Source organism: Aeromonas sp. 600724 (assembly GCF_049175135.1).
In the GTDB taxonomy this organism is placed as follows: domain Bacteria; phylum Pseudomonadota; class Gammaproteobacteria; order Enterobacterales; family Aeromonadaceae; genus Aeromonas; species Aeromonas veronii_A.
On record NZ_JAAKUM010000016.1, the window covers coordinates 1 to 57,548 of the forward strand.

The 57,548-nt window shown below is 58.1% G+C and carries 54 protein-coding genes and 1 pseudogene (1 of these 55 running past the window's edge); 24 read left to right on the forward strand and 31 right to left on the reverse strand.

What is annotated here, in order from left to right; translation table 11 throughout:
* On the reverse strand, positions 1-180 hold a 180-nt coding region (locus G5168_RS15200), incomplete at its 3' end, for a hypothetical protein (protein ID WP_421252416.1).
* A gap of 144 nt (positions 181-324) precedes the next feature.
* Between G5168_RS15200 and G5168_RS15205 the strand changes: the two genes are divergently transcribed.
* The 5 genes from G5168_RS15205 to ruvC all read left to right on the forward strand — a co-directional run bounded on the left by G5168_RS15205 (position 325) and on the right by ruvC (position 8,293).
* On the forward strand, positions 325-978 hold the full coding sequence (locus tag G5168_RS15205; protein WP_421206238.1) for a TetR/AcrR family transcriptional regulator: 654 nt from the start codon (positions 325-327) through the stop codon (positions 976-978).
* A gap of 48 nt (positions 979-1,026) precedes the next feature.
* Positions 1,027-3,366, forward strand: a complete 2,340-nt coding sequence (locus tag G5168_RS15210) for an acyl-CoA dehydrogenase (RefSeq protein WP_421252417.1) — start codon at positions 1,027-1,029, stop codon at positions 3,364-3,366.
* 166 nt (positions 3,367-3,532) lie between these two features.
* Positions 3,533-6,595 (forward strand): efflux RND transporter permease subunit, encoded by a 3,063-nt coding sequence (locus G5168_RS15215; protein WP_421252418.1) that lies wholly within the window; start codon positions 3,533-3,535, stop codon positions 6,593-6,595.
* 15 nt (positions 6,596-6,610) lie between these two features.
* Entirely contained in the window at positions 6,611-7,660 is a 1,050-nt protein-coding gene (locus G5168_RS15220) for an efflux RND transporter periplasmic adaptor subunit (protein ID WP_421172563.1), read from the forward strand.
* Positions 7,661-7,771: 111 nt separating this feature from the next.
* Positions 7,772-8,293, forward strand: coding sequence for a crossover junction endodeoxyribonuclease RuvC (gene ruvC / locus G5168_RS15225; RefSeq protein WP_005334512.1), 522 nt, complete (start codon positions 7,772-7,774; stop codon positions 8,291-8,293).
* A 143-nt stretch (positions 8,294-8,436) separates the two neighbouring features.
* On the opposite strand, the gene G5168_RS15230 is transcribed toward ruvC, so the two are convergent.
* Positions 8,437-9,627, reverse strand: coding sequence for a MalY/PatB family protein (locus G5168_RS15230; protein WP_421252419.1), 1,191 nt, complete (start codon positions 9,625-9,627; stop codon positions 8,437-8,439).
* Between the two features lie 87 nt (positions 9,628-9,714).
* The gene (gene malX, locus G5168_RS15235) at positions 9,715-11,286 is read right to left on the reverse strand and encodes a maltose/glucose-specific PTS transporter subunit IIBC (protein WP_421252420.1); all 1,572 of its coding nucleotides are present in this window, start codon (positions 11,284-11,286) and stop codon (positions 9,715-9,717) included.
* A gap of 291 nt (positions 11,287-11,577) precedes the next feature.
* Here malX and G5168_RS15240 point away from each other — a divergent pair, with 291 nt between their 5' ends.
* From G5168_RS15240 to G5168_RS15315, 16 genes are all read left to right on the forward strand, one after another.
* Entirely contained in the window at positions 11,578-12,615 is a 1,038-nt protein-coding gene (locus tag G5168_RS15240) for a Mal regulon transcriptional regulator MalI (RefSeq protein ID WP_005344074.1), read from the forward strand.
* 303 nt (positions 12,616-12,918) lie between these two features.
* The gene (locus G5168_RS15245; protein WP_421252421.1) at positions 12,919-13,182 is read left to right on the forward strand and encodes a hypothetical protein; all 264 of its coding nucleotides are present in this window, start codon (positions 12,919-12,921) and stop codon (positions 13,180-13,182) included.
* Between the two features lie 682 nt (positions 13,183-13,864).
* Positions 13,865-14,662 carry a hypothetical protein gene (locus G5168_RS15250; RefSeq protein ID WP_421252422.1) on the forward strand — a complete coding sequence of 266 codons (798 nt, stop codon included), beginning with the start codon at positions 13,865-13,867 and terminating at the stop codon, positions 14,660-14,662.
* A gap of 177 nt (positions 14,663-14,839) precedes the next feature.
* Complete coding sequence (locus G5168_RS15255) at positions 14,840-15,355, forward strand: AAA family ATPase (RefSeq protein WP_421252423.1); 516 nt, start codon at positions 14,840-14,842, stop codon at positions 15,353-15,355.
* A gap of 11 nt (positions 15,356-15,366) precedes the next feature.
* Positions 15,367-16,143, forward strand: coding sequence for a phosphotransferase family protein (locus tag G5168_RS15260; RefSeq protein ID WP_421252424.1), 777 nt, complete (start codon positions 15,367-15,369; stop codon positions 16,141-16,143).
* 535 nt (positions 16,144-16,678) lie between these two features.
* Positions 16,679-18,586: a PTS fructose transporter subunit IIABC gene (locus G5168_RS15265; protein WP_227341056.1), complete on the forward strand. Its 1,908-nt coding sequence runs from the start codon at positions 16,679-16,681 to the stop codon at positions 18,584-18,586.
* 587 nt (positions 18,587-19,173) lie between these two features.
* Positions 19,174-20,580: a hexose-6-phosphate:phosphate antiporter gene (gene uhpT, locus G5168_RS15270; protein WP_005353611.1), complete on the forward strand. Its 1,407-nt coding sequence runs from the start codon at positions 19,174-19,176 to the stop codon at positions 20,578-20,580.
* A 219-nt stretch (positions 20,581-20,799) separates the two neighbouring features.
* Positions 20,800-21,105, forward strand: coding sequence for a PTS fructose transporter subunit IIB (locus G5168_RS15275; RefSeq protein ID WP_005334611.1), 306 nt, complete (start codon positions 20,800-20,802; stop codon positions 21,103-21,105).
* A complete protein-coding gene (locus G5168_RS15280; protein WP_421252425.1) occupies positions 21,105-21,872 on the forward strand; it encodes a PTS sugar transporter subunit IIA in 768 nt (255 codons plus the stop codon). Before G5168_RS15275 ends, G5168_RS15280 begins: the two co-directional genes overlap by 1 nt.
* 104 nt (positions 21,873-21,976) lie before the next feature.
* A complete protein-coding gene (locus tag G5168_RS15285; protein WP_421252426.1) occupies positions 21,977-22,909 on the forward strand; it encodes a pseudouridine synthase in 933 nt (310 codons plus the stop codon).
* The gene (locus G5168_RS15290; RefSeq protein WP_219295771.1) at positions 22,909-23,400 is read left to right on the forward strand and encodes an NUDIX hydrolase; all 492 of its coding nucleotides are present in this window, start codon (positions 22,909-22,911) and stop codon (positions 23,398-23,400) included. Before G5168_RS15285 ends, G5168_RS15290 begins: the two co-directional genes overlap by 1 nt.
* 157 nt (positions 23,401-23,557) lie before the next feature.
* Positions 23,558-24,664 (forward strand): tRNA 2-thiouridine(34) synthase MnmA, encoded by a 1,107-nt coding sequence (mnmA, locus tag G5168_RS15295; protein WP_005353619.1) that lies wholly within the window; start codon positions 23,558-23,560, stop codon positions 24,662-24,664.
* Between the two features lie 23 nt (positions 24,665-24,687).
* Positions 24,688-25,302, forward strand: a complete 615-nt coding sequence (gene hflD / locus G5168_RS15300) for a high frequency lysogenization protein HflD (RefSeq protein WP_005334622.1) — start codon at positions 24,688-24,690, stop codon at positions 25,300-25,302.
* 129 nt (positions 25,303-25,431) lie between these two features.
* The gene (purB, locus tag G5168_RS15305; protein WP_421252427.1) at positions 25,432-26,802 is read left to right on the forward strand and encodes an adenylosuccinate lyase; all 1,371 of its coding nucleotides are present in this window, start codon (positions 25,432-25,434) and stop codon (positions 26,800-26,802) included.
* Between the two features lie 139 nt (positions 26,803-26,941).
* Positions 26,942-28,072: a cupin domain-containing protein gene (locus G5168_RS15310; protein WP_005353621.1), complete on the forward strand. Its 1,131-nt coding sequence runs from the start codon at positions 26,942-26,944 to the stop codon at positions 28,070-28,072.
* A 182-nt stretch (positions 28,073-28,254) separates the two neighbouring features.
* Positions 28,255-28,668 carry a hypothetical protein gene (locus tag G5168_RS15315; RefSeq protein ID WP_421252428.1) on the forward strand — a complete coding sequence of 138 codons (414 nt, stop codon included), beginning with the start codon at positions 28,255-28,257 and terminating at the stop codon, positions 28,666-28,668.
* A 96-nt stretch (positions 28,669-28,764) separates the two neighbouring features.
* On the opposite strand, the gene G5168_RS15320 is transcribed toward G5168_RS15315, so the two are convergent.
* Entirely contained in the window at positions 28,765-29,304 is a 540-nt protein-coding gene (locus G5168_RS15320) for a GNAT family N-acetyltransferase (RefSeq protein WP_421252429.1), read from the reverse strand.
* A gap of 300 nt (positions 29,305-29,604) precedes the next feature.
* Between G5168_RS15320 and G5168_RS15325 the strand changes: the two genes are divergently transcribed.
* A complete protein-coding gene (locus tag G5168_RS15325) occupies positions 29,605-29,670 on the forward strand; it encodes a hypothetical protein (RefSeq protein WP_421252445.1) in 66 nt (21 codons plus the stop codon).
* Positions 29,671-30,126: 456 nt separating this feature from the next.
* On the opposite strand, the pseudogene G5168_RS15330 reads toward G5168_RS15325, so the two are convergent.
* The 7 genes and pseudogenes from G5168_RS15330 to G5168_RS15360 all read right to left on the reverse strand — a co-directional run.
* Positions 30,127-30,951: pseudogene (locus G5168_RS15330) on the reverse strand (GNAT family N-acetyltransferase); the annotation flags it as partial.
* A complete protein-coding gene (locus G5168_RS15335) occupies positions 30,951-31,565 on the reverse strand; it encodes a glutathione S-transferase family protein (RefSeq protein WP_323912678.1) in 615 nt (204 codons plus the stop codon). The gene G5168_RS15335 and the pseudogene G5168_RS15330, both read right to left, overlap by 1 nt.
* Before the next feature lie 36 nt (positions 31,566-31,601).
* Positions 31,602-32,240: a pyridoxamine 5'-phosphate oxidase gene (pdxH, locus tag G5168_RS15340; protein WP_013723557.1), complete on the reverse strand. Its 639-nt coding sequence runs from the start codon at positions 32,238-32,240 to the stop codon at positions 31,602-31,604.
* Between the two features lie 140 nt (positions 32,241-32,380).
* On the reverse strand, positions 32,381-32,716 hold the full coding sequence (locus G5168_RS15345; RefSeq protein WP_227341066.1) for a hypothetical protein: 336 nt from the start codon (positions 32,714-32,716) through the stop codon (positions 32,381-32,383).
* A complete protein-coding gene (locus G5168_RS15350) occupies positions 32,695-34,659 on the reverse strand; it encodes a reprolysin-like metallopeptidase (protein WP_421231257.1) in 1,965 nt (654 codons plus the stop codon). The genes G5168_RS15345 and G5168_RS15350 overlap by 22 nt, the downstream gene beginning before the upstream one ends.
* Positions 34,660-34,911: 252 nt before the next feature.
* A complete protein-coding gene (locus G5168_RS15355; protein ID WP_227341068.1) occupies positions 34,912-35,241 on the reverse strand; it encodes a hypothetical protein in 330 nt (109 codons plus the stop codon).
* Positions 35,238-37,244 carry a reprolysin-like metallopeptidase gene (locus tag G5168_RS15360; RefSeq protein WP_227341069.1) on the reverse strand — a complete coding sequence of 669 codons (2,007 nt, stop codon included), beginning with the start codon at positions 37,242-37,244 and terminating at the stop codon, positions 35,238-35,240. The genes G5168_RS15355 and G5168_RS15360 overlap by 4 nt, the downstream gene beginning before the upstream one ends.
* Positions 37,245-37,466: 222 nt before the next feature.
* Here G5168_RS15360 and G5168_RS15365 point away from each other — a divergent pair, with 222 nt between their 5' ends.
* Positions 37,467-38,678 (forward strand): RsmB/NOP family class I SAM-dependent RNA methyltransferase, encoded by a 1,212-nt coding sequence (locus G5168_RS15365; RefSeq protein WP_047434271.1) that lies wholly within the window; start codon positions 37,467-37,469, stop codon positions 38,676-38,678.
* A 106-nt stretch (positions 38,679-38,784) separates the two neighbouring features.
* On the opposite strand, the gene G5168_RS15370 is transcribed toward G5168_RS15365, so the two are convergent.
* The 6 genes from G5168_RS15370 to G5168_RS15395 form a co-directional block, all read right to left on the reverse strand.
* Positions 38,785-39,174 (reverse strand): RidA family protein, encoded by a 390-nt coding sequence (locus tag G5168_RS15370; RefSeq protein ID WP_227341070.1) that lies wholly within the window; start codon positions 39,172-39,174, stop codon positions 38,785-38,787.
* A 69-nt stretch (positions 39,175-39,243) separates the two neighbouring features.
* Positions 39,244-41,538, reverse strand: coding sequence for a formate C-acetyltransferase (gene pflB, locus G5168_RS15375; protein ID WP_323912687.1), 2,295 nt, complete (start codon positions 41,536-41,538; stop codon positions 39,244-39,246).
* 44 nt (positions 41,539-41,582) lie between these two features.
* On the reverse strand, positions 41,583-42,791 hold the full coding sequence (tdcD, locus tag G5168_RS15380; RefSeq protein ID WP_421252430.1) for a propionate kinase: 1,209 nt from the start codon (positions 42,789-42,791) through the stop codon (positions 41,583-41,585).
* Positions 42,792-42,992: 201 nt separating this feature from the next.
* Positions 42,993-44,324, reverse strand: coding sequence for a threonine/serine transporter TdcC (tdcC, locus tag G5168_RS15385; RefSeq protein WP_323912690.1), 1,332 nt, complete (start codon positions 44,322-44,324; stop codon positions 42,993-42,995).
* Positions 44,325-44,335: 11 nt separating this feature from the next.
* Positions 44,336-45,340 carry a bifunctional threonine ammonia-lyase/L-serine ammonia-lyase TdcB gene (tdcB, locus tag G5168_RS15390; protein WP_216951789.1) on the reverse strand — a complete coding sequence of 335 codons (1,005 nt, stop codon included), beginning with the start codon at positions 45,338-45,340 and terminating at the stop codon, positions 44,336-44,338.
* A 359-nt stretch (positions 45,341-45,699) separates the two neighbouring features.
* A complete protein-coding gene (locus G5168_RS15395; RefSeq protein ID WP_005353650.1) occupies positions 45,700-46,044 on the reverse strand; it encodes a Grx4 family monothiol glutaredoxin in 345 nt (114 codons plus the stop codon).
* Between the two features lie 288 nt (positions 46,045-46,332).
* On the opposite strand from G5168_RS15395, the gene sodB reads away from it, so the two are divergent.
* Positions 46,333-46,917 carry a superoxide dismutase [Fe] gene (sodB, locus tag G5168_RS15400; RefSeq protein WP_005334664.1) on the forward strand — a complete coding sequence of 195 codons (585 nt, stop codon included), beginning with the start codon at positions 46,333-46,335 and terminating at the stop codon, positions 46,915-46,917.
* 112 nt (positions 46,918-47,029) lie between these two features.
* On the opposite strand, the gene G5168_RS15405 is transcribed toward sodB, so the two are convergent.
* The 14 genes from G5168_RS15405 to G5168_RS15470 form a co-directional block, all read right to left on the reverse strand.
* Positions 47,030-47,842 (reverse strand): MlaA family lipoprotein, encoded by an 813-nt coding sequence (locus G5168_RS15405; RefSeq protein WP_021229893.1) that lies wholly within the window; start codon positions 47,840-47,842, stop codon positions 47,030-47,032.
* Positions 47,843-47,927: 85 nt separating this feature from the next.
* Positions 47,928-49,196 carry a c-type cytochrome biogenesis protein CcmI gene (gene ccmI, locus G5168_RS15410; RefSeq protein ID WP_421206223.1) on the reverse strand — a complete coding sequence of 423 codons (1,269 nt, stop codon included), beginning with the start codon at positions 49,194-49,196 and terminating at the stop codon, positions 47,928-47,930.
* Positions 49,193-49,672 (reverse strand): cytochrome c-type biogenesis protein, encoded by a 480-nt coding sequence (locus G5168_RS15415; RefSeq protein ID WP_421252431.1) that lies wholly within the window; start codon positions 49,670-49,672, stop codon positions 49,193-49,195. Before G5168_RS15415 ends, ccmI begins: the two co-directional genes overlap by 4 nt.
* Positions 49,673-49,683: 11 nt before the next feature.
* Positions 49,684-50,214, reverse strand: coding sequence for a DsbE family thiol:disulfide interchange protein (locus G5168_RS15420; RefSeq protein WP_227341077.1), 531 nt, complete (start codon positions 50,212-50,214; stop codon positions 49,684-49,686).
* The gene (locus G5168_RS15425; protein WP_216951794.1) at positions 50,211-52,166 is read right to left on the reverse strand and encodes a heme lyase CcmF/NrfE family subunit; all 1,956 of its coding nucleotides are present in this window, start codon (positions 52,164-52,166) and stop codon (positions 50,211-50,213) included. Before G5168_RS15425 ends, G5168_RS15420 begins: the two co-directional genes overlap by 4 nt.
* A complete protein-coding gene (ccmE, locus tag G5168_RS15430; protein ID WP_005344003.1) occupies positions 52,163-52,654 on the reverse strand; it encodes a cytochrome c maturation protein CcmE in 492 nt (163 codons plus the stop codon). The genes G5168_RS15425 and ccmE overlap by 4 nt, the downstream gene beginning before the upstream one ends.
* Positions 52,651-52,857, reverse strand: coding sequence for a heme exporter protein CcmD (ccmD, locus tag G5168_RS15435; protein ID WP_216951795.1), 207 nt, complete (start codon positions 52,855-52,857; stop codon positions 52,651-52,653). The genes ccmE and ccmD overlap by 4 nt, the downstream gene beginning before the upstream one ends.
* 2 nt (positions 52,858-52,859) lie before the next feature.
* Positions 52,860-53,600 carry a heme ABC transporter permease gene (locus G5168_RS15440; RefSeq protein WP_216951796.1) on the reverse strand — a complete coding sequence of 247 codons (741 nt, stop codon included), beginning with the start codon at positions 53,598-53,600 and terminating at the stop codon, positions 52,860-52,862.
* Between the two features lie 171 nt (positions 53,601-53,771).
* Positions 53,772-54,440: a heme exporter protein CcmB gene (gene ccmB, locus G5168_RS15445; RefSeq protein ID WP_216951797.1), complete on the reverse strand. Its 669-nt coding sequence runs from the start codon at positions 54,438-54,440 to the stop codon at positions 53,772-53,774.
* A gap of 5 nt (positions 54,441-54,445) precedes the next feature.
* On the reverse strand, positions 54,446-55,081 hold the full coding sequence (ccmA, locus tag G5168_RS15450; protein ID WP_216951798.1) for a cytochrome c biogenesis heme-transporting ATPase CcmA: 636 nt from the start codon (positions 55,079-55,081) through the stop codon (positions 54,446-54,448).
* Positions 55,082-55,374: 293 nt separating this feature from the next.
* Entirely contained in the window at positions 55,375-55,752 is a 378-nt protein-coding gene (locus G5168_RS15455; RefSeq protein ID WP_005334692.1) for a DUF2802 domain-containing protein, read from the reverse strand.
* Positions 55,753-55,780: 28 nt separating this feature from the next.
* Entirely contained in the window at positions 55,781-56,269 is a 489-nt protein-coding gene (locus tag G5168_RS15460; protein ID WP_005343991.1) for a chemotaxis protein CheW, read from the reverse strand.
* 69 nt (positions 56,270-56,338) lie between these two features.
* Positions 56,339-57,211 (reverse strand): chemotaxis protein CheW, encoded by an 873-nt coding sequence (locus G5168_RS15465; RefSeq protein ID WP_421172547.1) that lies wholly within the window; start codon positions 57,209-57,211, stop codon positions 56,339-56,341.
* Positions 57,208-57,548 carry the 3' portion of a ParA family protein gene (locus G5168_RS15470; RefSeq protein WP_266134059.1) on the reverse strand. It continues 454 nt past the right edge of the window, so 341 of the gene's 795 nt are visible here — the last part of the coding sequence; its start codon lies beyond the right edge, outside the window — the gene reads right to left on this strand; it ends in the stop codon at positions 57,208-57,210. The genes G5168_RS15465 and G5168_RS15470 overlap by 4 nt, the downstream gene beginning before the upstream one ends.

Here is a 57,548-nt window from a genome sequence, read left to right on the forward strand (position 1 = left end):
GGAAAAGGCGTAAATATCAAAGTGTGTTTGTATGAGGCCCTGGGGCGCCCCATGCAACACGTAATTGGGACATAGCCTTTTTTTTGCCTGCAAGCCGCAAACCGGTAACAAACGCGCAAAAAAAGGCCCAACTAGCATGGTGCAGGTTGGGCGAGACTTAATGTTTAATTGCAGTGGCATAGATATAGAGTCCTGCTTTTTGACTAAGTTCCGCCCACTTTGCTTTTTTCATCGAAAAACATTCCGCTAACACTCATTCACATTCTCTTGACACTTCACGTTATGAAACGTACTTTTTAAACATTCGTTTAAGTGAGGTGTCCAGTGAGTAAAATCGATACCAAAAACCGTATTCTCGACGCCGCTGAAGTGCTGTTTGCCGAGCGGGGATTCGCCGATACCTCTTTGCGTCTGATCACCAGTGAGGCCGATGTCAATCTGGCATCGGTGAACTATCACTTCGGCTCCAAGAAGGAGCTGATCCAGGCGGTGCTCGACCGCTATCTGAGCCTGTTTATGCCCGATCTGGATGCGCGCCTGCGGGTACTGATGGAGCAGGAGCAGCTGACCCTGCTGCAACTGTTTGAAAGCTTTGTAGAGCCGCTGATGAAGCTCTCGGCGGTGCGGGCCAACGGCCCGGCCATCTTCATGCAGTTGCTGGGGCGCGGCTATATCGACAGCCAGGGCCACCTGCGCCGCTTTATCACCGCCCACTACGGCGCCATTCTGATGCGGATCACCCAGGCCATCTCCAAGGCCAATCCGGCCCTGTCGCCGGCAGATCTCTTCTGGCGCCTGCACTTCACCCTGGGCACCGTCGTATTCACCATGGCCTCTGCCGATGCCCTGCGCGACATCGCCCTGGCCGACTTTGGCCAGCAGCTCGATGTAGAAGGGCTGGTGCGCAACGTTATTCCTTATCTGGCGTCCGGAGTCGGGGCGCCCGTGGAGTCGACCAGGCTCTCCCTGGCCGTGTAACAACCAACAATAAATCAACGGAAACAGTGAAATAGAAGGAACTTCGGTATGATCACATTGCTTGTCCTGCTGGTGCTGGCGATAGCCGTTGTGCTCGGCGTACCCTCCATCCGTAAAAAGGTGGTAACCCGTCCGGTGTTCGGCATCTTCAAAAAGATATTGCCGCCCTTGTCAGCCACCGAGCGGGAGGCCATGGAAGCCGGCTCCGTCTGGTGGGATGGCGAGTTGTTTCGCGGCAACCCCGACTGGAAAAAACTGCACGGTTACGGCAAGGCCGAACTGACCGCAGAGGAGCAGGCCTTTATCGACAATCAGGTCGAAACCCTGCTCGCCATGGTTGATGACTTCAAGATCGTCAACGAAACCAAAGACCTGCCGGAACCGGTGTGGGACTATCTGAAGAAGGAAGGCTTCTTCTCCCTGATCATCCCGAAATCCTATGGCGGCCGCGAGTTCTCGGCGATTGCCAACTCCACCATCGTCACCCGCATCGCCACCAAGAGCCTGAGCGTGGCGGTCACCGTCATGGTGCCGAACTCCCTCGGCCCGGGCGAGCTGCTGATGCACTATGGCACCCAGGCCCAGAAAGATTTCTGGCTGCCGGGGCTGGCCAATGGCAAAGAGGTGCCCTGCTTCGCCCTGACCGGGCCGGAAGCGGGCTCCGATGCGGGCGCCATTCCTGACAAGGGGATCGTCTGCAAAGGGATGCACAAGGGTGAAGAGGTGCTAGGTATTCGCCTCAACTGGAACAAGCGCTACATCACCCTGGCGCCGCGCGCCACCGTGCTGGGACTGGCGTTCAAACTCTATGACCCGGAAAAACTGCTGGGTGACAAGGAAGAGCTCGGCATCACCTGTGCCCTCATTCCCACCAGCCACCCCGGCGTGCGCGTCGGCGATCGCCACTACCCCATGGGTCTGGCGTTCCTGAACGGCCCGACTTTCGGCAAGGATGTGTTCATTCCGCTCGACTGGATCATCGGCGGCCCGGATTACGCCGGTCGCGGCTGGCGCATGCTGGTCGAATGCCTCTCCGCCGGTCGAGGCATCTCACTGCCAGCCCTTGGCACCGCCTGTGGTCACATGGCGAGCCGCACCGTGGGCGCCTACTCCTATGTGCGCAAGCAGTTCGGCATGTCCATCGGCAAGTTTGAAGGGGTGCAAGAGGCGCTGGCTCGCATCGGCGGCCTCACCTATCAGCTGGAAGGGGCCCGTCGCATGACCGCCGGTTCCCTGGACTTGGGTCAGGCACCGGCCATCGTCACCGCGATTTCCAAGTACCACATGACCGAAATGGCGCGTCAGATCATGGATGACTCCATGGACATCCACGCCGGTCGTGCCATCCAGCTCGGCCCGAAAAACTACACCGGCTACGCCTACATGGGGATTCCGGTGGCCATCACGGTGGAAGGGGCCAACATCCTGACCCGCAACTTGATGATCTTCGGGCAGGGTGCCACCCGCTGCCACCCGTACGTCTTTGCCGAGCTGGAAGCGGCGGCCGATACCGACGTGGAACGCGGTCTCGAGAAGTTTGACGCCCTGCTGATGAAGCACATCGCCTTCGGCGCCGGCAACTTCTTCGGTTCCCTGTTCCAGGGGCTGACTCTGGGTCAGTTCAACAGCGCGCCGGTAGCCGGTGAAACCGCCCGCTACTACAAGCAGTTGTCTCGCATGAGTAAAGGGCTGGCGCTGTGCGCCGACGTCTCCATGCTGATGCTGGGTGGCGATCTCAAGCGCAAGGAGATGATCTCCGCCCGTCTGGGTGACGTGCTGAGCCACCTCTACCTGGCCTCCGCCACCCTCAAGCACTACGAGGATCAGGGCCGCATGGTATCCGATCTGCCGTTCGTGCAGTACGCGGTGGAGCGCAACCTCTACCTGATTGGCAAGGCGTTCGAGGGCTTCTTCCAGAACTTCCCGAACAAGGTGGTGGGTGCTGTGCTCAAGCGGGTGGTATTCCCGTTCGGTGTCGGTTACAAGATGCCGGCAGACGATCGCTGCCACGCTATCTGCCTGGCCATGATGAAGCCGGGCGAGTTCCGCGACCGTCTGACCGCCCTCTGCTATGTGGGCAAAGACGAGGCAGATCCGGTCGGCCTGATGGAGCGCGCCTTCCAGGCCATGGTCGCTGTGCAGCCCTACGAGAAGAAGCTGGTGCAGGCCCAGAAAGAGGGCAAACTGCCCCGCAAACTGGCGCTGCCGGAGCTGGTTGCCGCCGCACTGGCCGTTTCCATCCTGAGCAAGGACGAAGCGGACAAACTGCTGGCCGCCGATGCCCTCCGCTACGAAGCGATCCAGGTAGACAACTTCGCCCCGGGCGAGCTGGAAGGCTTCTCCCAGCAAGCAAACAAGCAGCCAAACAATGTCGAGCACGCCGCCTGATCCCTTGGCAAACCAGTACCAAACCGGCCCTCGTGGCCGGTTTTTTGTTTGTTAACCATGCATTTACAAGCCGGGAGAATTCCAGTTAAATGCTTGAGTCCCTGTTGCAGGGTCTTTGGAAGCAAGGCCAGCGGAATGGCCGATAACAACAACTCAGGAAGAGTGAATGAACCTCGCCAAAACGGCGATCGAACGCCCCATCTGGGTGGCGGTCTCGATCGTGCTGATTTTCCTGCTGGGCCTGCTCAGCATCCGGGGACTGCCGATCCAGCTATTCCCCGACATCGACCGTCCACACCTCAACATCTCGGTGAGCTGGCGTTCAGCCTCTCCCCAGGAGATGGAGTCGGAGATCACCGATCCCATCGAGCAGGAGATGCAGGGGGTGCAAGGGCTCAAGAGCCTTGTCAGCAACAGCTATCCCGGCTTTACCGAAATCGACATGGAGTTTGCCCTCGGCACCGACATGCAGCGGGCCCAACTCGATGTGATTTCGCGACTGAACCGGGTCTCGGGATTGCCGGACAAGATCGGCGGCCCCTACGTCAACAACTACAGCAGCAACGACACCCTCACCTTCTTCTTCATCCAGCAACTGCCCGGCGCCAAAGGGGTGATCGATGATCATCAGGCGTTGATCGAGGCGCGGGTCAAACCCGAGCTGGAGCGCATCGAAGGGGTCTCGACAGTCTCGATCGAGGGGATCAACGAGCGCCAGATCCAGATCCGTTTCGACCCCTATCGCGCCGCCGAGCTGGGAGTGGAGATCCCGGTGCTGGCCAGCCGGGCCACCACCGGCTGGGACGTGTCGGCCGGTACCCTCGACATCGGGCGCTGGGAGTACAAGCTGCGCTTCGCCGGTCGCTATGATGTCGAGACGCTGGGGGACAAGGTGGTGGACTGGCGCGATGGCTTGCCCATCTATCTGCGGGATGTAGCAGAAGTAAGGGTGGCCAGGGAAGAGAACCCGGTGCTGCGGATCCAGAACGGCAATACCGCCATCGCCGCCCAGATCTTCAAGGAGAGCGGTGCCAATGCCCTGGCATCCCTTGAGGCGATCAAGGCTCGGGTGAACGAGCTCAACCGCGAGGTGCTGGAGCCGGTCGGGCTGCACATGGAGCAGTCGTTCGATGCCTCCCTCTACATCAATCGCGCCGTCAGCATGGTCACTGCCAACCTGGGGCTCGGGGTGCTGCTCTCTTGCGCCATCCTCTGGCTCTTCCTGCGCCAGCTCAAGGCGACCCTGATGATTGCCCTCGCCATCCCCATCAGCATCATGCTCACCTTCTGCCTGCTCAAGGTGATGGGTCGCACCCTCAACATCATCTCGCTGGCGGGCATCGCCTTTGCCGTCGGCATGGTGCTCGACGCCGCCATCGTGGTGCTGGAGAGCATCTACCGACGCCACGAGCGGGGGGATTTGAGCAAGGCGGAGGCGGCGCTCGAAGGTACCCGTCAGGTGTGGACGGCGCTGGTCGCCTCCACCCTCACCACGGTTGCCATCTTCTTGCCGGTGCTGCTGCTCAACGATGTGGAGGGTCAGCTGTTTGCCGATCTGGCGCTCACCATCGCCTGCGCCGTGACGGTCTCCATGCTGGTCGCCGTCATCGTGCTGCCTGCGGTGGCGGCGCGCTGGATGGGACATGAAACGCTGACCGACCCCTATGAGTCGCTGTGGCAGCGCACTACCCGTCACGTGATCCGCTGGACCTCGACCTCACGCCAACGCTGGACGGTCATCACCCTGATGATGAGTCTGCCGGCACTGGCCACCTGGGCGCTTCTGCCCAAGATGGACTATCTGCCGGACGTGAAACGGGACGCGGTGGATGTCTGGATGAACTTCACCCCCGGGGTCAATCTCAAGGCCCAGCGCGAAGAGGTGATCGATACCCTGATCACCCGCCTCGCCCCCTACATGAAGGGGGAGAAAGAGCCTGCCCTCAAGAACTACTACATCTTGCGCTACCCGGGGGGCGCCCAGATTGGCGTGCGCCCCAAGGACGAGACCCGCATCAAGGAGCTGGAGAGCCTGTTGATGAAACAGCTGCTGGTGGGTATTCCCGACACCCGGGTGTTCGGCGGTCAGGGGTCGCTGTTTGGCGGCTTTGACAGCGAGAACGGCGTCTCCCTGCTGCTGCAGGGAGGCAACCTGCCCGAGCTCTATCAGGCGGCCCGTGCCAGCATGGGGATCCTCAGCAAGGACCTGCCGGGAGCACAGATCCGGCCCGAGCCGAGTCTCGACTTCACCGCCCCCGAGCTCAAACTGGTGCCGCAAGATCGGCGCCTCGCCGAAGTCGGTTGGGATCGCACGCCCCTGCCCACCATCATCCAGACCTTTGGCGACGGCTTGCGGGTTGGCGAGTATTTCGACGGCGAGGATCGGCTCGACATCATGCTGATGGGGCAGAGCTCCGCCAATCCGGACGAACTGAAGGCAGTGCCGCTGGCCACCCCCTCCGGGCGCATCGTTCCCCTTGGCGAGCTGCTGCGGGTGGAGCATGACATGGGCCCGGCCAGCATCTTCCGGGCCGATGGGCGGCGCAGCATCATCCTGCAGATAGCGCCCCCGGCGGGTATGACCATGGAGCAGGTGATCGACACCCTGAAAAACCGCAGTTTTGCCGCCATCCGCCCCCTGCTGCCCGCTGGTGGCGAGCTGCGCATTGCCGGCAATGCCGACAGCCTGCAACAGGCGCTCGACAATCTGGGGACCATCTTCCTGTTCGCCGTGGTGATCCTGCTGGTGCTGCTGTGGGGGGTGTTTGCCTCCCTCAAGGATGCCCTGCTGGTGCTGCTCACCCTGCCCCTTGCCTCGGTTGGCGGCGTGCTGGCGCTGCAGCTGAGCGGGTTGCTGGTGCCGCTGCCGATGGATCTGCTCACCATCATCGGCTTTGTCATCCTGCTGGGACTGGTGGTCAACAACGCCATCCTGCTGGTGCATCAGACCCGCACCGCCGAGCGGGATGGCATGAGCCGCCAGCTGGCGGTGGCCGATGCCCTGCAAAGCCGGATGCGCCCCATCGCCATGACCAGCCTCACCAGCATCTTCGGCATGCTGCCGCTGATGCTGAGCCCGAGCGAGGGGAGCGAAATTTACCGCGGGCTCGCCACCGTCATTGTCGGCGGCATGAGCTGCAGCACCCTGTTTACCCTGATCCTGTTGCCTGCCTTCCTGCGTCTCGGAGAGCAGGTGGCGATCCCACAACCCCTGCGCCAGCGGGCCTGAGCAAGGAGCTCATCGATGACACATATGATTACCCGAATGTTGGCTGGCGCTGCGCTGATTGCAGGCAGTGCGCTACCGGTATTGGCCGATCAGGGCAAGATGGTGACCCTGGCGGATGTAACCCAAGGGGATGCGGCCGCCAATATCTGGGTCAGCGGCACGGTGGCGAGTCGCCAGCAAGCAGCGCTCAGCGCCGAAGTGAGCGGCCGGGTGGAGTGGATCGCCGAATTTGGCAGCCGGGTCAAAAAAGGGGATGAGCTGCTGCGCCTCGACAGCGCGGCGCTGCGCCTCTCGCTGGAGCAGGCTCGCGCCGAGCAGGCGAAATGGCAGAGCAACCTGCGCTTCGCTCGCGCCGAATCCCAGCGGATCACCCGACTGCACCAGCAAAAGAGCGCCTCCCAAAGCCAGTACGACAAGGCCAGCTACGATGTGGAGCAGGCCGCGCTGGCCGAGCGGCTGGCCGCCATACAGGTAAACCAGATTGAAGAACAGCTGCGCCGCAGCCACATCTATGCCCCGTTCGATGGCGTGGTGAACAACCACTTCATCCAGCCCGGCGAGCATGTGGACGCGGGCGAGCAGGCGCTGGAGCTGGTCAACCCGGATCAGCCGGATATCCGCCTGCAGGCCCCCATTCTCTGGGCCCAACAGCTGGCGCCGCAAACCCGGCTGCGGGTGGAGGGGGAGCAGCTGAGCGGTCACGGCGTCTATTACCAGCGAGCCGCCAGCGCCGATCCCAAGTCGCGCCTCATCGAGCTGCGCCTCAAACCGGAAGCGGGCACCTTCATCATCGGCTCGCCGGTACGGGTTGCCCTGCCACTGGGGGAGCAACAGAGCATGCTGCTGCCCCGGGACGCTCTGGTGCTCGGCACCGATGGCAGCGTGGTCTATCAGGTAGCGCGAAGCGGCAAGGCGCTCAAGGTGAATCGAGTGCCGGTCACCGTGCTGTTTGGCGACAGCCAGCAGGTGGCGGTGAGCGGTGCCCTCAAGCAGGGTGATCGGGTAGTGGTGCGTGGCGCAGGCAGCCTGCAGGATGGCGACACCATAGAATTGTTCAAGGGGTAGCCATCCTGCAGGCTGGCCAATCTTTGCCCGCTTGACCCGGGATATACAGCCAAACGGGCCACAGTTTGCTATCTTGGCGGCCATCACTCGCGTTTAGAGCAATCAACACCCATGAGCATTATTTTGGGCATCGATCCGGGTTCACGGATCACCGGATACGGGGTTATCCGGGTCGTGGGCGGCAAGGCCGAATACTTGGGCTCTGGCTGCATCCGCACCGATTGCGGCGAGCTGCCGGAGCGCCTCAAACAGGTCTATGACGGGGTATGCGAGATCATCACCCAGTTCAAGCCCACCGAGTTTGCCATCGAGCGGGTCTTTATGGCCCGCAACGCTGACTCGGCCCTGAAACTGGGGCAGGCCCGGGGCAGCGCCATCGTCGCAGCAGTCAATGCCTACCTGCCGGTGAGCGAATACTCCGCCACCCAGATCAAGCAGGCGGTGGTCGGCACCGGCGGCGCCGCCAAAGAGCAGGTGCAACATATGGTGACCCATCTGCTGAAACTCTCCGCCACCCCGCAGGCGGATGCAGCAGATGCCCTCGGCGTCGCGCTCTGCCACCTGCACACCCGCCAGAGCCTGATCAAGATGGCCGGCCGCGCCAGCAGCTCGGTACGTGGCCGCTATCGCTGAGCCCTTGTGTCCCCCCACGGCTCGTCTCTGTGTCAGCAAATAAAAAACCGCCCCGGCTATCCGGGGCGGTTTTTTATATTTCCCCACATAACGGGGCCATCACTGATGGCCCCGTTATGTTTCTCATGTTGAATGGATTTGCTCTACCCCACCTCCCCCAGCGCGCCGATCAGGGCGTCGAGCCCCTGGTCAACCTTCGAGCGTGGGCAGCCGACGTTGAGGCGGATATAACCTGTACCTTCCGGGCCGTAGGTGTCGCCGCGCATGATGGCGACCCGGTATTTCTCCACCAGCAAAGTTTGCAGCGCATCCATCCGTTCGGGGGAGTCGATGCCAAGGCCGCGCAGGTCAATCCAGGCGAGATAGGTTCCCTCGGGCACCCGATAGTCGATGGCGGGGAAAGCCGCGTTGAGCCGCGCCGCCACATGAGCGAGATTGCCGTGCAGGTAGGATTTGAGCGCATCGAGCCAGCCAGCACCGTCCCGATAGGCGCTGATATGGGCCAGCACCCCGAGAATGGGCGGCGATGAGAGGCCGTGGGCCGCCTTGAGCCGCTGCAGATAGGCGGCCCGCGCCGCTGCGTTGGCGATAAAGGAGTAGGCGCCGCCAAGGGCGGGAATATTGAAGGATTTGGAGCCCGAGCTAACCAGCGCCCAGTGATCGTCCGGCGCCACCTCGCTCCACGGCAGGTAGCGGGCAAAGCTCACATCCATATGGATGTCGTCCGAGATGACCTTGACCCCATGGCGCTGGCAGATGGCGGCCATCCGGCCCAGTTCATCCCGCGTCCAGACCCGGCCGGTGGGGTTGTGGGGGCTGCAGAGCAGCAAAATCCGGCAATCGGGACGAGCGGCTTGCTGCTCGAAACATTGCCAGTCGATCTGGTAACTCCCCTCTGATTTTTTGAGCGGGCAAGGCAGCAGCACCCGATCGTTGGCAGTCAGCATATTGCCGAAGGCGTCGTAGGCGGGGGTGTGCACCAGCACTCCTTCGCCCGGCGCCGACCAGAGGCTCACCAGCTGGGCAATCACATAGATGACCGAGGGGCCGTAAACCAGCGTCTCGGGGTCGAGGCTCGCCCCGTAGCGGTGGGCAAACCAGTCGCTCACCGCCCCCTTGAAGTCATCGTGATTCCAGCGGCTGTAGCCAAATACTCCGTGCTCAAGGCGGGTTGCCAGGGTCTGGCGAATGCAGGGGGCGGTCTCGAGATCCATGTCGGAGATGGTAAAGGGGAGCAGATCGGCATGGCCAAAACGGTCGGCCACATAGTCCCACTGGGTGCAGTAGGTGCCGTGGCGGTCGACCACGCGGTCGAAGTCATAAATATCGTGCATGAAGTTTCTCCCTCCATAAACAGGAGACATATTGGGAGAGGCAAACAAGGGGGGCTTGCGCCCCCCGTTCGGTTCTTATTAGCCGCTTCAGGCCCCCATCAGGCTCTGCAGCTGGTTTTTCACCAGATGCACCTGCGGGCCGATCACCACCTGCAGGTTGTGCTCGTCGAGCTTGATCACCCCGATGGCGCCGTTTGCCTTCAATACCTTGTCATCGACCCGGCTCATGTCCTGCACCGACATCCGCAGGCGGGTGATGCAGTTATCGAGCGCCAGAATGTTATCGGCGCCGCCCAGGGCGTTGAGGATGATTTCACCGTTGTAACCGCTGTTGCCGGCCTTCTTGCCTGCGGGCTGGGCAGCTTCGCTGGTTTCAATCTCGCGGCCAGGGGTCTTCAGGTTAAAGCGGACGATGGCGAAGCGGAACACGCTGTAGTAGATGGCAAACCAGATGGCAGCCGCGACCGGCACCAGATACCACTTGGTGGCGGTGCCTTGAAGCACGCCGAACACCAGAAAATCGATGAGGTTACCATCGGTGTTACCGATGGTGACGCCGAGCAGCCCCATGGTCATAAAGCCCAGACCGGTCAGGATGGCGTGAATGACGTAGAGCACCGGCGCCACGAACAGGAACAGGAACTCCAGCGGCTCGGTGATGCCGCCGATGACGCAGGCCACCACGCCAGAGACCAGCAGCGCCTTGATCTTGCCACGATTTTCCGGGCGAGCGCAGTGATACATGGCGAGCGCCGCACCCGGCAGGCCGCCGAGGAAGGCTGGCATCTTGCCCTGAGAGAGGAAGGAGGTGGCAGAGACCGAGAAGCCGGAAGTGTCGGCGCAAGAGAGCTCGGCGTAGAAGATATTGAGGGCGCCGCTCACCTCGTGACCGCATACCAGCTGGGTGCCGCCCGCTTCGGTAAAGCGGATCAGCGCCACCAGAATGTGGTGCAGACCGAGCGGCAGCAGCAGACGCTCACCGGTACCGAACAGGAAGGGGCCGAAGGGACCGGCGTGGGAGATGAGCGCTCCGATACCGTTGATGCCGTCAGCAAACCAGGGCCAGACGAACGGCACGACCAAACCGACTACACCCAGCACCAGCGCGGTGATGATAGGCACGAAGCGGGCACCGCCGAAGAAGGCGAGCGCATCGGGCATCTTGTAGGTGTAGAAACGGGCGTGGAGCTTCGCGACGATCACCCCGACGATGATGGCCCCCAGAATCCCGGTGTCGATGGAGCTGATGCCGAGGATGGATTTCACCCCGTAGGCCTTCTCCGCCGCCGCGTCACCGATGACGTTGGCCACGGTGAGGTAGAAGTTGATGGAGAGGTTGAGCGCCGCATAGCCGACGAAACCGGCAAAGGCCGCGACCCCCTTCTCTTCTCGCGCCAGTCCGAGCGGAATGGCCACCGCAAACATCACCGGCAGATAGATAAAGGCCACCAGCCCCACCTTGGTCATCCAAAGGAACAGCAGTTGCAGCACGGTATTGTCGAGGAAGGGCATGCTCTGCTTGACCGCATCGCTGGTGAGCGAGCTACCGACACCGAGCAAAATACCCGAGAAGGCCAGCAGGGCGACCGGCAACATAAAGGTCTTGCCGAGGCTCTGCAGGAACTCCCAGATGGTGGATTTGGCTTGAGGCTTGGCCATGAAACGGCTCCTTGTGAATAGACAGCAATATCTGCGGCTGCCCTCCCCCGCTCGAGGCAATCTCGAAGCAATCTCGAAGCAAAAGGCGCGGGTCAGCATCAGGTTTTGCTGGATGATAAAACGTTTTATCAACTTACAAGTGCCGACAGGATCACAGAATAAGGGGGCTGGCTGGCAGCAGGATCCAAATTTGTGAGCCGGATCGGCCAGATGGTGATGTAACGTTTCACTTGAGCATCTGAGCAGGTATGCTGGGGCCTCGCTTTCAACTGTCCGTCGTCCGTTCGCCCTATGTCGCCCAAATCCCTCTCTGCCAAAGCCACCAAGATCACCGATGTCGCCCAGCGGGCGGGAGTGTCGGTCACCACCGTCTCCATGGTGCTCAACGGCAAGGGGCGCATCTCGCCGGCCACCGCCGAGCGGGTGCAACAGGCGATAAAAGAGCTCGACTACGTGCCCAACAGCGCCGCCGCCAACCTGCGCAGCCAGCAGTCCAATCTGGTGGGGCTGATCCTGCGCGACATCACCGACCCCTTCTATACCGAGGTAACCGCCGGGGTGAGCGAGGTGCTGGAGCAGCAGGGCTATCTGCTGTTTCTGACCCAGTGCGGCCACAGCCCGGAGCGGCTGCAGCAGAGCATTCACTCCCTGTCACGGCAGGGGGTGGCGGGCATCATCTTCAATCCGGTGCGCGGCGCGGCGGCCAAAACCCTGGAGACCCTGCTCGACTCCGAGCTGCCGGTGGTGTGCGCCGCCCGCTCCTACTATCGGGATGACGTGGACTTTATCGGCCCCGACAATACCCACGCAGCCAAGCAGGCTACCACTTACCTTATCGAGCAGGGCCACCGCCATATCGCCTACGTCGGCGGACGGGCCGACTCCCTCACCCGCGCCGAGCGGATCGGCGGCTACTGCGCCAGCCTGCTGCAATATGGCCTGCCCTTCAAACCGGAGTGGGTACTGGAGTGCGAGCGCACCCAGCGCAGCGCCGCCGACACCATCGCCCAGCTGCTGCACCAGCACCCCAAGGTGACCGCCGTGCTCTGCCACTACCCCGAGGTGGCGCTCGGCGCCATCTATGGCGTCGAGGCGAGCGGCCGCACCGTGGGCAAGGATAACTACATCGGCCAGCAGGTGGCCCTGCTCGGTTTTGACGACGTGGCGGAGGCCGAACTCACCTCCCCCGCTCTCACTTTCGTCAGCTCACCGGCCCGCGAAATCGGCCGTCAGGCGGCAAGGCGGCTGCTGACCCGGATGCAGCAACCCGAGCTCGCCCCCAACCGCCATATCATCACCCCCAATCTGCAGAAGCGGGAGTCGGCCTGAGCTGGCTGGGCGCACGAGCTCGCCCCACCCGCCATATCATCACCGCTCACCAGCAAACCGCAGAAACGGGAGTCGGCCTGAGCTGGCTGGGCGCCCGAGCTCGCCCCACCCGCCATATCATCACCACTCACCAGCAAACCGCAGAAGCGGGCATCGACCAGAGGCACACGGCTGCGGCGCGCGGGCAAATAACAAAGAGGGGGGCACAAAAATGTGAACCTGCTCACTGCGTCAGCAAGGAGAGATTGAGAGCCAAGTGGAGAGGAATATGATGGGCGCCAGCCTCTCTTCACGAGCCCATTTATGAGCACCCCGCACGACCAGAATCCGCCAACTGAAATCCATCGCTGTGATAAATGCAGGGAACGTACCCGCCATATCGTGGTGCTGGTCGCCCGCGATCACAGCCAGGACATCATGCCCAAGGATCCGCGCAAAACCTTCTGGCAAGCCTTTCGCTCCAGCAGCCTGACCAATGCGGTATTCGGCCAGACCCTCGCCTATCAGGCCACCCATGTAAAACATCTGATCTGCGAACGCTGCGGGGAGAAGTTTCTGGAGTATTGAGTGGCTGCTGCCCCTGACAAGAGGCAAAGCTCAGCTTGCGGTCGCCGTACCAAGCGGATAGATAGCACCCATTAAGTGAGTAATTTATTGATCTTTGGCAGGTATTTGCCCGACTGCGGTTTTACCCTGCCCCTCTCTCGATTAATATGCCCCACTTGGCAACCACTCTTGCAGAGATAACCCTGTGCAGCCGTTTCGCCATTCACCACATCGCCGGAAAACAGCAGCAGGCTGGAGGCTGTAATCCACGGGCGGTAGCGTGGTGTTTGTAGGTTGGTGCAGAGCGAAGCGAAGCCCAACAAGCGAGATATTGAAAAACATCGCGAACGTCCGATTACGCTGCGCTAATCGAACCTACAGTTCTGGCACAATAGGCTACACCGCTTATATTCGCCAACCAAAATGTGGATGGCTTCAATAACGACAATGTTTACCACCATTTCCAATGGGTTGTTAAAGTCGATGTAAACTGTTGGATAATTAATTATCATAGTGATTAATGGTAGGGATAGAAATATAGCCTTTAAAAAGTTCTTATCACATGCATATTTCAACTTATTAATCTATCCCACAGCATTTAGATATATTGAATTCTTTGTGAAAATTAAACCAGCAAATTTACAACCTCTCTTGTGAAAATACCCTAGGGATACTCACCTAAATTTAAAACGGAGTAATGAGGATGCTTCTAGCAAAAAACTGCTACAAAAAAGACAATTTGAAAACTGGAAAAACAATAAAGCTGGGTACGTTATATGAGTATAGAGATATAGAAAGTGATCAAATCGTCGATGATGGTGAAGGTAAATACTCTTTTGTACTCAATTTTGACGGAACAGTTGAGATTGAGCCTAAATGGTTCAATTTCATCCTACAGGGAGTAATTAGTGTAGGAGGAGATGAGAACCAACCAAGAATCATGGGGCGGATGAGCGCAGCCATAGAGAATCTTCATATTATTGAACGTACAGAAAAATCACTCAAGATACGGGACACTCGAGCAAGAATACATCGAGAAGCTCTTAACGGATTTATTTTTTGCGTATCACGCGTTAGAAAAAAGCGAGATGCTATTGGACTATTTCCAAATTACGATGACTGTTGGTATATGACAGCATCAAAAGCTCATAGCCTTGGAATTGAACTTTCAAAACTACTCCGTGCACGTATTCTATCCGGACGTCACTCAGGTAATCACATCGTCGATCAAAATATATCATTAGAAAATCTGTCAATTTACTGCCGACATGAACCTGTATCTTACTTAAGTCGTGAGGTTCATATATCTGACGCCAGCGACTTTACGATAGAACACTTTATGAAAAAAATTTCATATATGGCTTTTGTTAAGCCGCCATCTTTCTCCACAGAAAAGGAGTACCGATTTAGCTTCACGATTGTTGCTGGAGAGATGATCCTTATGCCTACAGTGAAAAATGTTATATTGAATGCTGAACACTTGGTAGATTGGACTGTATAACGACCTTGTTGCTCAAGGAATGTTTTTCCAATATCGGAGCATATTCTGATATTCGCGTAATAAACTCTACCTTCCGCTCTGTATTCGTTCCAACCGAATAAGCTGTCAATTCACTACGTTGATTGCACCTCTACTTTCCAGTCTCCAGATATCTGTTCCAGAAAAGAGCACTCATAGATGAAACGAATTCTGATTATTGGCAACTCGGGATCGGGCAAAAGCTGGTTGGCGGCTCGATTGGCTGAGGCGTTAACTATCCGCGAGGTCAATCTGGACCCCATTGTCTGGCAGCCGGGCGGCTTTAACCAAAAACGGTCTCAGCATGAGATTGACCATGCCATCCAAACACTTGCTCAAGAGCCCTCATGGGTGGTCGAAGGGGTATTTGGCGCCTTGGCCGAGCAACTGCTTGATGCCGCCGATACCCTGCTTTTTCTGGATCTCGACTGGTCGGTATGCCGTGATTCACTGCTATCGCGCGGATCACAAAGTGCCAGGCAACGGGATGCAGTGGCAGCCGAAGAGAGCTTTCAACAACTGCTGGTGTGGGCATCGGAATATGGGCAGCGAGCCGGCAAAAGCTCCCGCCAATTCCATCAAGAGCTGTTTGATCGATTCCCAAACGACAAGCACCGTTTCACGACTCGCACAGAGGTAAATAGCTATCTCACGCAACTGACCACTCATAGCTAACGGGGTAGAGGATGACGCAACAGGAGTTGGCGAAAATGGGGGGCGCTTCGGTAAATATCCAGCTGCTGGATGGCAAGCCCTGTATCAGAAAAAGCTGCGCATCGCCTGTCGAGCGCCATTTCTACCAACGCGCCGCACTGCATTTGAGCGGGCTCAACACTCCTTCCCTGCTCAAGGTCGAAGGGGAGACCCTGTTCCTTGAGCAGATCCCTCATCCGGTCACGCTCACGCAGCTGCACCACAACGAACAGACCTTTGCTCAGCTGGCCTGCCTGCATAACGCCAACTATCAGCCCGACTTTGCGGTGAAAACTCACGGCTGGTCGCTCGCCGACACCAACGAGGCGCTCTCTGTACTCTGCCTGCCGGAAGCGGTAAACGAGAAGATCCGCCATATCCAGCAAGTCGGCCACGAACTATTCGAGGAGTCATACCTGATTTCGGGCGATAGCAACGAGGGAAACTGGGGCACCCGCGACAATGGTGAGCTGGTGTTGTTTGACTGGGAGCGATTTGGTTATGGCAGTCCGGCCATCGATCTGGCCCCGCTGGTGCCGCGGATGGGTTCGCTGGCTGAATATGAAACCATCATTGAACGCTATCTGTGCTACAGTTCGCTGCTCTCTGGCGACCGGTTGCTCCGCCATCTCGTCATGGCCAAGTGCTGGCTGATTATTGAAGTCACCAATCTGCTGACCAGAAGGGAGAAGCCGCAGGCACAGCAATATCTGGAGTGGTATCGGCAACAAGTTCCCAACTGGCTGGAGTCGGTGGCGCATATTGTGTAGTCCGTAGGTTCGAATAGCGGAGCGTATTCGGACGTTCGCGTTATAACCTATCTCTTTTCAGCCATCCCTCTCTTGCCACCACACTTTCTTCCCAAACAACGCCCCTCTGCGCTCGCCCAGCCAATGCGATTGGCCTCCGCCATCAGGCGCATAAAAATCCTAATCCGCCCGACGAAACTGCGACTTTTTGTGAGAAAGGTCACATCTTATAACGCCTTAAAACCACATATAAATCCAGACCCCGCTGGTGATTAATTTATTGACATGACGCATTACAAACCTGATTTCGAGGCCAACCATAATCCATTTATCTGTTTTTAAAGAAAAAATCAGCAATGACCTGAAAATGGCGAGTCCCGCCTGAAAACGGGATCTTCATCACATCGCGTTTTACTGCGCACAAAAATCCAGTGATTAGCACATTTGTCCGATAGGGAGGGGACGAGCGAGCCACGATAATGAACAGGTCATTTTTATCCAGTACGTCGATACGTACTCACGCATAGCTTCCGTCACCGGAAGCGGGGAGAGCGCCATGATCACCACCTTGATCAATGAACATCTGATCAACCTCGATTTGAAAGCGACGCGTAAGGAAGAGGTCTTCACCGAGATGGCCCGCCTGCTGGCGTCGCAAGGCAAGGTCAGCAACGAGCTGGCCTTTATCAAGGATCTGTGGGCCCGCGAAGAGCTGGGTAATACCGGCTTTGAAGAGGGCGTGGCCCTGCCCCACGCCAAGAGTGCGGCGGTGTGCAATCCGGCGGTCGCCATCGGCATCAGCCGCAACGGCATCGAGTACGGCGCCGAAGATGGCAAGCCGTCCCACATTTTCTTTATGATCGCCTCCCCCGATGGCGGCGCCAACCACCATATCGAAGTGCTGGCCGAGCTCTCCGGCAAGCTGATCGAAGAGGGCTTTATCGCCAAACTGCTAGCGGCCAACACCCCGGCCGATGCGCTGGCGCTGCTGCTGACCAAGAAAGAGGAGCAGAGCGCGGCCCCGACCACCAGCAAGGGCTTTATCATCGGTGTCACAGGCTGCCCGGCTGGTATCGCCCACACCTATCTGGCGGCCGAGTCGCTGGAGCGCGCCGCCAAGGAGCTGGGTTATGAGGTGAAGGTGGAGACCAACGGCTCCATCGGCGTCAAGAACAGCCCGACCGCAGACGAGATTGCCCGCGCCACCGCCATCGTGGTGGCCTGTGACAAGCAGGTGGACATGGCCCGCTTCGCTGGCAAGCCGCTCATCAAGACCGGCGTGAAAGCCCCCATCAAGGATGGCAAGGGTCTGATCGAGCAAGCCCTGAAAGCCCCCGCCTATGTGGCTGGCAAAGAAGATAAAAAAGGTGAAGAGAAGAGCGCGGGTGGCAGTTCCGATCTCTATCGCTACCTGATGAACGGCGTATCGCACATGATCCCGTTCGTGGTGACCGGCGGTCTGTTGATTGCGCTGGCACTGGCCATCGGCGGCAACCCGACCCCGAGCGGCATGCAGATCCCGGAAGGGAGCATGTGGAACCAGATCCTCAACGTGGGCGTGGCCGCCTTCACCCTGATGATCCCCATTCTGGCGGGCTATATCGCCTACGCCATCGGTGATCGTCCGGCACTGGCACCGGGCTTTATCGGCGGCTGGATCGCCAACAACGGCAGCTTCTACGGCGCTGACGCCGGTACCGGCTTTATCGGTGCCATCATTGCAGGCCTGTTGGTCGGTTATCTGGTGCACTGGATTGCCACCCGTCAGTACCACAAGATGGTGCAACCGCTGGTGCCGATCCTGATCGCCCCCATCGTCGGGTCGCTCTTTATCGCTGCGGTCTTCATCTTCATCATCGGCGCCCCGATTGCCGACATGATGACTGGCCTGAACGCCATGCTGCTCTCCATGAGCGGTGGCAGTCTGGTGCTGCTGGGTATCGTGCTGGGTGGTATGGCCGGATTTGATATGGGTGGCCCGGTCAACAAGGTGGCGTTCCTCTTCTCCGTCGGCATGATTGCCTCCGGTCAGACCCAGTTTATGGGTGCCATGGCCTGCGCCATCCCGGCTGCCCCTCTTGGCATGTCGCTGGCGACCGTGCTCGGTCGCAAGCTCGGTATCTTCGATGCCTCTGAAATCGAAGCGGGCAAAGCCGCCGGTGCCATGGGTCTGGTGGGAATCTCCGAAGGGGCGATTCCGTTCGCCGCCCGTGACCCGCTGGCCGTTATCCCGGCCAACATTCTGGGCAGCATGACCGCCGCCGTGATGGCCTTCCTGTTCGGCATCACCAACAGCGTTGCCCACGGTGGCCCCATCGTGGCCCTGCTGGGTGCGGTCAACAAGCCGCTGCTGGCCCTGCTCTGCATGATCTGCGGTGCCATCGTCACCGGCGTGGTGGCGGTTGCCCTGAAAAAACTGCGGGTCAAGAAGAGTGACGAGGTGACCCTGGCCAAGGCGGCCTGAGTGCCCCCTCGCCATCGCGGCTCGTAAAACGTGACAAGAGGCCACCCCACGGGGTGGCCTCTTGTTTTTGGGATGGCTGGCGGGCCTTTCCCCAATATCGCCACCTGAGAATTGGTGGTCAATCAGCCCTCTCCCTTCACTTTTCCCTTAACTTCTCCCCTTACCTTTCCCTGGCTCCCTTCTGGCCAATCCATCCCACCTCCCCAGCCCAGACCAGCACTCGCACAGAGCGCCAAACTGGCTGAAATGGCAGCAATCCGGCATCAGCGGTGTGATGTTTCTCACGCTTTGTCCGCGAAAGCGCAAAAACTAGGAAAATTTCCTAGCCCCACTAGGGATGGCTCTCAAGCCATTTTTTGCCCCTCTTATTAGAGTCACCTCACCTGATGTCGTGACCCGCACCGCGACGGGCAATGTGCCCCGTCATCCCGTGCCGGGCCCGGGTTTATATGGATGGAGCGTCGAGCGCAGCAACGGCTGACAGCCCCGACGTTCCGTTCCCCCTTCCGTGGCGTGACCTCGAACAACCTATCTACAAATGAGGGGCGCGGCGGAAATACCGTCTATCTCGCAGAGGATGAACGAAGATGTTGAAATTGCTCCAACAGGTCCGGGTCCCCACCCTGGACCTGCCGGTCGAAGCCCGGCGCAAGCTCTGGTTCAAGCCGTTTATGCAATCTTATCTGGTTGTATTTATTGGCTATTTGACCATGTATCTGATCCGCAAGAACTTCAACATTGCGCAGAATGACATGATCCAGGAGTACGGTCTCTCCATGACCGAGCTTGGCATGATCGGCCTTGGCTTCTCCATCACCTACGGGGTGGGCAAGACCATCGTCTCCTACTATGCCGACGGCAAGAACACCAAGCAGTTCCTGCCGCTGATGCTGATCCTCTCCGCGCTCTGCATGCTGGGCTTCAGTGCCAGCATGGGCGGCACCGGTTTCAGCCTCTACTTCATGATCTTCTTCTATGCCCTGAGCGGTTTCTTCCAGAGCTGTGGTGGCTCGTGCAGCTACTCCACCATCACCAAGTGGACCCCTCGCAACAAGCGCGGCACCTATCTGGGCATGTGGAACCTCTCCCACAACGTGGGCGGTGCCGGTGCGGCCGGTGTGGCGCTGTTCGGTGCCAACTACCTGTTCGATGGCAACGTGCTCGGCATGTTTATCTTCCCCTCCATCATCGCGCTGATCGTCGGTTTTATCGGCCTGCGCTTTGGTAGCGATTCGCCGGAAGCCTATGGCCTGGGCAAGGTGGAAGAGCTGTTTGACGAAGTGGCGAGCGAAGAGGATATCGCTACCGAGGAGCAGCAGCTGACCAAGTGGCAGATCTTCGTGAAGTACGTGCTGCTCAACAAAGTGATCTGGCTGCTCTGCTTTGCCAACATCTTCCTCTACGTAGTGCGTATCGGTATCGACCAGTGGTCTACCGTCTATGCCCACCAGGAGCTGGGCTTCTCCAAAGACGTTGCCATTCAGGGCTTTACCTTCTTCGAAGTGGGCGCACTGGTCGGTACCCTGATGTGGGGTTACCTCTCCGATCTGGCCAATGGCCGTCGTGGTCTGGTTGCCTGTGTGGCACTGGCGCTGATCATCGCGACTCTGGGTCTCTACCAGCATGCGACTACCCAGTTCATGTTCCTGGGCTCCCTGTTCACCCTGGGCTTCCTGGTGTTTGGTCCGCAGTTGCTGATCGGCGTCGCCGCCGTGGGCTTCGTCCCCAAGCAGGGCATCAGCGTAGCCGATGGCGTCAAGGGCACCTTCGCTTACCTGATTGGTGACAGCTTCGCCAAGCTGGGTCTGGGCATGATCGCCGATGGCACCCCCATCTTCGGTCTGACCGGCTGGACCGGCACCTTCGCGGCGCTGGATATCGCAGCCGCCGCCTGTCTGGTGCTGATGGGTTGTGTCGCGGTCGCCGAAGAGCGCAAGATCCGCCGCATCAAGCGCGAACTGAAAGCCGCCGAGCTGGCTGCCCAGACCGCCTGATAGCCATAACAACAGACGCAGATTGTTCAGGGCCACCCACAGGGGTGGCCCTTGTTGTTTGGAGCAATCAGACACCCGACTGGCCCGGCATGAGCCTGCACTACCGTTCAAGGGACGGGCATATCCCCATCAAGATCCCACTTTTCATATGGACTTTTGGTAAAAGCCCCCCGCTGGCGCTATCTTGTTGCTCCCCCTTGTCAGCATCACAGAGAGCAGATGAAGATCGTCGCCGTCACCGCTTGCCCGACCGGTATTGCCCATACCTATATGGCTGCCGATGCCCTGCAAAAAGCCGCCACTGGGCTGGGACTCAAGATCAAGGTCGAAACTCAGGGCGCCATGGGCATGGAGAACATGCTGACCGCCCGCGATATTGCCAGCGCCGACCTGGTGCTGATTGCCTCCGATATCGAGATTGAGCAGAAAGAGCGCTTCCTCGGCTGCACCATCCATCAAGTGAGACTGGAAACCGTGCTGCTGGATGCCAACGCCGTACTCAAGGCCCTGCCGATCCCGGCCTGATGCTGACCCGCGAAATCACCTTCTACTGCCAGCAGGGGTTGAGCATCACCCAGGCCAAGCAGTTAAACCGGCTGGCGGGGATGTTCAAATCCACCATCCGCTGTGCCAACCTCACCCGGCGCCAGACCGTTGCCGCCAGCAACCAGCTCTCCCTGTTGACCCTCGCCACCCAGCCCGGCGATCTCTGCCAGTTGCAGATTGAAGGGTGCGATGCCGAGCTGGCCCACATGGCCTTTACCTGCTGGTGCGGGGAGCTGGGTCAACCACTGGTGCGCCCGCACACCGCCGCACTGGCGGAGTTGCGACTGGCCAACGCCCTGCCCGGCTACCAGTTTGCCCTGCGCCAGCTGGCCCACAGCCCCGAACCGCTGACCAAAGCCGAAGCGCTCGAGCATCTGATCGATCTGCTGCCCGCCGAGCTGGTCAGCAACAGAGCCGCGCTGGAGGAGGCGATCAGTCGGCGCGAGCAGGTCTCGGCCACCATCATCCGCCCCGGCCTTGCCATGCCTCATGTATTGAGCGAAGGGATCAGCCAGCCAACGCTGGCCCTGCTTAGCTGCAAGGAGCCCATCGAGTGGGGCTCGCAGCTCGGGCCGGTGCAGACCATTATTCTGCTGGCGGTGCCGGTTGGTAGCGGACGGGAGACCCTGCGCCCCCTTACCCGACTGGCGCAGGCGATGATCGACGATGTGGTCAGCCACGCCCTGCTGTTGGCGGGCTCGGCCCCCGCCCGTCAGGCTATCGTCATCGAGAGCCTGCTGAGCTAGGCGAATTGGCTCTGGGCGCTGCTTGCTGTAACGCCAGCCATTCATCCTGCCCTCAGCACCCTGTGGTACACTCGCTGCCATCGTCTGTCTGAAGTGTGTATCCGATGAAATCTCCCCGCTCCCGTCTCTCTGTCAGCCGCGCGCCGCGCGATAACGCCCCGCGCACGGCGGCCAAACCAGCCGCACCCCGCCATGCATCCCCCCGCAAACCGGAGCTGGCCCCAGAGGATCGCAAGTTGCTCCTGCTGAACAAGCCCTACATGGTGCTCTGCCAGTTCACCGACGAGGCGGGCCGCGAGACCCTCAAGGATTACATCAAAGAGCCCGGCATCTATGCCGCAGGGCGGCTCGATCGCGACAGCGAGGGGCTGCTGCTGCTCACCAACGATGGCAAGATGCAGGCGCGCCTCACCCAGCCGAGGGAGAAGACCCCCAAGACCTACTGGGTGCAGGTTGAAGGGATCCCGAGCGAAGAGAAACTGGCCGCCCTGCGCGCCGGCGTGGAGCTCAACGACGGCATGACCCTGCCCGCCGGGGCGCGCATCATGGATGAACCTGCGGTGTGGCCGCGCAATCCGCCCATTCGCGAGCGCAAGGAGATCCCCACTTGCTGGCTGGAGATCAAGATAGTGGAGGGGCGCAACCGCCAGGTACGGCGGATGACCGCCCATATCGGCCACCCCACCTTGCGCCTTATTCGCTACGCCATCGGCGACTGGACGTTAGATGGTCTGGCACCCGGCGAGAGCCGCAGCCTGCCCGCCCCCGAGCTGGTGCCGAGCTCCAGCAGCCGCCCGCGTCCCTCCTCATCCCGTTCAGGCGCTCATACCGCCAAACCGGCCAAACCGGCCAAACCGGCAGGGGATGCGCCACGGCGGGCCAGCCAGCCGAGACGGGACGAGCGCCCCCGCAGCACTCACCCAACCGAGCGCGCAGCCACGAACCCGACCGGCGGCAAACCCCGCAGCAGCGGGCGAGGAACGGCACGCAGACCCGCCCGTGCGGGCAATCCAAATAGCAGCGACAAGGAGTCATGATGAACAATCAGGCAGAGCACTCGACCACCAGCCACGCCCGTATGGAGGCGCGCCTGACGGTCGCCGCCCTGGTGCAGTGGCAGGGGCGCTTTCTGGTGGTGGAAGAGGAGATAAAAGGCCAACGCCGTTTCAACCAACCCGCCGGCCATGTGGAGCCGGGGGAAAACCTGCTTGAAGCGGCCTGTCGTGAGCTGAAAGAGGAGACGGGTCTGACCGCCACACCGACCGCCTGGCTTGGTACCTATCTGTTCAAACCGGCCGACAGCGAGGCCACCTATGTGCGCACCGCCATCATCTTCGACCTTGAAAAAGCGCCGGGTCAGCACCATCCAGTGGATCCTGACGGTGATGTGCTGGCTTGCCACTGGCTCACTCTTGAAGAAATAGCGGAATGCAAACCGGCCCTGCGCAGCCCCTTGGTGTGGCAGTGCATTCAGGATTATCTGGCGGGAACACGGCTGCCACTCTCGGCCCTCAAGGCCTTTATATGAGGCCATTTGACACTCTTTTTCGGCGACAAAGGCCAACAACAGAAAAACGATTTCCTGCTATCAGGCTCCTGATGGGAACTGCGGCATGGATATGTGACCGGGGGCGCAAAACTCTGGTAGAATACGCCCCGTTTAAACGAACTGGTAACTTCGACTAATGACAGACAACAGCCAAATCAAGGTGATCGTCGGCATGTCCGGCGGCGTGGATTCTTCCGTCTCGGCCTACCTGCTCCAGCAGCAGGGCTATCAGGTCGAAGGCTTGTTCATGAAGAACTGGGAAGAAGACGACACGGACGAGTACTGCTCTGCCGCCCAGGATTTGGCTGATGCCAAGGCCGTCTGCGACAAGCTGGGGATGAAACTCCACACCATCAACTTCGCGGCCGAGTACTGGGACAACGTGTTCGAGCACTTCCTCGAAGAGTACAAGGCTGGCCGCACGCCGAACCCCGATATCCTGTGCAACAAGGAGATCAAGTTCAAGGCGTTCCTCGAATTTGCCGCCGAAGAGCTGGGTGCCACCTACATCGCCACCGGCCACTATGTGCGCCGTGACGACAGCACCGGCCGCCCTCGCCTGCTGCGCGGTCTCGATACCAACAAGGATCAGAGCTACTTCCTCTATACCCTGAGCGAGAAGCAAGTGGGTCAGAGCCTGTTCCCGGTTGGCGATCTGGAGAAGCCGGAGGTGCGCCGCATCGCCGAGCAGCTGGATCTCATCACCGCCAAGAAGAAAGACTCCACCGGTATCTGCTTTATCGGCGAGCGCAAGTTCAAGGACTTCCTGGCCAAGTTCCTGCCCGCCCAGCCCGGTAAAATCGAGACCGTGGATGGCAAGGTGATCGGCGAGCATCAGGGTCTGATGTATCACACCCTGGGCCAGCGCAAAGGACTCGGTATCGGTGGTCGCAAAGATGCCACCGAAGAGGCCTGGTACGTGGTCGACAAAGAGGTCGAGCGCAACGTGCTGGTGGTGGCGCAGGGCGAACATCCCCGTCTCTACTCCGACGGTCTCATCGCCAGCCAGCTGCACTGGGTGGATCGCACTCCCATTCGCGAGCCCCGCCGCTGCACCGTCAAGACCCGCTACCGCCAGCAGGATATCCCCTGCCTGATCCAACCCATCGACGACGAGACCATCCGGGTCATCTTCGACGAGAAACAGGCTGCGGTGACCCCGGGCCAATCCGCCGTCTTCTACGACGGGGAAGTGTGTCTGGGCGGCGGCATCATCGAACAGCGTTTCAGCCATCCGGTTTGAATCCTTAACAGAAGGCAGCAGACGTGAGCGATAAATTCCAAGACAGAACAATGGCCTTTGCCGGCATCTGCCAGGCCGCGTATCTGGTGCAAAAGGTGGCCCGAGACGGCAGCTGTGACGAGGCCGCCCTGCGCGAGAGCCTCTCCAGCATTCTGGTGACCAACCCGAGCCAGCCGCTCGAGGTGTTCAACAACACCCATCTGGCCATTCGCGACGGCTACCGTGCGCTGGTCGAGCAGCTGGGTGCCGACGGCAGCCAGAAGAATGCCGAGCTGACCCGCTACGTGGTGAGCCTGATTGCGCTGGAGCGCAAGCTGGCCAAGCGCAAGGACATTCTCAATATGCTGGGTGAGCGGATCAGCCAGATTGGCCGCCAGCAACAGCACTTCGATCTGCTCGACGAGCAGATTTTGGCCAACATGGCGAGCATCTACAGCGATCTTATCAGCCCCATCGGGCCGCGCATCCAGGTGGCGGGTACCCCGCTGTTCCTGCAGCAGCCGCTGGTGCAGCACAAGGTGCGCGCCCTGCTGCTGGCGGGCATTCGTGCCTGCGTGCTGTGGCGTCAGCTCGGTGGCAGCCGCACCCAGATCATCTTCGCTCGCAAGAAGATGGTGGAGCTGGCCAAACGTTACTAATCATCGGCTCGCGCGCGGGCAAGCGAGGTCAACATCAGGGTGAACAGCCGCACATCCGCCCTGACGACGACTCAGCCCCACGCGCGAGTGGATACGGATCCCCCACACAAATCATCAGGAGTTCATCCCATGGAGCTGTCCGCGCTGACTGCTGTTTCCCCGATTGACGGTCGTTATGGCGATAAGGCCGATGCCCTGCGCCCTATCTTCTCCGAATTCGGCCTGCTGCGTTTTCGCGTTGAAGTCGAGGTTCGCTGGTTGCAGAAACTGGCCAGCCACGCCGGGATCCCGGAAGTCCCAGCCCTGAGTGCGGCCGCCAACGCCCTGCTCGACGGCATCGTCAGCAACTTCAACGAGAGTGACGCCGCCCGTATCAAACAGATCGAGCGCACCACCAACCATGATGTGAAAGCGGTTGAGTACTTCCTCAAAGAGAAAGTCGAAGTGAACCCGGAGCTGGCGGCTGTCAGCGAGTTCATCCACTTCGCCTGCACCTCGGAAGACATCAACAACAACTCCCACGGTCTGATGCTGAAAACCGCCCGCGAAGAGGTCATCAAGCCTTACTGCGAGAAGCTGATCAGCGAGATCAAGCGTCTGGCCCACGAGTACCGTGACATGCCGCTGCTCTCCCGCACCCACGGTCAGCCGGCCACCCCGAGCACCATGGGCAAGGAGATGGCCAACGTCGCCTACCGTCTGGAGCGCCAGTTCAAGCAGATCATGGCGGTGGAGATCCTCGGCAAGATCAACGGCGCAGTCGGCAACTACAACGCCCACCTCAGCGCCTATCCGGAAGTGGATTGGCACCAGTTCTCCGAGGAGTTCGTGACCTCCCTGGGCCTGACCTGGAACCCCTACACCACCCAGATCGAGCCACACGACTATATCGCCGAGCTGTTCGACGCCATGGCCCGCTTCAACACCATCCTGATCGACTTCGACCGCGACGTGTGGGGTTACATCTCCCTGGGCCACTTCAAGCAGCGCACCATCGCGGGTGAAATCGGCTCTTCCACCATGCCGCACAAGGTCAACCCCATCGACTTCGAGAACTCCGAAGGCAATCTGGGTCTGGCCAACGCCGTGTTCCAGCATCTGGCGAGCAAGCTGCCCATCTCCCGCTGGCAGCGTGATCTGACCGACTCTACCGTACTGCGCAACCTGGGTGTGGCGGTGGGTTACTCCCTGATTGCCTATCAGGCGACCCTCAAGGGTATCTCCAAGCTGGAAGCCAACGACGCCGCCATGGCCGCCGATCTGGATGCCAACTGGGAAGTGCTGGCCGAGCCGATCCAGACCGTGATGCGCCGCTACGGTATCGAGAAGCCTTACGAGAAGCTCAAGGAGCTGACCCGTGGCCGCCGCGTCGATGCCGAAGGGATGCGTACCTTTATCGACACCCTGGAGTTGCCGGAAGCTGTCAAGGTTGAGCTGAAGAAGCTGACCCCGGCCAACTACATCGGTGACGCCCAGCGTCTGGTCGATCTGCTGAAGTAAGCCAACCGGCAGTGACGAAGGGGCCCTGTGCACGATACGCCACAGGGCCCCTGTTATTTTCCCTGCCACGGCAGGATCCCGAGTGGCTTTTCCCAAGCCCGCCTTGGGCAAAACCTCTTTGCGAGACACGAGAAACAGCATGTACGAACTCAATCTGGATATCGCTCACTTCCTCGAGCACTACTGGCAGAAGCGCCCGCTCCTTATCAAGGGCGGCTTCAAGGACTTTCAGGATCCCATCAGCCCGGACGAGCTGGCGGGTCTGGCCATGGAAGAGGTGGTCGAGTCCCGCCTCGTCACCCGTTTCGACGGCAAGTGGGATGCCGCCCACGGCCCCTTCGAATCCTATGACCATCTGGGCGAAGAGAACTGGACCATTCTGGTACAGGCTTGCAACCACTGGGCTCCCGAAGTAAACGAGCTGGCGGTACCGTTCCAGTTCATCCCGGGCTGGCGCTTTGACGATGTGATGGTGAGCTTCTCCACCCCCCATGCGGGTGTCGGCCCCCATATCGACAATTACGATGTGTTTATCACCCAGGGTCTGGGCAAACGCCACTGGCGGGTTGGCGATGCCAAGCCGCTCAACGAGTTCGCCGCCCACGCCGCCCTGCTGCACTGCGAGCCGTTCGAGGCGATCATCGACGTCATCATGGAGCCGGGCGACATCCTCTACATTCCGCCCGGATTCCCCCACGAAGGCTACGCCATCGAGCCCTCCATGAACTTCTCGGTGGGCTTCCGCGCACCGGATGCCAAGGCGCTTATCTCCTCCTTTGCCGATCACCTGATCGACAACGAGGTGCGTACCGAGCGTTACGGCGATGCCGATCTCAAGCCCCGCGCCCGTCACGGCGAGATCCAGCCCCACGAGCTGCACCGTCTGCGCGAGCTGATGCAGCAGGCCCTCGATGACGAGACTCTGTTCAAGGAGTGGTTCGGCACCATGATCTCCGAGGCCAAGCACGATCTCGACGTCAATCCGGTCGAGCCGGACTACAGCGCCGAGGAGGTAGCCGACCTGCTGACCCAGGGCGAACCTGCCATCAAGGTGCCGGGTCTGCGCACCGTCTGGTTCAGCGGCGAGAGCCAGCAGTGCTTCATCGACGGCGAAGCCTGGACTCTGCAAAGCGAAGACGCGGCAGCCATTTCGCTCTTGTGTGACAAAGACATCATCACTCAAGCCGATATGGTGGAGCTGGCCGATCAGGCCGGTTTCCTGCAACTGCTGACCCGTCTGGTCAACCGCGGTTACTGGTTCTTCAACTGATCCGGCGGTAACTGAAGGATAAAAAGGCGCCTTATGGCGCCTTTTTGTCACTCAGATGCGGTTCAATTAACAATCGATGCGCGAAGCTGAACCCACTCTTGATGAACCGACAAGTGGTGATTTATTGAGCTAACATGGATGGGTATCATGCGTCCGTCCCTGTTCACAAGAGAAGCGCCACCATGCAGATCACCTCCCGGCCCATGCCGCTGCCCGATTACGGCAAATATCCCTCCTCTCCCACTGTCACACCCGAGCAGGTCAGTCAGGCCCGTAACGAAGCACTGACCAAGAAGGATGAATTGCAGGCACAGAGCGAAGAGAAAGCAACGGCTCGCAGAACCATGGCGGTCTCTTATACGGCTAACCAGCAAGATAAAGCCGTGGTGGAGCGCTACCTGGAGGCCAGCGGTCAGGAGACCGACAGCAAGTCGGGCCCGAGCACGGCTGAACTCTATCAGGCGGCCAATCGCTACCAGCGCCAGCAGAATCTGAGCGACTACATGCAATTCCAGCAGAGCCCGCTCGCCCAGCAGATGGGTAACATGGTGGGCGAAGATAATCGCAAGGGCACCCAGCTCGACATCATTGCCTGAGCCAATTTGCTCGAATAAGCCCGGCAGGGACTGATATAAACTGAAAAAGCCCTCGATGAGGGCTTTTTCGCTATGGCTTGTCGCTGCGACTTCTCGCTATAAATAGGACTCTTCTGCCTGCGCGTCCGGCAGCTCGTCGGGGAGTTCATCAAACAGGGGGTGATAGAGCACCTCACCCTGCACACCCGAAAAACCGCGCTCCTGCAGCTCCATCGCCATAAAGCAGTCGGCAGGTACCTCATAGATGCAGTGCAGGCCAAACTCGCTGGCCGGGCGGAAACCGAAACGGCTGTAATAGGCCGGATCCCCGAGTACCACCACCCCTTTCCAGTCCATCTCGAGCGCCGTATCAAGCCCTTCACGGATAAGATCCGAGCCAATCCCCTGGCCTTGCCAGTCGGGATGAACCGCGACCGGCGCCAGACCGAGCCAGGGCCCTTCCATGCCGTTAATGGTGATCGGGCTTAGCATCAGGTGCCCCATGAACTCGTACTCTTCCTCTTCGACCATGGTCACCACGGCAGCGCCACATTCGCGCAGGCGGTTGACCAGTTCGGCCTCATCGGAACGACCGAAGGCGGCACTCAGCAGCTCATAGACCGGCAGCATGTCACCGGGGCGCTCGGTTCTCAACATCAGGTATTACTCCTCGTACAGCAGAGCGGGCATTATTCCACACAACGGCTGGTCATTCTGAGTACCTTTGTCCAAAAATGGGAGGGTGCACTCAGGAAAACGAGCTGCAAACTGCTGCTGCAAGGCTGTTAGCGTAGCCGGGGTGGCCCTGTTCATCGCCTCGCGGTAGGCCAGCCAGAGGGCGGGAGCCTCCCGCGCCAACCGCTCAAAGGTCAGTTCGGGCGTTTGATGCCAACAGCCATCCAGCTCGTCGACCAGCTCCGGCAGCTCCACCAGCAGCTGTAACTGCTGATAGCGTATCTGCGAAGAGTCACCGTTGCCGCCCAGCGCCTGCGCCATCAATTGGTTGAAGCAGTGGAGCCGTGATACGCGCTCCTCGCGGCTAAGCAGCTCGGGCCCCTGACGCTGCAGCGCGACCAGTTGCAGCAGCCACGCCAGCCCCCGTTCATCCCTGTCTTTCAGCAAGACGCCGCCAAGATGGGACAACTGCTCCGGTTCGGCCTGCTCCAGCAGATCGACGGGGTAACAGTGCAGCGCCAGCAACCTCTCAAGATGCGGCGGGCAACGCAGAAAACAGGGCTTCTCCCCCTCCCCCCTCTCATCCACAAAGAGCGAGATGGCCAGCTTGCCGTTGGTACTCTGCCGATCCAACGTTACAGGATCGCGCAGGATCACCACGGCGATCCGCTCATCTGCCAGCCAGCGGGCAATTTCCTCGGGCAAGGGGCTGGGCAAGGAGGGCGCGCGATCCAGCCGCCAGTAGCTCACCTCGCACGGCTGGCGACCACTGATATGGCGCCGCCCGCGATAGTGCATGCCCACTTTAGCCATCACCCGGCCGGAGGCTAAATTGTCTGGCATATGGCGAGCCGTCAGCGCAGGCAGTTGCAGTTGGGCAAAGGCGAACCCCTTGACCAAGCCTGCGGCCCGAGTCGCCAGACCGCGATTTTGCCAGGGCACGCCCACCCACCAGGCGAGCTCGCCATTCCAGTGCAGGGAGATCACCCCGACCAGCGCAGTCCCTTGCTCCTCTGGCAAGGTGATGGCCCAGCTCCAGCCAAGACCAAGCGCCGCCTTGCGCCAGCTGAGCGCCAGCCAGTCGCGGGCCCCCTCCGGCGGATAGGGGTGAGGAATATTAAGGGTGTAGCGGGCCAGCGCCTCGTCGTTGCAGTAGCGTACTATCTCGCGATCATCGGCGGCCTGCAGCGGTCGCAGCGCGACGCCTGATAGCGGATGATCCTCAACCAGGGTCGGCACTGTCACGCGGCGCGCCAGCAGGCGATTTAGCACGGCGCCCAAATCGGCCTCGGGGGTGAGCGGCAGATCGGCCCCCACAGGGCCAAGGGTGAGCAGTCCCTGCTCCCTGGCGAGGGTCAATAGGGAAGTAGAGGCGCTGATCAGGATCTGGCGGCTGGGATCAACATGAAAATCCACCAGCAGATCCCCATCGAGCCAGGCAGCCAGCAGGGCTCCCGGGCAGAACACCCCGTCTGGAGGGCTGCTCGCCCAGGGTGCATCGGTTTGATCGAGGGCGGCCGCCGCCTCTTTGCCCAGCAGCAGCTGCCAGCGATGACCTTGCTGCTGCCAGTGCAGCAACAGCGCAGCCCACTGCGGTTGCCACAGACTGGCCTCGATCAGCAGTTCCATCAGCTGGCCTGACAGGCCGCTGGCAGCGTCAGGTGACGGGGATGGGCTTCGATACGGGCGATCCAGCTACGGATAGCGGGCCACCCCTGCAGAGAGAAGATCCCCTCCTCTGCCACATGGGTGTAGGCATAAAGGGCGATATCGGCGATGGTCGGCGCATCACCGCACAGGTAGGGGCTCTGTTTCAGCTGCTGCTCCATTACCGCCAGCGCCTTCTCGCCACCGGCTTTCAGACCGTCGAGCCGCGCCTCCTGCGACTCGGGTCGGCCGAGATAGTGAACGATAAAGCGGGCCACCGCGATGTAGGGCTCATGGCTGTACTGCTCAAAGAACATCCATTTGAGCACCTCGGCCTGCTGGCGCGGCTCGGTTGGCCACAAGGTACTGCCTTGCCCCAGATAGAAGAGGATGGCGTTGGATTCCGCCAGCGTATCGCCCTGGCCAATCTCCAGCACCGGGATCTTGCCGTTGGGGTTCATGGCCAAAAATGCAGGGGTACGGGTATCCCCCGCCTGAATATCCACCTCAACCCACTCAAGGGGCAACTCCAGCCAGCGGGCCAGCAGCCACACCTTGTAGCAGTTGCCGGAACGCAGATCACCATACAGACGCATACACACTCCTTGTGAAAACAGATTTGAACAGCGCGATCAGGGAGCCAGACGCTCGATATGCCAGCCATCCCCTTCGCGGGTGTAGTAGAAGCGGTCGTGCAGTCGGTGCTCGCCCCCCTGCCAGAACTCCACTGTCTCGATCACTACCCGGAATCCGCCCCAGAAGCTCGGCAGCGGCACTTCGCCATTGGCGAACTTCTGCTTGAGCTCGAGGAACTTGGCCTCCAGCACGCCGCGGGCCGAGATGCGGGTCGACTGCTTGGAGACCCAGGCAGCGATCTGGCTATCCTTGGGACGGCTGTGGAAATACTTCATCACCTCGAAGGTGCTCATCTTCTCCACCCGACCGGTCACATGAACCTGTCTGTCCAGCGTGTGCCAGGGGAAGAGCAGGCTGATTCGAGGATTGCCTTCCAGCTGCTGCGCCTTACGGCTACCCATGTTGGTGTAAAAGACCATCCCCTGGGCGTCGTAGTGCTTGAGCAGCACAGTGCGCTGCCAGGGCTGACCATCGGCATCCACCGTCGCTACCACCATGGCGGTGGGATCGGTCAATTTGGCCTCACAGGCCTGCGCCAACCACTTCTCGAACAGCGCCAGCGGCTCGGCCGGCAGATCGGCCCGGTGCAGCCCGCCACGGGAGTATTCACGGCGCAGATCAGCAACATCCATCATCTTGATTTTCCTTCAAATAAATAATGGTTCCACGACCATCAAGAGAGTGACGCAGGCATTGTGCTCCGCTCATCTGTCAGTGACAAGCCATAACACAGCGGGGAGGCAACTGCCTCCCCGCTGTGTTTACCTGCAAACTATTACCTCTGAATCGCCTCCGGCATGCACCTTTCCAGCATCTGTCGGTTATATCGGGTGGCATAGTCAATCCGCTGCTCAAACTCCGCCTCCTTGCCCATCTCAATCACATCGCCGAACCCTTTCAGATAACGGACTCCGCACCGGGTTCTCGCTTCTGCTTGCAATGACTCCACAACCCCCGGGGCCATGCCGCCACGCCCGCCGCGCACGATGAGCCGATAATCCTGAGCAGCAAGACTCTCATCTATTGCCTCGGTCAGTGATGCGGCCACAACAGGCGCTGCGCAGATATGCAGAAACAGCAAACTGACGGCTAACCGTAATACCTGCGCCATCCGGCTGCACCTCCCATCAGGATGATCACAATGATACTCACCGCACCACCACCGCCGCCGCCACCCGTATTGTTGTCGGTAATGACAGTTGCACTTTCCGTAGTGGCCGACGCATTACCTCTTATCCCATTGATAGAGAAAAAAATATTATTGCTGCATGCCAGCTTCAGCCTAGCCGTGCTGATCAACGGTGCAGGCAACACCACACTGGCCGAACCGTTATTGACAAGCCCGCTTGCCAGCGTAGTCCAGCTAGAACCGCCATTCTGTGTCAGTGCCAAATCCACGCTGGGACAGTTGATAGGAGGCTGATCGGTCCCAGCAACATTCCATGTCACTAGCTGAGTGCTACCCGCCACCATGGCGCCAATCTGCGGGGCTGTGATGGCAAATGCCGCGCCGGTATTGATCACCTGCACCACCATCTCATCACTGCTGACCGCCCCCTGACCATCACGTACGGTAAGGCGGAACTGGAGATTGCGATTGGTCGCTGGCCACGCCTCCCCTTTGGCCAGCACACCCGTGATCAGCGAGCTCATGGCAGGCAAGGTTCGGCGGGGATCCGAAGTTGGCGAGACAAAGCGAAACAGCGGGCGTGACCCATCATCCACCATGGTGGCCAAACTGCTGGATGCGTTGCCCAGATCCACCTGCTCCCAGGTGTAACTCAAGGCATCTCCATCCAGATCCAGCGCACTACCGACAAGAGTGAAAGGCGTATTGGCGGGGATCACCCTATCGCCCCCCGCATCCACAACCGGCGCGTTATTGGCAAGCGCCAGGTCGGTGCCGCAGGAGGGCAGAGAGGCCATCAGAGCCCGCATCTGCTCGATCGACTTGCTGTGAAAGAAAGGTGTGCTGTTAACCTGCAGATTCTCCTCACCACAGATCCCGGCATAGGCCATGATGGTCGAGCCACTGCCCGGTTCCCAGGCTGAGCTAGCCTTGCGACCCGTGGCACAACTGTCGGCCATGCCATTGAAGGAGTGCTCTGCCCCCAGCTGGTGCCCCAATTCGTGAGCCACATAATCAATAAAGAATGCATCACCGATAGGCTGTGAGCCTCCGGTCATGCCCCGTGAACGGCTGAAAGGGTTGCATAAAGATCTCAGGGTCGCCACCCCGCCGCCTGATGTCGCCAGCAGATGGCCCAGATCAAAAGAAGGATTGAGCAACACCCCCTGTTGGGTCTGGTTGATTGCGATATCCTGGGTCGAGTTGGTGAAAGGATCCGTCGCAGGATCGGTGAAAATCACATTATCCGTATCAGCTGCAAGCTGAAACTCGGCCCCCACATCACGGCGATAGACTTCATTGACCCGATTAAGCAGTGTTGCAATCGCCGAGAGTGCTGCAACCTTGGTACCACCGTGATACTGGGTATATTCCCCGGTTGCCGAGATAGCGATAGTGTAGCGCTTGCGCAAATTGCCATCGACCAGCACAGCTCGCTCACGCTCGATACCATGAGGATCAATCACCTGATCCACATCCTGTCGCCGCCAGGCATCTTGCTGTTCATAAACGGCATAAGAGAAACCGTCCTGAAGCGGATCGACATAAAAGGTACGCCCCTGATGGGTAAACATACCGTGAAAACCATGTATGGTGACATCAAATCGGCCTGTATCCGCCGCCCGATCGATAGCCTTCCCACTGTAAGTATTGATAGAAGGGTAGCGCTGGGCCAAAGGCTCCGGGAGCAAGGCATTGGGATGAACATCAAACTGCACCGTAGTGCCATCCGGCAGTGGCAAAGTCAACACACTGGCGAGATGCCCGGGCTCAAAAGGCTTGTCAGGAACCACCACTCTGACCTTTTCAGCTCGCACATCATAGATCCCTCCCCTTTCCAAGTTTTCATCCATGAAGGTCCACTGTGGTTCTGCTGCAACCTGAACAGACAAACTGGTGATAATCACCGCAATGCCATGCTTCATAGAGCCTCCTTGCCCTACCCTGGTGACAACAAGTATGGTGCAGCGTCAATTGACGATCTGCGTGACAGACAGAAAAGAAAATTCGCACAAAACTTCTGTCACGCTGAGACATCGTGCTACACCCACGCTCCCCATCTCAGGCGATACAGACTGACCCCATTCAACAACGGAAAAAAGTGAAGGCGCCATTGGCGCCTTCACGGATAGATAGGGGGCTGAATATCCCCCCATTTGGATTGGTTCGTTGGCGTATTACTGCTTATCCGCGCCCGATGCTATCGGGCAATGAATCACCATGCGCCGGTTAAACTCGCTGGCGTAGGCACTCAGTTTGGCATGCGTTTCGTGCTGGCCGGGCCTTATCACATCGCCCAATCCATCCAGATAACGCTTGCCACAGCGCGCCTTGGCCTCTGCCTGCTGCTCGGCTGCAATACCGGGGGCGAACTCTCCCCGCCCCGCGATCACGATGAGGCGGTAATCCTGCCTGGCAAGGTTTGCACTCAGCTCCTGCTCCAGGGTGCTGGCATCGACCCGACAACCGCCGAGCATGGCAAGCAGCAACAGGGGGATTCCCCTCATGTGCGCCTCCGTTGCCAGCCAAGCAGCGCCAGTGCTAGCGTCCACAATCCGAGCACCCCGCCACCACCACCGCCACCTGAATTAGAGCCACCTTGCACCAGAGGCAATTTGAGGGGACTGATGGCAAAGAAGATGTTGTCGCTGCAAGCCACTTTCAGCCTGACACTGCTGGTGAGGTTGCCCGGCAGGGTCACTGTGGCAGAGCCGCTGTTGGGCTGGCTGGAGACGAGGAGTGCCCAGCTAGCACCCTCGTCCTGGGTTACAGATATATCCACCTTGCTGCAACTGATGGGTGGCAACGTGGTGCCAGCCACGTCCCATGTCAGTGACTGACTCCCCCCGGGCGTGAGGGTGACCCCGGAAATTGGGCTGGTGATGCGAAATGCTGTGCCGGTATTGACCACCTGCACCTTCATGTCATCGCTGGCAACGCCACCCTGACCATCTCGCACCGTCAGTCTGAAATTGAGATCCCGGTTGGTGGTCGGCCAGGCCTCTCCTTTGGCAAGCGTGCCGGAGAGCAGGGATGGCAAACTCGGCAGGATCCGCTCCGGCGATGCCGTGGGAGAGACAAAACGAAACAGCGGCCGGGAGCCATCGTCAACCATGGTAGCGACGCTGCTCGATTCGGTGCCTTTGTCGATCTGCTCCCAGTTGAAGAGCAGAGGGTTACCATCCAGATCCGCCCCCGCCCCCTTCAGGGCAAAGGGCGTATTGGCCGGGATCACATAATCGTTGCCGGCCGCAACCTGCGGAGCATTATTGCTCAACGCGAGCGTGGTTCCGCAGGTCGATTCGCTCGCCATATGAGCTCGCATCTGCTCGATGGACTTGCTATGGAAATAGGGATCGCTGTGTGGCTGGATATTCTCCTCACCGCAGATGCCGGCATAGGCCATGATGGAGCTGCCACTGCCCGGCTCCCAAGCTTGCTCCTCAGCACGGTTACCCGCACCACAATTGCCGGTCGTGCCGTTGAAGGTATGCTCGGCACCAAACTGGTGGCCAATTTCATGGGCCACATAGTCTATAAAGAAAGCATCACCGACTGGTTCTTTTGAACCCGTCATGCCAGATGACTTGGCGCCATAGGCGTAATAGGGTGGCAGGGTATCAACACATAACACCCCCAAACTCGCCAAACCACCGCCTCCAGTATTGAGGACATGGCCGATATCAAATGCCCCCACATCCCCGGCAGCAAACGCCTGAGCCTGCACATCTACGTTCAGATCAGCATCCGCATTGGTGTTATCAAAGGGATCACTGGCCGGATCGGTAAAGACCAGGTTGTCATTGCCACTGGCCAATACAAACTCTGCCCCCACATCCTGTTGATAGACCTGATTCACCCGGTTGAGCAGGGTTGTGATGGCCGCCATGGTCAGTACCCTGGAGCCTCCGTGGTATCGGGTATATTCCCCCGTCGCCGAAATGGCGATGGTGTAGCGCTTACGCACATTACCATCCACCTGCACCCTTTGCTGCAACGCCCTGTCGGCATCATGGCCAAGCACCTTGTCCGCCTCATCCTCCAGGCGACTATGGGCATCCTGCTGGTAATAGACGGCATACCCTTCGGCATTGCGCAGCGGATCGACAAACACCATCTTGCCCTGATGGCTGAACATGGCATGGAAACCCTGTGGCCCCAGATCGAAGCGCCCCGTCTCTATCGGATGCGCCGGGTTGTACCCCTTGAAGGTGCGGATCTGCGGATACTTGGCGGCAAGATCTGCAGGCAGCAAGTCGTAGGCTTCCAGAGCAAAGGTGACCTCCCCCCCATCGGGCAGCGGCAGGGTCAGCTCACTCACCCCGGCTTGCAGTCCGGCAAAATAGTCGAGCGGCACCTTGGCCACTCGAAACTGATTGGCCCGCACCTCATAACCTTGCTCCGCAGTCGCTCTGGCGGCTACCGTGCTCCACTCGCTGGCCATCAGGCTGGTTGAGCCCAGCATGCTGGCAACCAGCAAGGCCACCCTAGAGTATTTCGTCACATGCATTGTTTTTAGTCCTTGTATTAATGCAATCGCCTGAATTGCGGCCTGTACTTTATTTTTATTCGGCCACATCAATACAAAGCTGAAGCAACCCTTTCCACCATTCCCGAGTGGGAGTGTTGCGCCAACCCCGTCTAACCCCTATCATTGCGCGGATTTGTCAATTTTAGAACTGCTCCTCTTCACAAAGGTGCGGTTCATCTTTATCTGGCCAAGGTTAATCTCATGCTCAAATCCCCACTGTTGCCCCGTTTCGGGGATCTGGTCGTTGCCATTGTTGACGATGTGCTCGGTCAGGGTCTTACCCTCGACCGCGCCTATGCCCGTCACTTCTCCGGCATCGAACTCAAACCGCAAGAACAGGCAAGGATTGCCCTGGTCACCGGCGACCTGCTGCGCCGTCTCAGCCTCTATTGTTTCCTCACCGGTATTCAGGTGCGTCAGGCCGAAAAGAATGTCTGGCCACTGCTGCACAGCTGGCACGCCTTCCACAAAATTGCCCAGCCCAATCACCCGACCCTGGATCGCTTCAATGAAGAAGCATTCCGCCGCCGTCTGACCGAGGCGAAGAAGAACCCGGTATTGATGGATGGTTGCCCGAGCTGGCTGGAGAAACTGGGTAGCGAGCAGCTGGGTGAAGCCTGGCCTGCCGAGCGTGCCGCCCTGGCCTGGATGCCCAAGCGCTACCTGCGGGTCAACACCCTCAAGTGCACCCGTGATGAACTGCAAGCCATGCTGGCCAAAGAGCAGGTCACCACCATTCCGGTTGAAGGTGTGGAGACTGCCCTGCAGGTCACCTCTGACGCCGCCCTGTTCCGTACCAAGGCCTTTGCCGATGGTTGCTTCGAACAGCAGGACGCTGGCTCCCAGCTGGTTGCTGCCGCTTTGGAAGTTGCCCCAGGCATGCGGGTGATCGACGCCTGCGCCGGTGCCGGTGGCAAGACCCTGCATATCGCCGCCATGATGCAGGGTAAAGGCCGTCTGCTGGCAATGGATGTGGAAGAGTGGAAGCTGGAGAACCTCAAGCAGCGCGCCCGTCGCGCCGGTGCCCACAACGTGGAGACCCGGGTCATCACCAGCAGCAAGACCGTCAAGCGCCTCAAAGAGAGCGCCGACCGCGTACTGCTTGACGTGCCCTGTTCCGGTCTTGGCGTACTCAAGCGCAATCCGGATGCCAAGTGGCGTGATACCGCCGAGCGTCTGCCGGTGCTGGTCGCGCTGCAAGAAGAGATCCTGCAGCGTTACAGCCAGATGGTGAAAGTCGGCGGCCTGCTGGTCTATGCAACCTGCTCCATCCTGCCCGAGGAGAACCGCCAGCAGGTGGACAAGTTCCTCGCCGCCAACGAAAACTTCCGTCTGCGTGACGATCACACCGTGAGCCCGTCCGAGACCGGCTTCGACGGCTTCTACATGGCTCGTATCGAACGGATCGCCTGATCCAGAATGACCTGCTCCTTGCGCCCTTATCGCGCACGGCGGGTTCGATGAAAAAAGAGCGGCAGGCCTCGAGCTGCCGCTCTTTTTATTGATAAGGATCGCCGCGTCAGGACTCCAGCGCAGCAATCGCCTCTATCTCGATCTTCACATCCTTCGGTAACCGAGCCACTTCTACGCAGGAGCGAGCCGGATACATGGCATCGTGCTCGGTGAAGAAGTCGTTGTAGACCCGGTTGACCGCAGCAAAGTCGTTCAGATCCGAGACAAACACCGTGGTCTTGAAGATGTTTCGCACCTCGCCGCCTGCCGCCTCGACAATCGCCTGTACGTTTTGCAGGGAGCGCAGGGTCTGCGCTTCGATCCCCTCCGCAACGTCGCCGCTCACCGGGTCCAGCGGGATCTGACCGGAGGTGTAGAGGATGTTGCCAATCCGGGTGGCCTGCACATAGGGGCCGATGGCGCCCGGCGCCGCTTTGGTAGTGATAACCTGTCGCATCTGTTACTTCCTCGTGCTGACAAACAAAAAGTAGGCCCGGAGCAAGCCTGCTCACCCCGGGCATGAGAGTTACATCATGTTGGTGAAAGTTCTGGAGATGACGTCCTGCTGCTGCTCGCGGGTCAAGGCGTTGAAGCGCACCGCATAGCCGGAGACCCGGATGGTCAGGCTGGGGTACTTGTCCGGATTGTCGATGGCATCCAGCAGCATCTCGCGGTTCATCACGTTGACGTTGAGGTGCTGCCCCCCTTCCACATCCCGCTCGTGATGGAAGTAGCCATCCATCAGCCCCACCAGATTGTTCTCGCGATTGGCGGGTTCCTTGCCGAGCGCCCCCGGCACGATGGAGAAGGTGTAGGAGATCCCGTCCTTGGCGTATTTGAACGGCAGCTTGGCCACCGAGGCGAGCGAAGCGACCGCCCCCTTGCTATCCCGACCGTGCATCGGGTTGGCCCCCGGGGCAAACGGGGCACCGGCGCGGCGGCCATCCGGGGTGTTGCCGGTCTTCTGGCCATAGACCACGTTGGAGGTGATGGTCAGGATCGACTGGGTCGGTACCGCATTGCGGTAGGTCGGCAGCGCCTGGATCTTCTTCATGAAGCGCTCGACCAGATCGCAGGCAATGGAGTCGGCCCGCTCGTCGTTGTTGCCGTACTGGGGATACTCCCCCTCAATCACGAAATCGACCGCCAGCCCGTCAGCATCGCGCACCGGCTTGACCCGGGCGTACTTGATGGCCGCCAGCGAATCGACCGCTACCGACAGACCGGCAATGCCGCAGGCCATGGTGCGATAGACGTCGCGATCGTGCAGCGCCATCAGCGAGGCCTCATAGCTGTACTTGTCGTGCATGTAGTGGATCAGGTTCAACGCGCTGATGTACTGCACCGCCAGCCAATCCATAAAGCTGTCGAGGCTGGCCATGACGGTCTCGTAATCCAGCACCTCGTCCATGATGGGCGCCACTTTCGGACCAACCTGGATCTTCAGCTTCTCGTCCACGCCGCCGTTGATGCAATAGAGCAGGGTCTTGGCCAGGTTGGCGCGTGCACCGAAGAACTGCATCTGCTTGCCGATCACCATGGGGCTCACGCAGCAGGCGATGGCGTAGTCATCGCTCTCGAAGTCGGTGCGCATCAGGTCATCGTTCTCATACTGCAGGGATGAGGTATCGATGGAGACGCGGGCGGCATAGGTCTTGAAGGCCCGCGGCAATCCTTCCGCCCAGAGGATGGTGAGGTTGGGCTCGGGCGCCGGCCCCATGGTCTTGAGGGTGTGGAGGTAGCGGAAGGAGTTCTTGGTCACCAGGGTGCGACCATCCAGCCCCATGCCGCCGATCACCTCGGTGGCCCAGATGGGATCGCCGGAGAAGAGAGAGTCAAACTCGGGGGTGCGCAGGAAGCGCACCATGCGGATCTTCATGATGAAGTGATCGACCAGCTCCTGGGCATCCTGCTCGCTGATAAGCCCCGCCTTCAGATCCCGCTCGATATAGATGTCGAGGAAGGTGGCGGTGCGACCGAGGGACATGGCCCCGCCATTTTGCGACTTCACCGCCGCCAGATAGGTAAAGTAGAGCCACTGGACTGCCTGCTGGGCAGTGCGTGCCGGCCCGGAGATGTCAAAGCCGTAGTTGGCCGCCATCTGCTTGATCTGCACCAGTGCCCGCTTGTGCTCGGCCAGCTCCTCGCGCTGGCGGATCACCTGCTCCAGCTGCTCTCCCCGCTCAAGCGCCGGTTGCAGATCGGCAAACTGCAGCTCCCGCTCACGGATTAGATAATCTATGCCATAGAGCGCGACCCGACGATAATCTCCGATAATGCGACCACGGCCGTAACCATCCGGTAAACCGGTCAAAATTCCCGATTTTCGGCAGCGCAACATCTCGTGAGAGTAGACGTCGAACACGCCCTGGTTATGGGTTTTGCGCAATTCGCTGAAGGTATATTCAAATTCGGGATCCATCTCCCGGCCATATGCTTCAAAAGAGCTGCGGATCATATTTACTCCGCCAAATGGATGCAGTGCTCTTTTAAGGGGCTTGTCGGTTTGCAGGCCAACGATTTTTTCCAGCCCCTGCTCGATATAACCCGGCCCGTGGGCAGTAATGGTCGTGGCAATATTGGTATCAAAATCGACCGGTGCGTGGGTGGCATTCTCGATACGGATCCCCTCCATCACCTTATTCCACAAAGTGGTGGTCGCTTCGGTCGCATCTGCTAAAAACTGTTCGTCACCTTCATAGGGGGTGTAGTTCTGCTGGATAAAATCACGGACGTTGATCTCGTGCTTCCAGTTTTCACCGGCAAACCCTTGCCATGCCTGACGGAATTTATCCTGATCCAATTGCATATCAACTTTCATCAAATAAACCTCATTCACTACTCATGACACTACAGTGGAAGATGTCAGACGCACTCGGCCTGACGAACCAGCTGCCCCAGACGAATGGCATCCAGTGCGATCATTTTCTCTTCATTGGTGGGAATAACCGCCGCCAGCACCATGGACTCTGCCGCCGAAATCACCCGGCAGCCCTCGCTATTGGGACGCTGGTTAAACGGCTCACTGATCGCTACGCCAAATACCTGAAGTCGTTCGCATACCAGCTTTCTGATAAAGGCCGAGTTCTCGCCGATCCCGCCGGTGAAAATAACGGCATCCAGCCGGCGCAATGAGGTGGCATGGCCGCCGATATGGCGGGCAATACGATGGACAAAAGCGTGAATGGCCAATTTTGCCCCGGGATGTCCTTCGTGATAGGCAGCTTCCAATACCCGCATATCGGAGGAGAGCCCCGAAATACCCAGCAGGCCGGACTGCTTGTTCAATACCCGCTCGATATCATCGATGGATTGCCCCGTCTTGCTGGCGATATAGGCCAGCGCGCCAAAATCGATATCACCGCTGCGGCTGCCCATGATCAGCCCCTCCAGCGGCGTCATCCCCATCGAGGTATCGACGCTCTTGCCATCCTGTACTGCGCAAACAGAGGCGCCATTACCCAGATGAGCAATGACCAGACCGGCATCGTGGCCATTCAACCCAAGGAAGGAGACCGCCTGCTCGGCGACATAGCGATGGGAGGTGCCATGGAAGCCATAGCGGCGCACGCCATAATCCTGCAGATATTGGTAAGGCAGCCCATAGATATAGGCTTCCGGCTTCAGGGTCTGGTGAAAACCGGTATCAAATACCGCAATTTGGGGTTGTGTGGGAAATAGCTGACGAGCCGCCATCACACCACTCAAATTGGCGTGATTGTGCAGGGGAGCCAAGGGTGACACCTGCTTTATTTTGGCCAATACATGTTCATCAATGATCACGGCTTCGCTAAATTCACTGCCACCATGAGCAATGCGATGACCCACCAGTGCAATGGCATCCAGCAGATCCCGTTTTTTCAATTCCGCCGCGATGGCAGCCAATGCACAGGTGTGGTTATTTTCAGCTAATGACATTGCGGGCTCTTTACCCACTTGCAATTGGGGATGGGCCGTCTCAATACCATCCGCCATACCGGATATCACCACCTCGCAGGTTTTACTATCCAGTACCGAGAATTTGACCGATGAAGAGCCGCAATTGATAACCAGAACCAACGAATCAAACTTCATTACATCGCCTCGATATTTATGCTGTCGAGTCACTGCTGTCAGAACATATTTACCACTGTGTTTAGTGGCCAAATAACGGATAGCCTTGCCCTCGGCCCAAATAATTGGGCCAACCAAGAACCGGTTATTGCGCGCTTCTGACTACGCCATGCAGACCCCGCCAAGGGGATCTGAATGGCTGATGACTTGCAGAAAAGGTTTTCAGAACAGCTTGGAAACAATATTCAGGATGGTCAGCACACCTATGATGGTGACAAACAGGTTGCTGGCCTGACCTTTATATTTTGCCAGTGCCGGTGTCTTGTTGACGGCATACATCGGCAGCAGACAGAGCAGGGAAGCGATGATCGGCGCCCCCATTGCCTCAATCAGGTCGAGGATGTTGGGGTTCACATAAGCGACCAGCCAGGTGGAGCCCATGATGAACAACATACTGACCATATTGAGTTTTTTACTGGAAACCTTGCTCTTGTCGCCCTGGTAGCCAAAGCGGAGGATAAGGCCGTTCAACCCTTCCAGCGTCCCCAGATAGTGGCCGAAGAAGGATTTGAAGATAGCAACCAGCGCGATAATGGACGCCGCATACTCCAGAGTGGTGGCAAACGCAGACTTGCTGCCCGTCATCGAGGAGAAGTGGTTGGCCAGATAGGAGAGCACCGGAATATTCTGGGCCTTGGCTTCCGCCATATTTTGCGGCGACAGGGTAAACAGGCAGCTGAAGGCAAAGAACATCACCACGGCCACCATCAGCATGCTGGCACCGGAGATAATCTTCGAGCAGCGCTTCTCGGTAAAATCACGACCGAACTCCTGCTCATACTCTTCCCGCTTGGAGACGATGAAAGAGGAGACAATCGGCGAGAAGTTGAAGGAGAAAACCATGATGGAGATCCCCAGCCAGACGGTGACCAGAATACCATCGTGACCGAACATGGATATCTCGCTAAGGTTGACCTGATCAAAGACGGCACTATTCCAGTACGGAACGAGGGAGAGAGAGATGACCACTAGGCTGGCGATGAAAGGAAATACCAGATAGCTCATTACGCGAACCATCAGATCCTTACCAAAATAGATCACAAATGCCATCAATAGCAGCAGCCCAAGGGCGACAACACCCCGATTAAGCGGCGCCATTTGCAGTTGATGCTCCCAGAATGCCATAAAGGTATTGGTGATCGTCACACCATATATCCACAGCAGTGGGCAGATGGCAAAGAAATAGAGGAAGGTAATCACTACCCCACCCATTTTGCCAAAATGTTCTTCAACGGTCTCGGTAATATTTGCCGATGGATTGCTGCCAGAAAGACATAATCTGGCCAACGCCCTGTGGCAATAAAATGCAATAGGGTAAGCCAGCACCAACATGATTAATATAGGTATCAGGCCACCATATCCGGCCCGAATAGGGAAAAATAGAACACCTGCACCGATCGCTGTACCAAACAGACCTAATCCCCATGTGGTATCCGATTTACGCCATACACGTGTATTCTCTTTACTGCCGGTGACAACACTGTCTAATATCATGACTGCATTCCTTACAGGCTAAATTGACGAATATTGTTCTGTTCGATAATTTCGGTGATCCGGGTCAGGTCAATATTGCCACCAGAAATAATACTGACGGTTTTTTTGCCTTCGACATAATGTTTGAGTTTGCCGCTCAGCAGCGCTGCCGAGGCCAGAGCTCCCGCCCCTTCGGTAATCACCTTGTTGCGCTGAATAAGGTCAACCATGCTGTGACGAATATCATCCTCGGTGACCAGTACAATATCATCCACCAATTGTTTGACGATTTCGAAGGTCAGGGTGCCGGGTCTTGCCACGTCACAGCCATCGGCCAGCGTACTGCTGGTTCTGTGATTGGTAATGGTGCCTGCGTAGTATGAAGCCGCCATGCCGTGGACATTCTCCGACTGCACGCCAATCACCCGGATAGTCGGGTTGATGGATTTGATGGCCATGGCGACACCGGCAATCAGACCACCACCGCCAATCGGCACTATGATGTTATCGACATCATACAAATCTTCGATAATTTCCAGGCCGATGGTTCCCTGGCCGGCAATCACTTTTGCATCGTCAAAGGGGGGGATAAATACGCGGCCTTCCATCTCCACGATTTCGCTGACTTTGGCAATGGTGTCATTGAAACTATTGCCATGCAGAATAACTTCCGCCGAATAATCGCTGGTTGCAGCAATTTTTGATTTGGGTGCGCAGCAAGGCATGACCACCTTGGCATCAATTCCCAGCATGGCACTGGACAAAGATACCCCCTGCGCGTGATTACCGGCAGAGCAGGCGACAACACCTTTTTGACGATCCTCCAGACTTAATGAACTGAGTTTGTTGAAGGCACCGCGAATTTTAAAAGAGCCTGTACGTTGCATGTTTTCAAGCTTGAGGTAAACCTCGCCATGGCAACGTTCGCTGATGTAGTTAGAGGGTAATTGCGCGGTCTTGTATATATGGTTGGTCAGTCTTTTTTTGGCTTCGGTAATATCATGAAGACCAATGGGCAGATTGCTATACATCTTCATCGCAAATCTCTTTTTATTTATTAATTTGTAGGGTTTTATTTCACTGGGCGAAGCGATACTAGGTTCTATCACTTGCAATTAATGTGAGCATAAACACAAAAAAATCTACAAAGAGACTGCGTTACGGTGAAATTATCAAAAAATGTGATGGCAGCAACACTTGAATCCAAAATGATTAAAAAAAGTAATCGCAGATTGGAAAATCAATATGATTAACAACTCCAAAACAAAGCGGCAAAGATTAGATTTTTCAGGGCGAACGCGTTGCTTTTTGCAACCGGCAATCAGTTGCTTGCCTGCCAGAACCGGGATAATAAAAAAGGAGCCGATGTGGCTCCCTATCGACAACACAGGACCGATTACTCGGCTGCTGCATCATCTTTCTTGTACTTGGCAGCAGTCTCTTTGATCAGAGCCTGCAACTCGCCAGCCTGGAACATCTCGATCATGATGTCACAGCCACCGATCAGCTCACCTTCAACCCACAGTTGCGGGAAGGTCGGCCAGTTGGCGAATTTTGGCAATTCGGCGCGGATATCCGGATTCTGCAGGATATCAACGTAGGCAAACGGCTCGCCGCAGGACATCAGAGCCTGGGAGGCCTGGGCAGAGAAGCCACAGCTGGGTAGCTTGGGGGAGCCCTTCATGTAGATGATGATGGGGTTGTCAGCCAGCTGCTGCTTAATCTTTTCAATAGTTTCCATAGGTGCCTCACTAGAGCGATTTCGGCGGCCATTCTACTGCAATCTTGCCCGAGCACAAACTGACAAAGGGGTGACCCGGCTCGAATTGTGCAAAGAACCCACACAGGATTGATCGCGATCATGGCGCCAATCAAGAGTTGTTAGGCCATCTTTGATACTGCTACAATCCCTTGGCTTTGGGCTACCCAGCCCCATCATTTTAAAAACAACTCTTTTCACATATAGAAAAGAGTACGCAATGTCTTGCAACCGTCGCCTTCGCACGGTCCAGCCAATGGAGAGTAGAAAATGGCATTCGAACTTCCCGCTCTGCCCTATGCAATCAACGCTCTGGAACCGCACATCTCCCAGGAAACTCTGGAATATCACCACGGCAAGCACCACAACACCTACGTGGTCAACCTGAACAATCTGGTGCCGGGTACCGAGTTTGAAGGCAAGTCTCTGGAAGAGATCATCAAGACCTCCAACGGCGGCATCTTCAACAACGCCGCCCAGATCTGGAACCACACCTTCTACTGGCACTGCCTCTCCCCGAATGGCGGTGGCGAGCCGACTGGCGCCCTGGCTGATGCTATCAACAAGGCATTCGGCTCCTTCGCCGAGTTCAAAGATGCCTTCACCAAATCAGCCATCGGCAACTTCGGTTCCAGCTGGACTTGGCTGGTGAAAAAAGCTGACGGCTCTCTGGCTATCGTCAACACCTCCAACGCTGGCTGCCCGCTGACTGAAGCCGGTACCACCCCGCTGCTGACCGTTGACCTGTGGGAGCACGCCTACTACATCGACTTCCGCAACCTGCGTCCGAAGTACATGGAAACCTTCTGGGCTCTGGTTAACTGGGAATTCGTGGCCAAGAACTTGGCTGCCTAATCAGCCTCGCTTGCCAAAACGCCCCGCACTGCGGGGCGTTTTTTTATATCTAGATGGCTGCGTAAATGAAAGAGGCGCCCGCAGGCGCCTTTTACATATCGAGATAGCCAGTTTACTGGTCCAGCTCGTCCATGTATTCATCCAGATTGGCATCGTCGGCCTGCTCTTGCTGAGACGCTTTCAGCTCGGTCTGCTTGCCCGTCACCTTGCCCTGGTTATATTGCAGGTAGAAGTCCTTGGTTAGCGCATAGGGGTCGAGGGAGTTGTCGATGATCCGCTCCTGATCGATCAGCTTGGCGCGATTGCCCAAGCCATCCAGAACCCAATGAGTAACCCTTAACGGGATAGTCAGCAAGGCATAGGGGAAGTAGATGGTGTCAATGGTGTCACCAACCAGCTCCCGAGTGGTGGTCGGACCGTAAACAGGCACCATGATGTAGGCACCATTACCGATATCGGCCCTGCCCAGCACTGTGTCCATCTCCAGCTTGTTGCGCTCGAGGCCGGCATGTTTGGCCACATCGAAGATACCCAACAGACCGACGGTGGTGTTGAGGGTAAAGCGCCCCAGGTTGGTCCCTGCCCCCTTCAAATCACCGGTGATCAGATGGTTCACCATGCTGCTTGGCTCATCAAAGTTGGCAACAAAGTTGGCAATGCCATCCTTCACCCCCACCGGAATATAGCGAGCGTAAGCATGTACCACAGGACGTGCTACATAGGGCTCCAGCACATCATAGTTGACCGCCCACATGGCCCGGTTGGCCCCCTGGAAGGGATCGCGCGGATCGGCCGCCGTACTGGTTGCGCCCGGATTATTCATGCCGGGATTGAGATCCAGACTCTCTGGGCCAGGCTTGGGTGGACCACCGGCACAGCCAGCCAGCAAGAGGGCTGCCAGTATGGCCCCTGAACGAAGATACATATGATTGTCCTGACGTTTTATTTTGATTTATCAGAAGTATAGATAACCCGGCCCCTATCCAGGAGCCGGGTTATCCAAAGGCATATTAGAGGGCGTGATCGATGCGGATGTCAATCGGAGCAGCAGGGATCTCGGCCGTCTTGACCGGCACGGATACCCCTTCGAAGGCTCCTTCCTTGTTCATCACATTGCCACCACGCGAGAGACGCGCCTTGAACTGCAGTTCTGGATACGCTTCCAGCTTGCTGCCCTCCATCATGGCGTCACCATCCCCCAGTGAAAGGGTGACAGGCAGGGTTGGCCCAGCGATACGTTTCACCGCGATGGGCATGGGTGGTCCGTTGGGCACCACGGCAAAGACGAAGAGGTGAGCATCTTCCGGCATCTGGATGCCCGCAGCCAGCGTGATGTGGATGGGGAACTCTCCCTCATTAACGTCAGACTGCTTTACCTGCTCTGTTCCCGTTTTGGCTGCGCCTGAATTCGTCACCTCTATGCCACGCTGCTTGAGCTGCGTGCGGGCATACTCCATGGAGCGCTCAACCATCACATAACGGGGAGAGCCTTTTTCCATCAAGGGCAACATCGCCTGCCAGCGAGACAGCGCGGTCTGGAAGTCCTCTTTCTGCAGCGCCATAAAGGCATAGACGGAGCGCGCCTCGATATTATCAGGCTCCTGCGCGATGGCTGCACGCAGCAGTGCATCGGCCTGCACCTCCTCCCCCGTCATCATCAGCGCTTGGGCATAGGGCACCGCCACCAGCGATTTCTGGGGAGCAAGCTTGTAGGCACGCGACAGCGCATCGTTGGCCATCTCGGGATCATTGCCATCCAGCGCCAAACGTCCGAGCAGCAACCAGCCGCGGTAGTCGTTCGGTTCATCCTTTAGGCGGGTACGCAGTGCCAGCGTGAAGTCCAGCAGATCCTGCTCGGTTACCTGGGCATCACGCTCCACAAGAATCCGGTTGCTGAGCTCACCAAGACGGTTGCTGGCATCCTGCCAGCGGCTCACCTCCTGCCATGAACCCAGCTTGTAGTAGATACCCAGGCTCACCACCACCAGCACCAGCACACCTGGGATCCAGCTCAGACTCTTGCCACTGCGGGCTGTCTGCTCCACATCGGGAATATCATCCAAGAGGCTGCGCTGCAACTCGACCAGCGATTCGGGCTCCTCGGCAAGCACACCCTGCTCTCGCTCCTCGCCAATCTCTAGCAAGCGCTGACGATAGAGCTGTTTGTTGAGCGCCGAGCGACTGATGCTCTGGTTTCCCTCACTGCGCCACAACGGTAACACCAGAGCCAGACTCACCAGCACCAGCAGGGCCGCAATCACAATCCAAAAGGCGGTCATTGTTTCTCTTCCTCTTTGAGCAGCTCGGCCAGGCGACGCTGCTCTTCATCGCTCAGGGTGCTTTCCACAGGCTCTGACGTTGCCGCAGAGCGTCGGCTACGTATCACCACCACGCCGATGCCGATAACGATCACTAACAGCGGGCCAAGCCAGAGGATCAGGGTCGATGCCATCAGGGGCGGGTTATAGAGAATAAAGTTGCCATAGCGGGCAACCATATAGTCCACGATCTCCTCTTTATCCTTACCCTCGCGCACCATCTGGTAGGTCTTGTCGCGCAAGTCCTTGGCCAGCCCCGCATTGGAATCGGCGATATCCTGGTTCTGGCACTTGGGGCAGCGCAGCTCTTTGGTCAGTTCGCGAAAGACCTGCTCCTGATTGTCGTTGTCGAAGGTGTAGACATCGATAGCAGCCATGACCGGCGTTTGTACCACCCATTCCAGCAACAGCAGCAGGGAAGCAATAAATACTCTCATCAGCACGCCCCTCACTTCATGGCATCAAAGATGGGTTTGAGGGTCGACACCCAGTTCTCGGGATTGATATCCCCCACGTGGCGATAACGGATGATCCCCTTGCTGTCGATAAAGAAGGTCTCCGGCGCGCCGTACACCCCAAGATCCAGTCCCAGCATGCCGTCCGGATCATAGAGATTGACCAGATAGGGGTTGCCCAGCTCCGCCAGCCATTTGATCGCCTTGTCGCGCTCATCCTTGTAGTTCATGCCGATGATGGGAATGCCCTGCCCTGCCAACTGTTTGAGGTAGGTGTGCTCGCCGTAGCAGGTCGGGCACCAGGTGGCCCAGACGTTGAGCAGCATGGGGCGACCGGTCAGGATACTGCGATCGTGCTGTTTGTTCAGATCGTAAATGTCCTGCAGGGTAAACACCGGTACCTCCTTGCCCACCATCACGGATTCGAGCTTGGTGGGATCGGAGTAGAGCCCCTTGAACAGGAACACAGCCCCCAGCAAAAAAACGATAAAGGGAATTAAAAACAACCAGACCTTTTTGTTCATGCCTTGGCTTCCTCCTCACGACGGCCGAAACGGTAACGCTTGTCGAGCATCGCCAGCACGCCACCGATAGCCATAAAGACGCCGCCGAACCAGATCCAGCGCACGAACGGCTTGTAGTAGATCCTCACTGCCCAGGCATTGTTGTCTAGCTGCTCGCCAAGGGCCGCATAAAGATCTCGCGTGAAACCGGCATCGATGGCCGCTTCGGTCATCGGCATCCGGGTCACTGTGTACATCCGCTTCTCGGGCTTGAGCAGGGCGACCTGCTTGCCATTTTTGTGCACTTCCAGCACGCCCTTGAAGCCATCGTAGTTGGGGCCGTTCTTCTCTTTGATCCCGGCAAAAACGAACTCGTAATCGGCAAAGTGCACCCGATCACCCGCCTGCATCCGCAGATCCTTCTCGATGCTGTAGTTCTGGGTGCAGGCGATACCTATGATGCTGACTGCCAGCCCCACATGGCCAAGGATCATAGCCCAGTGACTGTTGCCAAGCTTGCGCACACCGACCGCAAAGCTGTGCTTGTGGGTCGCGCGCACCCAGGTCTCCTGCAGGCTGGTAACGATGACCCAGGCCCCCAGACCAATCCCCACCGCAGCCCACGGCTTGAAGGTTTCGGCAAAGATCAGCGGCAACAGCAGGGCTGCTGCCAGGCTCAGCACCAGCGCAAGAATCACCTTGCCCTTGAGCTCGCCAAGCTCCTGGCGGCGCCAGCGAAACAGCGGACCAACCCCCAGCAGCAGGGCAAACGGAATGATCAGCCAACTGTAGATATGGTTGAAGAAGGGAGTACCGATAGAGATGCTCCCCAGCCCCAGCTCCTTGTGCACCAGCGGCAGCAAGGTGCCAAGCAGCACAGTCAGCAGGCCAGCCACCAGCATGATGTTGTTACAAAGCAGCAGGGTTTCGCGACTCCACAGCTCATGCTTGCCGTGGCTTTTCACCTGCGAACCTTTAAAGGCAAACAGCAGCAAGGATGAACCGATCACCGCCAGCAGGAAGCCGAGAATAAACAGGCCGCGGGTCGGGTCGGAGGCAAACGCATGCACCGACACCAGCACGCCGGAGCGCACTAGGAAGGTACCGAGCAGGCTCAGCGAGAAGGCCGAAAGGGCCAGCAGCACGGTCCACGCCTTGAAGGTGGCGCGCTTCTCGCTCACCGCCAGCGAATGCAGCAGAGCGGTACCCGCCAACCAGGGCATGAAGGAGGCATTTTCTACCGGATCCCAGAACCACCAGCCGCCCCAACCGAGCTCGTAGTAGGCCCACCAGGAGCCCAGCACTATGCCGAGGGTCAGGAATACCCAGGCCGCCATGGTCCAGGGGCGCGACCAGCGGGCCCAGGTTGCATCAAGACGACCGGTCATCAATGAGGCTATGGCGAAGGCAAATGCCACCGAGAATCCTACATAACCCATGTAGAGCATCGGCGGATGGAAGATGAGACCCGGATCCTGCAGCAGCGGATTGAGGTCACGGCCATCGACCGGAAAATAGGGCAAGGTGCGGGTGAAGGGATCAGAGGTGAACAGCACGAAGGCGGTGAAACCGACCGAGATCAGCCCCAACACGCCGAGCACCCGCGCCACCGCATCGAGCGGCAGACGGCGGCTGAACATGGCTACCGCCGCAGTCCAGCCACCTAGGGTCAGTACCCACAGCAGCAGGGAACCTTCGTGGGCCCCCCACACCGCCGAGATACGATAGGCGAGCGGCAGCAAGCTGTTGGAGTTAGTGGCCACATACTGCACGGTAAAGTCGTTATCGATAAAGGCCCAGGTCAGGCAGAGAAACGACAGCAGCAGCAACAAAAACTGGGCATAGGCGAGCGGACGAGCCGCCGACATCATGCCAAGACGCCCCCGACTTGCGCCAAGCAGCGGATAGCTACCCAGCAACAGGGAGGTGGCAAAGGCCAGGATCAGCGCAAACTGTCCTAATTCCGGGATCATGGCTTATTCCCCTTCAACTGCGCATCGGTGTATTCAGGTTTGAAGTGCATGCCACTGGTGGCATCGGCCACTTCTGGCGGCATGTAGTTTTCATCGTGTTTGGCCAGTACCTCGAACGCTTCGACCGTGGTGGCATCCTTGAGAGTTCCTTGCGCCACAATCCCCTGCCCCTCGCGGAACAGATCCGGCAGGATGCCATCAAATTGCACCATCACCTGATGACCACCATTGTCGATCAGGTTGAAGCTAACCTTGAGGCTGTTCGGATCGCGCTTGACAGTGCCGGGGACCACCAGACCACCAATGCGCAGGCGCTGCCCCTCTTCCGGTTTGATCTTGTCCGGCCCCTTCCCTTCCACCAGCTCGCTCGGGGTATAGAAGAGGTCGATATTCTGACTGAGGGCGTAAAGCACCAGGCCGCTCACGGTGGCGAGGCCCAGGGTGATGGCCAGAATGATGGTGAGGCGTTTTTTGCGTCTCGGGTTCATAGGGTGTTCTCCATCTGCCGGGCCGCCTTGCGACGGCTCTCGCGTGCCTGCTTGCTGCGTAACTCATTAAACAGACGACGGGTTTTCATGCGGGTAGAAATGATGATACCGACCAGACAGAGCAGGGTCAGACCGAAGGAGAGCCAGACGTAGAAGGCGTAACCGCCCATCGCCAAAAAGTCACTGAATGAGGCAAAGTGCATGCTTACTTCTCCTGTTCGGCAATCTCTTGAACCCAGGGACGATGCCACTCCCGCATCAAGAGCTCGTTTCGAAAACGCATCAGGGTAAGGGCCCCGAGAAAGGCAACAAACGCCAAGATCATGATGAGCAGTGGCCAAAGCATCTCGGGAGAGATGGAGGGTTTGTCAAACTTGGTGATAGTGGCCCCCTGGTGCAAGGTGTTCCACCACTCCACCGAGTAGTGAATGATGGGGAGGTTGATCACCCCCACCAGTGCCAGAATGCCGGCAGCACGGCCAGCAACCACCTTGTCACTGAAGGCGTTGTAGAGGGCAATCACGCCGAGATAGAGAAACAGCAGGATCAGCTCAGAGGTGAGCCGTGCATCCCACACCCACCAGGTTCCCCACATGGGCTTGCCCCAGGCGGCACCGGTAAACAGTGCAATAAAAGTGAACACAGCGCCGACAGGTGCGATAGCCGCCACCGTCATGTCCGCCATCCGCAGTTGCCATACCAGCCCGATAAAGGCGGCAACTGCCATGGTGGAGTAGGCCCCCATCGAAAGAATGGCGGAAGGAACATGGATATAGATGATCCGGAAGGAGTCACCCTGCTGATAATCGGCGGGTGCAAAAGCCAGTCCCCAGACAGTGCCGATGATGAACGATAGCAGACTTATCACAGCAAACCAGGGCAACAGGGTCCCAGCCAGCCGATAGGCCCGTTCGGGTTTAGCGTAAGGGTGCAACCATTTCCACATAACTCACAAACCTTTTTGTTATTAATTGTTTGGCGAGGCCTAACATACTGACCTCGGGGTAACATCAAATACCTCGAAAGCAATAAGCGGCAATCCGCTTGATCCATCGCAACTTTATTTCTGGAAAAGAATGCCCCATGCGAAACCATGTTGCGTTCTACCAATAGATCATCAGTTAAGACTGACCCTCAATGCGGCCGAAACGGCCAACGGCGTCAGCGTCAGGGCACCAACCAGCATGGCGGCCAGAATGGCAAGCTGTCCGCCATAGGGCAAGCCCATCCCCGCCGCATCAATTGCAGAGGTGGCAAAAATCAGTACCGGAATATAGAGCGGCAGGATAAGCAGACTGAGCAGCACTCCGCCCTTGCGCAACCCGACCGTCAGGGCAACCCCGACTGCACCGAGCAGGCTCAGCACCGGTGTGCCGAGTGCCAGAGTGGCGACTACCGCCAGATAACTGTTCATATCCAGCGATAGCAAAATTGCCAGCAAGGGCGAAATCAGCAGCAGCGGCAATCCAGTCAGTAACCAGTGAGCAATCACTTTGGCCAGCGCCAGCAACCCGAGTGAATGGGGCATCAACATGATCTGCTCCAACGAACCGTCGCCAAAGTCGTCGCGAAACAGTCGCTCCAGCGACAGCATGGCCGCCAGCAAGGCTGCCACCCAGATGATGCCGGGAGCAATGCGAGCCAACAACTTGGGCTCAGGGCCGATACCGAGTGGGAACAGGGTGATGACAATAAGGAAAAACCAGAGCGGGTTAAGAATATCTGCACGCTGGCGCAGGGCCATCAATAACTCGCGGTGGATCAAATACATGACGGCACGCAACATCGAAACTACTCCTGCAGCAAGGGCGTAAGCGAGAGTGTTTTCAGTCGACCCTGCATCAGCGTCATATCCTGATGAGTGGTGAGGATCACCATCCCCCCCCGCTCGGCATGAGCCAGAAACAACCTCTCCAGCACCTTGACCCCCTGCTTATCAATGGCGGTAAAAGGCTCATCCAAGATCCAGAGAGCCGGTTTGTCACTGAGCCAGAGCCTGGCCAGAGCCACCCGACGCTGTTGACCTGCCGAGAGCTGTCCGGTCGGGTTCTCTTCAAAACCGGCCAACCCAACCTGGGCAAGCACCTGCCACAAATCCACTGTCTGCCGGGATACATGATGCAGCTTCTGGTAAAAGGCGAGATTTTCGAGCGGAGTCAAGGCAGCTTTGACCCCGGGCTGATGACCGAGATAGAGCAGATTGGCATGGTACTCATCACGGCAATGGCGAATATTTTCACCATTCCAGCACACTTCACCGGAAAACGGCTGAGACAGGCCAGTCAGCAGACGCAGCAGGCTGGTCTTGCCAACCCCGTTGGGACCTTCAATTTGCACCAGATCACCGGGAACTACCGCAAAGGAGAGATGTTCAAACAGAGTGCGATCTTCACGCACGCAGCTCAGATTGTTAACTTGAAGCAGCATGGAGATTTTTTCAGAGAAAATGAAGCGGCTTGCATCTTAACACAGTATTGGAATACGTCTTTTCCAAGATGCCCTTCATCCACTGTTTTTGTGGAGAAGATCGCGCACAAGGAAAAATAGGCGTGGAAAATGATGACAATCAAAGGCATCCAAATAGATCAAACTGGAAACCTCATAACAAACCAGTATTAGCAAATAACTATTCTTCTCGATCACTGTACATGGCGCTCCATGAAAGAGCGCCATACATGCAACAGAAAAAATTCAGGAAGGCAAGTTGCCTTCCTGAATCATCAAGAGCGGCCTTTTCGCAACGATATCAAGAGCTCGGCTTCTGCCTTTGGCAACTCACACTCACTCATGACCTCATCAAGGTCGGCGCCCAGTTCGACCATCTTGGCCGCTCGACTGTAAAGCCGTCGCTCGGGATCCTGCATGGTCAATTCTTGCTGGCGTTCATTGACCTGCTGCATCGCCCCTTCTACCGACTGTAACCGCTGTCCCATGCCGATGGCGCCGGTATGAAGCTCCATCATCTGCTTGCGCAAGCTTTCCAACTGACCTTGCAGCGTAGCCACACTAGCCTCGGACTCCTGCTTGCTACGCTTGCTCTTGAACCAGATATAAGAGGCAAACGCCAAGGCAATCAGGGACATCCCCAAGGCAACCATCTCGATTATCAAAACATCACCTTACTTATCAGAGGGAACCGATATCTTCCCACTCTTCATCGGAGAGCAGCTTGTTCAAGTCAACCAGGATCAGCAGTTGCCCATCGCGGTTGCTCACCCCCTGAATAAACTTGGCGCTCTCTTCGGTACCTACAGCTGGAGCAGCATCGATTTCGGAAGATTTCAGATATACCACTTCTGCCACGCTGTCGACCATGATGCCAATCACCTGCTTCTCGGCCTCGATGATAACAATACGGGAATTTTCGCTCACATCACCGGAAGGCAGACCGAAACGGGAACGGGTATCGATGACAGTCACCACATTGCCACGCAGGTTGATGATCCCCAGTACGTACTCAGGCGCCCCCGGCACCGGTGCAATTTCGGTGTAGCGCAACACCTCCTGAACCTGCATCACATTGATGCCGTAGGTTTCGTTTTCCAGCTGGAAGGTTACCCATTGCAGCACTTCATCTTCGGCCAGATTCTGTGCGATATTGCGCTTTTCTGTCATGTTTTTATTCCTTTTATGAAAACGTCTACTGCTAAAACTAGCAATAAAACAGCTCGATTGCAGAAGTTATCAGCGACCTTCTATGTTAACCCCACGCTCCAGCAACAAGAGCAGTTCACGAACGTGTAACAGGGCACACATTTTTTCTTTGACCATGCCCGCCAACCAAGGGCGCTTGCCCTCCTGATGGCGCCATTTAACCTGGTCACGGTGTAACAATTCAGTCCCTTTGAGATGATGACAAGCCAGCCCCCAAGGGGATTCACCCAGCATAATCAGATACTTGTAATCATCCATCTCGAGATGCTGACCCGGCATGACCCACTGGGCGGTATCGACCACATTCATCTTCTGCTCGCGGGAGGTCATGATCCCCTTGTACCAGCCCGGCTGGCCAAACAGGGAGGTGATCTCGCCCAGCTGGTGAATACCACCAAGCTCGGTCAACGGCACCGCAAACGTCACGCCCGCGACTTCAAAAAAGAGGGCCTGAAACTCTTTACCGGTATCGATATTCTCCCAAGTGACAGGTTCAGTTGCTTCTACCGGAGCAACCTCCAACGCAGTTTCAGTCAAGATGGTGGTGTGGGGCTCTGCAACTTCGGGCAGCAGCACCTCCTCAGGCCATTCAGGCTCAACCGGCAACAATGACTCCTCGGCCACAATCTCCAATGGGGCCGTCAGTGTCACCTCCTGAGTGAAGGCATCATTTTCAAACTGAACTTGTCCCACCTGAGCCAATAGCTCACCGAGCTGGGCAAGCCGTGGATCGCTTTCCAAATAAGGTGCAGCGACCACCTCGGGGACACTCTGGGGCTGATGTTGCAACTGTAAAACAGGGGCGGATTGAACGTCTTCCACCTCATCCATGACCAGCGGCTCATCGAGCAGCAGGGAGTGGAAATAGTCATCCATTGCCCGTACTTGAATGGTATCTCTCATGCCGTCACCTCATGAACCCGTTGCCGTTCAAGGGCATCAAGATGGTTGAGCAGCGTCTCATAGGCATAGGTACCACGACTCCCGGGGGAATAAATGGATGGAGGGATGTGCAACAAGCTGGCATCCCGAAACTTGGTATCAATAGGGATCACCGCATTCCACACCGATTCACCATATTGATCCTTGATCGATTTCAAGGTCATCAGTGAGGCCCGGGTACGCTTGTCGAACATAGTCGGGATCACGGTATAACGGAACTTGTCACGCTTGGAACGCTGCATGATCTCGAATGTCTTCATCATCCGCTCCAACCCTTTGAGAGCGAGAAACTCGGTCT

What these genes read in the sequence shown, in the direction of transcription:
- G5168_RS15210 (WP_421252417.1), top strand. Translation starts at nt 1,027, where the DNA reads ATGATCACATTGCTTGTCCTGCTGGTGCTGGCGATAGCCGTTGTGCTC.
- G5168_RS15215 (WP_421252418.1), top strand. Translation starts at nt 3,533, where the DNA reads ATGAACCTCGCCAAAACGGCGATCGAACGCCCCATCTGGGTGGCGGTC.
- G5168_RS15220 (WP_421172563.1), top strand. Translation starts at nt 6,611, where the DNA reads ATGACACATATGATTACCCGAATGTTGGCTGGCGCTGCGCTGATTGCA.
- ruvC (WP_005334512.1), top strand. Translation starts at nt 7,772, where the DNA reads ATGAGCATTATTTTGGGCATCGATCCGGGTTCACGGATCACCGGATAC.
- G5168_RS15230 (WP_421252419.1), bottom strand. Translation starts at nt 9,627, where the DNA reads ATGCACGATATTTATGACTTCGACCGCGTGGTCGACCGCCACGGCACC.
- malX (WP_421252420.1), bottom strand. Translation starts at nt 11,286, where the DNA reads ATGGCCAAGCCTCAAGCCAAATCCACCATCTGGGAGTTCCTGCAGAGC.
- G5168_RS15240 (WP_005344074.1), top strand. Translation starts at nt 11,578, where the DNA reads ATGTCGCCCAAATCCCTCTCTGCCAAAGCCACCAAGATCACCGATGTC.
- G5168_RS15245 (WP_421252421.1), top strand. Translation starts at nt 12,919, where the DNA reads ATGAGCACCCCGCACGACCAGAATCCGCCAACTGAAATCCATCGCTGT.
- G5168_RS15250 (WP_421252422.1), top strand. Translation starts at nt 13,865, where the DNA reads ATGCTTCTAGCAAAAAACTGCTACAAAAAAGACAATTTGAAAACTGGA.
- G5168_RS15255 (WP_421252423.1), top strand. Translation starts at nt 14,840, where the DNA reads ATGAAACGAATTCTGATTATTGGCAACTCGGGATCGGGCAAAAGCTGG.
- G5168_RS15260 (WP_421252424.1), top strand. Translation starts at nt 15,367, where the DNA reads ATGACGCAACAGGAGTTGGCGAAAATGGGGGGCGCTTCGGTAAATATC.
- G5168_RS15265 (WP_227341056.1), top strand. Translation starts at nt 16,679, where the DNA reads ATGATCACCACCTTGATCAATGAACATCTGATCAACCTCGATTTGAAA.
- uhpT (WP_005353611.1), top strand. Translation starts at nt 19,174, where the DNA reads ATGTTGAAATTGCTCCAACAGGTCCGGGTCCCCACCCTGGACCTGCCG.
- G5168_RS15275 (WP_005334611.1), top strand. Translation starts at nt 20,800, where the DNA reads ATGAAGATCGTCGCCGTCACCGCTTGCCCGACCGGTATTGCCCATACC.
- G5168_RS15280 (WP_421252425.1), top strand. Translation starts at nt 21,105, where the DNA reads ATGCTGACCCGCGAAATCACCTTCTACTGCCAGCAGGGGTTGAGCATC.
- G5168_RS15285 (WP_421252426.1), top strand. Translation starts at nt 21,977, where the DNA reads ATGAAATCTCCCCGCTCCCGTCTCTCTGTCAGCCGCGCGCCGCGCGAT.
- G5168_RS15290 (WP_219295771.1), top strand. Translation starts at nt 22,909, where the DNA reads ATGAACAATCAGGCAGAGCACTCGACCACCAGCCACGCCCGTATGGAG.
- mnmA (WP_005353619.1), top strand. Translation starts at nt 23,558, where the DNA reads ATGACAGACAACAGCCAAATCAAGGTGATCGTCGGCATGTCCGGCGGC.
- purB (WP_421252427.1), top strand. Translation starts at nt 25,432, where the DNA reads ATGGAGCTGTCCGCGCTGACTGCTGTTTCCCCGATTGACGGTCGTTAT.
- G5168_RS15310 (WP_005353621.1), top strand. Translation starts at nt 26,942, where the DNA reads ATGTACGAACTCAATCTGGATATCGCTCACTTCCTCGAGCACTACTGG.
- G5168_RS15315 (WP_421252428.1), top strand. Translation starts at nt 28,255, where the DNA reads ATGCAGATCACCTCCCGGCCCATGCCGCTGCCCGATTACGGCAAATAT.
- G5168_RS15320 (WP_421252429.1), bottom strand. Translation starts at nt 29,304, where the DNA reads ATGTTGAGAACCGAGCGCCCCGGTGACATGCTGCCGGTCTATGAGCTG.
- G5168_RS15335 (WP_323912678.1), bottom strand. Translation starts at nt 31,565, where the DNA reads ATGCGTCTGTATGGTGATCTGCGTTCCGGCAACTGCTACAAGGTGTGG.
- pdxH (WP_013723557.1), bottom strand. Translation starts at nt 32,240, where the DNA reads ATGATGGATGTTGCTGATCTGCGCCGTGAATACTCCCGTGGCGGGCTG.
- G5168_RS15345 (WP_227341066.1), bottom strand. Translation starts at nt 32,716, where the DNA reads ATGGCGCAGGTATTACGGTTAGCCGTCAGTTTGCTGTTTCTGCATATC.
- G5168_RS15350 (WP_421231257.1), bottom strand. Translation starts at nt 34,659, where the DNA reads ATGAAGCATGGCATTGCGGTGATTATCACCAGTTTGTCTGTTCAGGTT.
- G5168_RS15355 (WP_227341068.1), bottom strand. Translation starts at nt 35,241, where the DNA reads ATGAGGGGAATCCCCCTGTTGCTGCTTGCCATGCTCGGCGGTTGTCGG.
- G5168_RS15360 (WP_227341069.1), bottom strand. Translation starts at nt 37,244, where the DNA reads ATGCATGTGACGAAATACTCTAGGGTGGCCTTGCTGGTTGCCAGCATG.
- G5168_RS15365 (WP_047434271.1), top strand. Translation starts at nt 37,467, where the DNA reads ATGCTCAAATCCCCACTGTTGCCCCGTTTCGGGGATCTGGTCGTTGCC.
- G5168_RS15370 (WP_227341070.1), bottom strand. Translation starts at nt 39,174, where the DNA reads ATGCGACAGGTTATCACTACCAAAGCGGCGCCGGGCGCCATCGGCCCC.
- pflB (WP_323912687.1), bottom strand. Translation starts at nt 41,538, where the DNA reads ATGAAAGTTGATATGCAATTGGATCAGGATAAATTCCGTCAGGCATGG.
- tdcD (WP_421252430.1), bottom strand. Translation starts at nt 42,791, where the DNA reads ATGAAGTTTGATTCGTTGGTTCTGGTTATCAATTGCGGCTCTTCATCG.
- tdcC (WP_323912690.1), bottom strand. Translation starts at nt 44,324, where the DNA reads ATGATATTAGACAGTGTTGTCACCGGCAGTAAAGAGAATACACGTGTA.
- tdcB (WP_216951789.1), bottom strand. Translation starts at nt 45,340, where the DNA reads ATGAAGATGTATAGCAATCTGCCCATTGGTCTTCATGATATTACCGAA.
- G5168_RS15395 (WP_005353650.1), bottom strand. Translation starts at nt 46,044, where the DNA reads ATGGAAACTATTGAAAAGATTAAGCAGCAGCTGGCTGACAACCCCATC.
- sodB (WP_005334664.1), top strand. Translation starts at nt 46,333, where the DNA reads ATGGCATTCGAACTTCCCGCTCTGCCCTATGCAATCAACGCTCTGGAA.
- G5168_RS15405 (WP_021229893.1), bottom strand. Translation starts at nt 47,842, where the DNA reads ATGTATCTTCGTTCAGGGGCCATACTGGCAGCCCTCTTGCTGGCTGGC.
- ccmI (WP_421206223.1), bottom strand. Translation starts at nt 49,196, where the DNA reads ATGACCGCCTTTTGGATTGTGATTGCGGCCCTGCTGGTGCTGGTGAGT.
- G5168_RS15415 (WP_421252431.1), bottom strand. Translation starts at nt 49,672, where the DNA reads ATGAGAGTATTTATTGCTTCCCTGCTGCTGTTGCTGGAATGGGTGGTA.
- G5168_RS15420 (WP_227341077.1), bottom strand. Translation starts at nt 50,214, where the DNA reads ATGAACAAAAAGGTCTGGTTGTTTTTAATTCCCTTTATCGTTTTTTTG.
- G5168_RS15425 (WP_216951794.1), bottom strand. Translation starts at nt 52,166, where the DNA reads ATGATCCCGGAATTAGGACAGTTTGCGCTGATCCTGGCCTTTGCCACC.
- ccmE (WP_005344003.1), bottom strand. Translation starts at nt 52,654, where the DNA reads ATGAACCCGAGACGCAAAAAACGCCTCACCATCATTCTGGCCATCACC.
- ccmD (WP_216951795.1), bottom strand. Translation starts at nt 52,857, where the DNA reads ATGCACTTTGCCTCATTCAGTGACTTTTTGGCGATGGGCGGTTACGCC.
- G5168_RS15440 (WP_216951796.1), bottom strand. Translation starts at nt 53,600, where the DNA reads ATGTGGAAATGGTTGCACCCTTACGCTAAACCCGAACGGGCCTATCGG.
- ccmB (WP_216951797.1), bottom strand. Translation starts at nt 54,440, where the DNA reads ATGTTGCGTGCCGTCATGTATTTGATCCACCGCGAGTTATTGATGGCC.
- ccmA (WP_216951798.1), bottom strand. Translation starts at nt 55,081, where the DNA reads ATGCTGCTTCAAGTTAACAATCTGAGCTGCGTGCGTGAAGATCGCACT.
- G5168_RS15455 (WP_005334692.1), bottom strand. Translation starts at nt 55,752, where the DNA reads ATGGTTGCCTTGGGGATGTCCCTGATTGCCTTGGCGTTTGCCTCTTAT.
- G5168_RS15460 (WP_005343991.1), bottom strand. Translation starts at nt 56,269, where the DNA reads ATGACAGAAAAGCGCAATATCGCACAGAATCTGGCCGAAGATGAAGTG.
- G5168_RS15465 (WP_421172547.1), bottom strand. Translation starts at nt 57,211, where the DNA reads ATGAGAGATACCATTCAAGTACGGGCAATGGATGACTATTTCCACTCC.